The organism is Streptomyces araujoniae, from assembly GCF_050871195.1.
GTDB classification, from domain to species: Bacteria; Actinomycetota; Actinomycetes; order Streptomycetales; family Streptomycetaceae; genus Streptomyces; species Streptomyces bacillaris.
In genome coordinates this window covers 7805861-7862359 of sequence record NZ_CP194070.1, presented here as the reverse complement: position 1 = coordinate 7862359, position 56499 = coordinate 7805861, and the positions used below count along the sequence as shown (strand labels likewise).

Sequence of the window (56499 nt, the reverse complement as noted above, 5' to 3'; positions counted from 1 at the left end):
GCACTCGACGCGGCCTCGGCCTTCGTCCGGCAGGTCTGCGATGCGGGGCTGCTCGTCCCCGTGGAGCCCTTCGGCCCGCAGGACCCGGACCCGCTCCCCCGGCTGGCCCGCTGGCTGCGGAGCACCGGCACGCGACAGGACCACGACCTGGCCCTCCGCATCGAGGAACTCGACGCTCTCACCGCCGGGTTCGGCACGGCGGAACCCGGCCGCCGCGCCACTCTCCTCACCATCCTCCGGGACCGCTGGGCCACGCTCCTCGACGAAGCGGGCCATCCGGTGGGCTCCGCCCCCGGCCGCCTCACCGTGCTCAGCGAGGACGTCGTCATGCGGCAGCCCGTGCCGCTGGCCGGGTTCCTCGGGGACGCGGACCACCGGGCGGTGGCCGAACTGGCCTCCCTGGCGGAGGTGTTCGACCTCGGCCCGGAGGTGCGCCGGCAGGTGCGGGACAGCTTCGTCGAGCGGTACGGGCCCGGCGGGGTCTGCCCGCACGTGTGGGACTTCGGCGCGGCCGCGGACGAGGCGTGGCAGCGGGCCGCGGGGGCCGCCGACGGGGCCGACGGCGGCAGGGCAGGTACGGACGGAGGCGGCGGGGCCACCGCTGCCGACGGCGTGCGCCGGCTCGCCGCGCTCCGGGCCGAGCTGGTCGCGTCCGTGCACCGGGCCCATGCCGACAGCGGCGGCGGGCCCGACGACGATGTCGTCCTCCCGTCCGGCCTGGTGGCCGGGCTCCCCTCCCGGCTGCCGTCGTGGGCGACGCGGCGCCCGGTCTCGTACACCGGGTTCCTCCAGCGGGCGCCCGGCGGGACGGTGTGCGTGAACCATGTGTACGGGGGGTGGGGGCGCTTCGTCAGCCGGTTCCTGGACTCCGTGGAGCCCCGGGCCGTGCGCGAGACCGCCGCCGCCGTCTCCGACGCGCTCGGGCCGGGCGCCCGTGCGGCCCAGGTGCGGCCGGTCAGCGGGTTCAACGCCAATCTCCATCCCCTGTTCGTGCGGGACGAGATCGGGGCGGACCGCTCCCGCGCGTCACTCGGCATGGACGACGTCGAACTGGTCCACGACCCGATCGGTGATGAGGTCCGGGTCCGCGTCAAGGCGACCGGCGCGTGGGCGGATGTGCTCTACGCCGGGGTGTTCGCGCCGCTGCTGCTGCAGCCGAGGCTCGCGCCCCTGCTGATGGACCACCCGCACGGCATCACCGACTTCGGTCCCCTGGTACCCCGTCACCGCAGCCCCGTACCGGGCGGGGACCTGGTGCGCACGCCCCGCCTCCGCCTCCGCCATCTCGTGCTCCGCAGGCGCCGGTGGGAGCTGGCGGGCGGCACGGTGGCGGTGCTGCTCGGGGAGCTGGCGGCCGAGGGCGAGGTGCCCGTGGGGACGGTGGCGCGGTGGCGGGCCCTGCTCGGCGTGCCCGACCGGCTCTATCTGCACGCCCCGCCACCGGGCCGGGGTGAGCGGGTGGACGAGGACCTCCTGCGCGCCCTCGACCGGCCCAAGCCGCAGTACGTCGACCTCGGTGACGCGCTGCACCTGCGCTGCCTGGGCAAATGGCTGGCCCGCCACCCGGACGGCGTCGTCCTGGAGGAGGCGCTGCCCGCACCGGCCCGGGGCGAGCGGCACGCGGCGGTGGAGCTGGTGGTGGAGACCTATCGGGCCGGGCACGCACAGGGGAGGGAAGAACGGTGACCGTCGATCAGGCCGCGCCGGACACGCGGGGCGTCTCCGATGCGCTGGACTCACTGGGGCGGTGGCGGCTACGGCCCGGCGTCTCGGTGACCGTGCTCCACAACGGTGTACATCTGCGGGGCTGGATCACCAGCCTCACGCTGGAGGGCGGGGCCGGTCTGCCCGTGCTCTGGGGGCGGCTGGCCGAGGCACTGGCGGCGGGTGAGGAGCGGAGCCGGGCCGCCCGCGCGGAGCTGGTGCGGGCGGCCCCGGCGGGCTCACCGCTCCGGACCGCGCTGCTCACGGTCATCGACCAGCTGCTCGACCATGACCTGCTGGTCGGACGGACGGACAGAGAGACGACAGAGGGTGCCGGGCCGTGGCTCGGGGCGGTGGCCGAACGGCCCGGGGCCGCGGAGGCCGCGCTCGCCGGCAGCCGGGCGCGGGTCCTCGGCGCGCACCCCGACAGCCCGCTCGTCCGCGCCGCCGCACGGGCGTTGGACCGTGCCGGTCTCCGTGCGGAGGTCGCCGGGACGGCCGGACTGCCGGACGGGCACATCCTGTTGGCCGCCTCCGGGCCCGGCGGACCCCCGGGGTCCGGACAGGGGCGGGAGGCCGCGGAGGTGGCCGTGGCGGTCGGCGTACGGGCCGGCCTCGGGTTCGTCACCCCGGTGGGCAGCGTGGCGCAGGCCCGGGCCGACGCCGAGGCTCTGGCGGGCCGGTTGCGGGACCGGGCGACCGGTCATCCGGCATCCGGACACCCCGCGTCGGCCGTGCTCCTGGCCTCCTCCGCCGTGCAGCGCCTGGTGTGCGCGGTGGCCGGGCTCCGCGACCCGTCGGCCGAGGCCGGTGACGCCCGGCTGCTCCCGGGGATGCCGACCGTGCTGATCGCGGAGCAGGAGTCCCCGGGCGGGTTGCGGGGCGAGTACCGCAGTTGGCCGGGGGCCGCGCTCGTGGACGCCGACCGGGTCCGGCCGCGCGCCGACGTCCGTACGCTGTCCGAGGCCCTGGCCGGTATCCCGGTGCTCACCGACCGTTGGACCGGGGTGCTGGACGAACCCGACCCCGGGGCGCTCCCCCAGCTGCCCGCGGCGCTGGTCGGCTGTGCGGCGCGGGGCGGTGACCTGGTGGCCGGTGGAGCGCGGGCCGACCTGGCGCGGCTGGAGGCGGTCTGCCGGGCGGCCGAACTCCGGCTGGGAGATGGGGAGTCGGGCCCGGTGGTGGTCGGGGCGGGCGTGGAGCACGCGCGCGGACGGGCGCTGCGGCGGGCGGTGGACCGGGAGGCCGCGGAGCGGACGGCTGCGGTGAGCGGCGGCAGGCGCAGCCCCGTGCCCTGGAGCGCGGAGACCGCACACCATCCGCAGGCGCGGCACTGGTGGTCCGTCCTGGTCCGGCGCCTGGGCGTCGACGCGGAGGTGGGCGTGGAGCGCCTGGGCACGGGCGGAGCGGACGTGTTCGGCGCCCGTGTCGTCCGGAGGCGGCACCGTACGGCGGGGGGTGCGCCACCCGAACCGCTCGGCTCTGCCGTCGAGGCCACGGCCGACGACGCCGTCGCCTACGCCGCGCTCTCCGCCGTCGTCGGGATCCAAGCGGCCGCCGACGCACCGCACGCCCGGCAGTCGGTGACCGCCGGCGGTGCGTCGGCGGCGCTCGCCCGGTCGGCGGAGACGGCTCCGTGGGAGGACGCGGGGTGGACCACGGCGTGGCTGGCGGAGTCGGCCGGGCGGGAGCACGGCCTCCAGGAGGCCCTGGCCGGCCTGACCGGGTGGGTCCCGCGGCCGTGGGAGCCGCCGCCCTGTGCGGACGCCGACGTCCACGCGCTGTGGTCGGCGCTGCGGCAGTGCGGCTTCACCGTGCTGTCCGCCGGGGCCGCCGCCCCGGACGCCCGCCCCGGACCCGGCTCCACCCCCGGCTCCGGCCCTGGCACGTACCCCATCGCTCCCACGGAAGGACCCCGGTGACCCCGGTGACCGTCGCAGACCCGCTCCGGCAGGCGCTGGCGGAGGAGACGCCCGCGACCGCCGTCCTCGGCACCGCCGACGCCCTGCGCCTCACCGAGGGCAGCGCGGTCGTGGTCCTGGACGCCTGGACCCTGGGAGAGGCCGAGGAACTGTCCCGGCATGCCCTGAACCACCCGGTGACGCTCGTCCCCGTCCGGGGCGACGGTGCGCTGACCGTCGTGGGGCCCGTTCTGCGGCCCGGCGCACGAGGGTGTCTGGCGTGCGGTGAGTACCGGCGGCTCGCGACGATCGGCGGCCGGGTGCCGTGGCACAGCCCGACACTGCGGCTGGCGGGCCGCCCCTCCCCCGCGTTCGTCGACGCCGTCGCCGTCCTGGCGGCGGCGCTCCCCGACGGGGACGGGGCGCTCGTCCATGTCGTCCACCACGGCCGGGGCACCTGGTCCACCCACCGGCTGGAGCCGGTCGGCGGGTGCGTGGTCTGCCTGCCGCTGCCACCGGACGGGCCCGAAGCGGCCGAGGCGGACTTCGGTCCGGAGACACGCAGGTCACCGGGTGTGCCGTGCGACCCGGAGTCGCTGCGCGAGCCCAACTCCCGCACGGACGTGGCGGGTCTGCGGGAGGTGCTGTTCGACGAACGGTTCGGGCCGGTCCACCAGATCCTGCGGACCGAGGAGTCCGTGCACAGCCTGACCAGTGCGTACGTGACCTACGGCCGCCACCTCCGGGACGGCGGCTACGGCCGGTCCGTCGACTTCACGAGCAGCGAGCGCGTCGCGCTCTTCGAGGGTGCGGAGCGCCTGGCGTCGATGAGCCCCACCGGCCGGCGGACGGGGCTCCGCGCCTCGTTCGCGGAGCTGGGCCCCGGGCGGGCGGTCGATCCGGTGCGGCTCGGGCTGCCTGACCCCGTTCACCACGGCCACCCCGCCTCCGCCACCGTCCCGTACACACCGGATCTCGCACTCGACTGGGTGCACGGCTGGTCCCTCACCCGGGACCGTACGACGGCCGTGCCCGAGCACGTGGCGTACTGGGACGCGAGCCCGGGGCGGCCCCGGGTGGTGTACGAGTGCTCCAGCGGCTGCGGGCTGGGCAACAGCCCCGCCGAGGCGGCGCTGTACGGGCTGTTCGAGGTGGCCGAGCGGGACGCGTTCCTGATGGCCTGGTACGCGCGCACGCCGCTGCGGCGGGTCTCCGTTCCGGCGGACGACCCGGAGGTGGCGCATCTCGTGGACCGTGCGGCGCTCGCCGGTTACCGGGTGTCCCTCTTCGACGCGACGAACGACTTCCGGGTGCCCGCCGTCATCGCCGTCGCCCGGCACCGGGGGGAACCCGCTTCCGCGCCCCGGGCGTTCGTCGCCGCCGGGAGCCACCACCATCCGCGTACGGCGATCCGGTCGGCCGTCGCGGAGGCGGTGACCAATGTGGTCAACGCGGTCCACCGACACCGGGCCGAGCCGGACATGTTCGACCGGCGGCGGCTGCTCCCGATGCTGGAGCGGCCGGAGCTGGTGCGGACGCTCGCGGACCATGTGGCCGTCAACACCCTCCCCGAAGCCCTCACCCGGCTGGACTTCCTCGACGGGGACGGCCCGGGCGACCCCGATGCCCCGGACGGCCCGGGGGCGGACTGGCGGGACGTCTGGCCCGGGGCGTCGGCGCCGGAGCCCGTACCGGATGCGCGGACCCTCCTGGAGCGGACCGTGACCCGGCTGGCCGGTCTCGGCCTGGAGGTCATCGCCGTGCCACTGAGCGAGTCCGTCGTGCGGGACCGGCTGGGGCTGCACACGGTGAAGGTCGTAGTGCCGGGGTCGCTGCCGATGACCTTCGGCCATGTCAACCGGCGCACACTCGGGCTCGACCGGCTGCTGGAGGTGCCGTTCCGGCTGGGGCGTGCGCCCCGCGTGGCGCTTCACGACGAACTCGTCCTCCACCCGCACCCGTTCCCGTGACTCTCCCCGTCCACGCCGACGCCCGCGACCGAACACCGGCCATCCCGCAGGAGCAGGACCCGACACTGTGACCCACAGCCCCGACCACACCCCCTGGCTCAGCCTCCACTGCTTCCTCCGCTCCGCCCCCGAGGACGTCGACACCCTCCTCACCGAGGAGGTGGCCCCGCTCCTCGACGGGCTCGTCGCCGGGGGCGAGGCCGGCGGGTGGTTCTTCATCCGGTACGACGAGGGCGGGCACCATCTGCGGATCCGGGTGCGCGGGGCGTCGGAGGCGACGGCTGTGTCCCTGGCGGACGCCCTCGCGAAGGCGGCCGGGCGACTGCCGGACACCGGTCCCGGTGCCGGCACTGGGACCGGGCAGGCGGAACACGCCGAGGTCCGTGCGGTGCCGTACGTCCCCGAGACCGCGCGCTACGGAGGGCCCGAGGCCCTGCCGGTGGCCGAGGAGGTGTTCGTACGCTCCAGCCGGGTGGCCGTGCGGGCGGTCCGGGAGACCCCGCGCGGCAGTGCCCGGCTCGCCCTGGCCATCGATCTCGCCCACACCACCGCCCTCGCCTGCGGCCCGGACCGGCTGGCGGCGGCGCAGTGGCTGCGGCGCCACGCCGCGGGCTGGCGGTGGGCCGAGGACGTACCGCTGCTGGCCCCCCGGTACGTGCATGCGCGGGTCAACAGCGTCTACGCGCTCCAGCGGGACGATCTCGTGAGCCGTGCGCGGGCCGTACGGCAGGCGCTCGACGACGGGACGGCCCCGCCCGTGCTCACCGACTGGTACGACACCGTGCGCGAGGCCGATCGGACGCTGTGCTCCGGCCGCCCCCGGCCGGGCCGCCCGCACATCTGGGCGTCCCAGCTGCACATGCTCCTCAACCGGCTGGGCCTGGCCCCCGACGAGGAGCGGGCGGTGTGCCGGCTGGCCGCGCGGACACTGCTGGACCGGGATGGGGATCCCTCGTACTTCCCGGACGATCACACCTCGCCCGACCGGCAGTACCTGGAGCGGAGCAAGTTCCAACTCGGGCGGGAGGAGGACTCGGCTCCCCGTGACGTGCCGCCCCGGGAGCCGTCCAGCGGGACCGCCGTCCTGGGCGGTGCCGAACTCCCGCTTCCCGCAGGGCCGTTCCCGGCGGCGGAGCTGCGTACGGTGATGAACAGCCGTGTCTCCCGGCGGGGTTCGCTCACCGGGCCTCTCGACGCGGCGACGCTCGGCACCCTGCTCTGGGGCGCGCACGCGTCGGGGCACGAGTCGGTCCTCCGGTTCGCGGACGGGGGTGAACGCCTCATGCGCCACCGGCCGTATCCGAGCGCGGGCGCCCTCTACACGGCCGGTCTCCGGCTGATCGCGCTGGACGTGGAGGGGCTGGCGCCCGGCACCTACCAGTGCGTGCCGGACCGGCGCTCGCTGCGGTACGTCGGTCCGGCGCCCGCCCTGGACGACATCAGGTCGCTCTCCTCGTACCTCTCCCGCTCCGAGGACGACCCCGACGGCATCGTCCCGGACGCGCTGCCGGTGGTGCTGGGCCTCTACGCCGACCTGGGGCGGCTCCGGGAGCGCTACGGTCTGCGCGCCCTGCGGCTGGGACTGCTGGAGGCGGGCCATCTGGCGCAGTCGCTGCTGCTCACCGCGACCGCGCTGCGGCTGGGCACCACACCGCTCGGCGGGTTCCGGGACGACCTGGCGCACGAGGTCTTCGGGCTCGACGACCTGGACCAGCCGCTCCAGTACCTCCTGCCGGTGGGCCGCCACCCGGATCTGCCTGCCCGGTAGGCACGTGGACCCGTCAGGCGAACGCTTCCAGGGCGACCCTGGCCGCCCCGGCGATCAGGGCGTCGTCGGGTTCGGCGTCCTTGACGTCGCGGCGGGAGAGGACGGCGATCGCGATCGGGGCGGCGCCCGGGGGCCAGACGATGGCGATGTCGTTACGGGTCCCGTAGCCGCCGGTGCCGGTCTTGTCCCCGACCACCCAGCCGCGGGGCGTGCCTGCGCGGATGGTGTGGTCGCCGGTGGTGTTGCGCTTGAGCCAGTCGGTGATCAGGGCCCGCTTCTCCGCGGGGAGGGCGGGGCCGAGTGCGTACGCGCGCAGGTCCGTCGCCAGGGCGCGGGGCGTGCTGGTGTCACGGAGGTCGCCGGGCGTGGCGTCGCTGAGGGCGACCTCGTAGCGGTCGCAGCGGGTGACGTCGTCCCCGATCCCGCGCAGGGCGTCCTGGAGGCCCCGGGGGCCGCCCAGTTCGCGGAAGAGGAGGTTGGCGGCGGCGTTGTCGCTGTAGCGGATGGTGGCGTCGCAGAGTTCGCGCAGGGTCATGCCGGTGGCGACGTGCTTCGCGGTGATCGGCGAGTGGCTGATGATCTCCTCCTGGCCGTAGCGCACGAGGCGTTCCATCTGCGGGAGGGTCTTCCTGGCCAGGACGGCACCGGCGAGCAGGGCCTTGCAGGTGGAGGCGTAGGCGAACCGTTCGTCGGGGCGGTGGGTGACAGTCCGGCCGTCGCCGGTGTCGACCGCGTACACGCCGAGCCGGGCGTCGAACGCCCGCTCCAGCTCGGCGAAGGCGCGGTCCGTGCGGGGCAGGCTCTTGCGGGGCGTGGCCGAGGCCGACGGGGTGCGGCTGTCCGGACCGTTCGCCGCGCCGGGCGGGGTGTCCGGTCCGCCCGTGGCGCAGCCGGTGAGCGGGAGCAGCGCGGCACCGGCCAGTGCGGCGAGTACGGAACGGCGGGAGGCGGGGGCGGCCGGGGCCGCGGTGGCGTCGGTGGGAGGGGTGAGGGCGGGAGGGCTGGAAGGCACGGTGGAAGACCTCTCTCTCGACGGTGATCGTGCGGTCGGCGGATCGCCGTGCGACCGGCCGCAGGTGATCGTGGCGCAGCCGGGCCCGGTCGCGGACGGGTTCCGGCACGGGGTGCGGGCCGCCGCGCCGGCCTTACCGGAGTCAAACCCGCGGCCGGTCGGCATGTCGAATACGATCTCGGCATCGGAGTGATTCATCAGCCGTATCACCGCATGCCAGGGAGGCCGAGTGCTGACGGAACGCCACCTGGAGATCTTCGTCGCGCTGGCGGAGGAGGAGCATTTCGGTGCCGCCGCCCAGCGGGTGGGGATCACCCAGCCGCCGCTCTCCCAGGGGCTCCGGCGGCTGGAGGCGCTGCTCGGTGTGCGGCTGTTCGAGCGGGAGCGCGGGGTCTTCCTCACCGAGGAGGGCGCGCTCCTGCTTCCGCACGCCCGCAAGGCCCTCGCCGCGCTGGCCGGGCTGCGGGAGACCGGTGCGCGTGAGCACGCGGACGGCCGCAGGCTGCGGCTGGGGCTGGCGCCCGAGGTGCCGGCCCCGCTCGCGGCCGATGTGGCGGCCGCGCCGGTCCGTGCCGGTGACCGGGCCCGGATCAGCACGGTGACGGCTCCGACCGCGTCGCTGCTCTCCGATGTCGCCTCGGGCCGGCTGGATCTGGCGGTGGTCCGGCACCCGTCGGTCCTGCACGGGCTCGCCGCCGGGCAGGTGGTCCTCCTGCCGACGTGGATCCTCACCCCGGCCGGATCGGCGGGCCCGGGCGGGGTGGCGGGCCCGGACCGGGTGGCGGAGAGCGGCGGTGGGGCGGAGGCCGGTGGCGCGGCGGTCCGGCGGCTGCCCGTGGCCGTCCGGCCCCGGGGCGAGGCGCCCGCCGCCCACGACCTGTTCGTGGACACGCTGGCGAGCCGGGGCCGACGGGTGGAGACGGTGGTGGTCGCGGACGAACGGGCCGGACTGGCTCTGGTGGCGGCGGGCCAGGCCGTCCTGGTCACGGCCGACGGGACCCTGACGGCTTCCCGGGTCGAGCGGCGGCGGGCGACCGACCCGCCGCTCCCCCTGCGGCTGCGGGTGGTCTGGAACCCCCGGCGCTCCGGTGCGGCCCCGGAGGATCCGGCCGCGACCGCCCGGCTGCTGGAGAGCGCCCTGGCCGAGGGAGCGGCCCGATGAGCGGCATCCGGCGCGGCGGGGGCGGGCCCGTCGGGGGCGGGGTGGAGCGGACCGTCCGTTCCCTGTTCGACGACGCGGGCGTGCGGGGCTGGCTCCATGTCGCGGAGCTGGAGCGGCCGTCGGCCCGCGTGGTCCTCGATCCGGACGAGCCGGTGCCGATGGGCTCCGTCTACAAGATCGCGCTGATGGCCGCCTTCTGCCGGCTGGCCGACGCGGGGCGGCTCGACCCGTGCCACCGGCTCACGCTGGAGGCGGCCGACCGGGTGGCGGGCCCCACCGGCCTGTCCATCCTCCGAGACCCGGTCACCATGTCGCTGCGTGACCTCGTGGTGCAGATGATGAGCGTCTCGGACAACACCGCGGCCCATGCCGTGCTCCGGGAGGTCGGCACCGACGCCGTCGACCGGATGTGCGCCGATCTCGGTCTGCCGCACACCCGGATCCACGGCGGGGTGGTCGGTACGTACGACCGGCTGCTCGCCGATACGGGCGCCGGGTCGCTGGACGCCGCCATGGCCCGGGTCGCGGACAACGACACCGCCGCCCCTCCCGATGTCTACGACCCCGCGTACAAGGCGTCCTCCACCCCGGCCGAGACCGCACGGCTGCTCCGGGCGATCTGGACGGACCGGGCCGCGTCCCCGGCGAGCTGCGCCTTCATGCGCGCGGCGATGGGCACGCAGCCGTGGGCCCACCGGCTCGCCTCCGGGTTCCCGTACGACGATGTGGCCGTCCACGGCAAGACCGGCACGTTCGGTTCCATGCGCCATGAGGCGGGGGTGGTGGAGCTGGCGGACGGCAGCCGCTACACGGCAGTGGTCTTCACCCAGGCCGCCCGAGCCGACCGGAAGCTCCCGCGCGCGGACGCGGTGATCGGTGCGGTGGCCCGGGTCGCGGTGGAGGAGCTGCGCCGGGGGCAGGGCGTCTGACCCGCCGTCCGGTCCGTCCGCCGGGGACGGGGCGTTCCGGAACACAGAAAACCCCTGGTGGGCTCAATTGCGCACCAGGGATTTCGCCGCGTATATTGGATTCTTCTGCGCTCATGCAGAAAGGCCCCACGCGGAGGCCTTATAAGAAGAACCATATCCGGCAGGGAGCCGTTTTGTCAAACCGGGAAGCCGTCGAATTGCGGGAAGAGCAGGAATTCATCGACCGTGTCCATGCGCGCGTCGACGAGCTGCGCGGGGTCACGGCCCGGGACGTCGAGCACGCGCTGACGCCGGTGGGGACCGGGCTGCAGGCCCGGCTGGAGCGGGATGTGCTGGTGGCGGAGCGGTCGGGGCTGCTCGCCGCGCTGAACGCGGTGGACGGCTCGCTCTGTTTCGGGCGGATCGACCTTTCCGACGGTGCCGCGCACCATATCGGGCGCATCGGGATCCGTGCGGACGACGCCGAGCACACGCCTCTTCTCATCGATTGGCGGGCGCCGGTCGCACGGCCTTTCTATCTGGCGACCGGGCATGTGCCGATGGGGCTGCGGCGGCGCCGGCACATCACCACCGAGGGGCGTACGGTCACCGAGCTGCATGACGAGATCCTGGATCTGGGGGACGAGGACCGGACCGGTTTCGAGGACCCGAACGGTGACGCCGTCCTGCTGGCCGCCCTGAACTCCGCCCGTACCGGCCGCATGGGCGACATCGTGCGGACGATCCAGGCGGAGCAGGACCGCATCATCCGCGCCCCGCACCGGGGTGTGCTCGTCGTCGAGGGCGGGCCCGGCACCGGGAAGACGGCGGTGGCGCTGCACCGGGCGGCCTTCCTGCTGTACGAGCACCGCGAGGTGCTGGCCAAGCGGGCGGTGCTGATCGTGGGGCCCAACCCGGCCTTCCTGCGGTACATCGCGGAGGTGCTGCCCGCACTCGGGGAGACCGGCGTCCTGCTCGCCACGCAGGCCGAACTCTTCCCGGGCGTCCACGCGACCGGCACCGACACGCCCCGCGCGGCGGCCGTGAAGGGCGGGGCGCACCTGGCGGAGGCGCTCGCCCTAGCCGTACGCGACCGGCAGCAGCTGCCGGAGCCGGGTGCGCCGTTGGTCATCCCGCACGACGACGGGGACCTGGTCCTGGACTGGGAGATCGCGTACGAGGCCCGCCAGGCGGCCCGTGACACCCTGCTGCCGCACAACCTGGCCCGCCCGCACTTCGCCTTCCGGATCGTGGACGCGCTGACCGAGCAGCTCACCGAGCGGATCGGTGCCGACCCGTACGGCGGGCCCAACTTCCTCGGGCCGGACGACATCGCGCAGCTCGGCAAGGCCGTCGCCATGAGCTCCGGGGTGCACGAGGCGATCGAGTCGCTGTGGCCCGTCCTCACCCCGCAGGAGTTCCTCGCCGGATATCTGGCCGAGCCCGTGTACGTACCGGAGGCGGACGCCGAGGCGCTGCGGCGGGCGCCCGGTGACGGGGAGTGGACGCCCGCCGATGTTCCGCTGCTCGACGAGGCGGCGGAGCTGCTGGGGTTCGACGACAGCGCGGAGCGGGCGGCCGCCGAGGCGGAGCGGCAGGAGCGGATCGCCTACGCGCAGGGGCTGTTGGAGCTGTCGCGGGGTTCGGAGACGTACGAGTTCGAGGACGAGGAGTCCGAGGTGCTCGCCGCCCACGACATCATCGACGCCGAGCGGATGGCGGAGCGGCACGAGGAGATGGACCACCGCAGCGCCGCCGAGCGGGCGGCCGCGGACCGGACCTGGGCGTTCGGGCACATCATCGTGGACGAGGCGCAGGAGCTGTCGCCGATGGCGTGGCGGCTGCTGATGCGGCGCTCCCCGACCCGTTCGCTGACGCTGGTGGGCGATCCGGCGCAGACGTCCGAGGAGGCGGGTGTCGGTTCGTGGGAGAGGATCCTCGAACCGTACGTGGGTGACCGCTTCGAGCATGTGACGCTCGGGGTCAACTACCGTACGCCCGCCGAGATCATGGAGCTGGCCGCCCGGGTCGTCCGGGAGCGGGACCCCTCCTTCGTCGCGCCCGGTTCGGTGCGGTCCACCGGGGAGGAGCCGTGGGTGCGGGAGGCCGGTGGGGATCTGGCGGGCGCGGTGGCGCAGGCCGTCGCGGAGCTGACGCCCGGGGAGGGGCGGCTCGCGGTGATCGCGCCGCGTGAGCTGCACGAGGAGGTGGCCGGGCCGCTGGAGGGGGTGGTGGTGGGGGCCGAGCCCGATCTCACCCGGCCGGTGGTGCTGCTCGACCCGCGGCAGGCGAAGGGGCTGGAGTTCGACCAGGTGCTGGTCGTGGAGCCCGGCCGGTACGGGACGAGCGATCTGTACGTGGCGCTGACCCGGGCCACCCAGCGGCTGGGGATCGTCCACCGGGAGGAGCTGCCCTCGGCGCTGCGCTGACCCCGCCCGCCCTCTCGTCCTCTCCCCACCTGTCCCCTCCTGGCCCGCCCCCCGGTCGACCGACCGGGGGGCGTTTCCGTGTCCGGGTGGCGCGGAACGCGCAATCGCCTGCTTGATAGTGCTCGAAACTCGCGCTTAGTATGCAGATTCGAGCATCACGCGCGCAGGGATGGGGAGATTCTGATGACGCATGTGGCACGGGAGCTGGCCAGTCAGCCCGACTGCTGGCAGCGGGCGGCGGATCTGGCGGACGGGGCCGCGGGGCGGCTTCCGGCGGCCGGTGAGCGCATCGCCGTCGTCGGCTGCGGCACCTCGTACTTCATGGCCCAGGCCTACGCGGCCCTCCGCGAGGGCAGCGGTCAGGGCGAGACCGACGCCTTCGCCGCGTCGGAGTTCCCCGACGGCCGCCGCTACGACCGGATCGTGGCGCTGAGCCGCTCCGGCACCACGACCGAGGTGCTCGGCCTGCTCGCCCGGCTGCGCGGCACCACCCGGCGGACCGTCGTCATCGGGGACCCCGACAGCCCCATGGCGACGACGGCCGACGACACGGTCGTGCTCGGCTTCGCGGACGAGAAGTCCGTCGTGCAGACGCGGTTCGCGACCACGGCGCTGACCCTGCTCCGCGCCCAGCTGGGGCTGCACACGGACGCGGTGGTGGAGGACGCACAGGTCGCGCTGGCCGAACCGCTGCCGGCCGGGCTGGTGGAGTGCTCCCAGTTCACCTTCCTCGGGCGGGGCTGGAGCGTGGGGCTCGCCAACGAGGCGGCGCTCAAGATGCGGGAGGCGGCGCTCGCCTGGAGCGAGGCGTATCCGGCGATGGAGTACCGGCACGGACCGATCAGCATCTCCACCCACTCCACCGCCACCTGGATGCTCGGTGATGCACCGACCGGGCTCTCCGACGAGGTCCACGCGACGGGCGCCCGGTGGGTGGCCGGCGGGCTGGACCCGCTGGCGGAGCTGGTCCGGGTGCAGCGGCTGGCCCTGGCCATCGCGGCGAGCCGCGGCCTGGACCCGGACCGGCCGCGCCATCTGACGCGCTCGGTCATCCTCAGCACGTCCTGACGGTCCCTCACCGCCGTCCCAGGGCCTCTGCCTGACGGCCTCTCACCCAGGAGTCACCATGCCCATCGCCGACACCGGCGAGCTGATCACCGAAGCCGCAGCCCGGCGCGGTGCGGTCGCCGCGTTCAACGTCATCACCCTGGAGCACGCGGAAGCCGTCGTGGAGGGAGCCGAGGCGGCCCGGGCGCCGGTCATCCTCCAGATCAGCGAGAACGCGGTCAAGTACCACGGCGGCAGGCTGCGCCCGCTGGCCCGCGCCGCGCACGAGACGGCCCGGGCCGCCGCCGTACCGGTCGCCCTCCATCTCGACCATGTCCGCTCCCCCGGGCTGCTGCACCAGGCGGCGGAGTGCGGGTTCAGCTCCGCGATGTTCGACGCCGCCCGGCTGCCGTACGCGGAGAACCTGGCGGCCACCCGGGCCGCCGCCGCCTGGGCGCATCGAGAGGGCCTCCGGCTGGAGGCGGAACTGGGCCAGGTCGGCGGGAAGAACGGGGAGCCGCCGCTCGACGCCCACGCGCCCGGCGCCCGTACGGATCCGGACGAGGCGCTGGCCTTCGTCACCGCCACCGGGGTCGACGCGCTGGCCGTGGCCGTCGGCACCTCGCACGCCATGACCTCGCGCGACGCCCGGATCGACCACGGCCTGCTGGCCCGGCTCCGGGACGCGGTGCCGGTCCCGCTGGTGCTGCACGGTTCGTCCGGGGCCTCCGACGAGGAGCTGGCCCGGGCCGTGGCCGGAGGCATCGCCAAGGTCAACATCGGCACCGCCCTCAACATCGCCATGACCGGCGCGATACGGGAACGGCTCGCCCGGGACGAGCGGGGTGTCGACCCCCGCCCTTACCTCACGCAGGGGCGGGACGCGATGGCCCGGACGGTGACCCGGCTGATGACGGTGCTGTCCTCGGCTGCGGTGAAGCCCTAGGGCGCGGCCCTGCCGGCGCCGTCCCGCGCGGCCGGCCTCGGCCCCCGGGGCTCGCCCCATGCGGCCACGAGCGCCGGGAGGTCCAGCACCCGCCGGCCCGGTGCCGGGTGGACCGGTGCTCCCGAGGGGACGGCCACCACCCGGCAGCCCGCCGCCTCGGCCGCCGCGATGCCGGTGGGGCTGTCCTCGACCACCAGGCAGGCGGCGGGCGGGAGCCCGAGGCGGGCCGCCGCCTCGCGGTAGGGGTCCGGGTGGGGCTTGGAGCGCTCGGTCTCGCCGTCGGCCACCGTCGTACAGAACGCCTCACCGCCCAGCGTCTTGAGCACCGCGTCCACGACCCGGCGCGGGGAGGCGGACACCAGGGCGGCGGGGATGTTCCCGTCGGCCAGCCGGTCGAGCAGGGCGCGGGCGCCGGGGCGCAGCTCGACGCCCGCCTCCACGGCGGCGAGGAACGTCTCCTCCAGGGCCGCCTCCAGGATCCGGGCCCCGGTCCGCGGGCACACCCCTGCGAGGTGGGCCGCCGTGTCGGCGCAGCTCCGGCCGAGGGCCCGGGCGCCCTCCTCGTCGGTGAGGGTGTGGCCGTGGGCGGAGGCGACCTCGCGGACGGCCTCCAGCCACAGGGGTTCGGTGTCCACCAGCGTGCCGTCCATGTCGAGGAGTACGGCCTGCGGCAGGGTCGGTACGGCGGTGCCGTCGAGGGTCCAGTGCGAGTCGGGGGCCCGGTCGAGCGCCGCGTAGACCTGGGCGGCGACGTCCTCGTGCCGGACCGGGCGTACGGGGGTGGCGCCCGCCGTGATGTCGGGGCCCGCGCAGGCCAGCCAGGCGGTGCGCTCGGCCTCGCTGTTCCCGCCGTGGCCGCCTTCGTCCCGGTGCCCGTGGTCGGTGACGACGAGGACGGTCCAGGCCTCCTCCCCGTACGCCGGGCGTTCGCGCAGGGCGGTGAGGAGGCGGCCGAGGCGGTGGTCGGCCGAGGCGACGGACCGCTCGTAGGCGCTTCCGCAGCCGAGGTGGTGGGCGGTCTCGTCGGGGGCGCCGAGGTAGACGAAGGAGGCCTCGGGGTCCTCGTGGGTGAGGACGGCCACGGCGTCACGGACGGTCGCCTCGTCCGCTGCCTCCCAGGCCTCGGGGGTGTCGGCGGCCGGGGCGTGGTGGGTGAGGCGGGTGGGGCGGCGGAGCATCGGGCCGCCGTCGGCCACGGTGACCAGCGGTTCCCAGGCCGCCGCCGCATAGGTGCGGCGGCCGTCCTGGCGGGCCAGCCGGGTCGTGAAGTCCGGGAAGACGCCCAGGCGGTGGCCGCTGAAGTCGTTGGACCACACGGCGTGCTTGGTGACGCGGACGCCCGTGACGATCGTCGCCCAGCAGGGGCCGGACATGGTGGGGGTGGACTCGGCGACCGTCACGGGGGCGAGGAACCCGGCGTGGGCGACCGAGTCGAGGTGCGGGGTGGGGACGCGGGCGAGGGTGTCGAGCCGTACGCCGTCGATGCCGACGACGAGCACCCGGCGGGCGCGGGGCATGGCGAGCCTTCCGTGGGGAGGGACAGTCGAGGGGGTCAGGCCTGCTGGTGGAGGGTGGCGGGGTCCACCGCGTGGGCGAACGGCATCCCGTGGGCGTACCGTTCCAGCTCGTCGACCGCCGCGTCGGCCAGCCGGTGCAGCTCGCCGCCCTGGGAGCCGGCGATGTGCGGGGTGAGCAGCACGTTCGGCAGGTCGTACAACGGCGATCCGGCGGGCAGCACTTCGGGCTCGGTGTGGTCGAGCACGGCGTTCAGCCGGCCGGTGGCCACCTCCTTGACCAGGGCGTCGGTGTCGATCAGGGAGCCGCGTGCGGTGTTGACGAGCGTGGCGCCGTCCCGCATGAGGGCGAGCCGTCCGGCGTCGAACAGGTGGCGCGTCTGCGGGAGTTCGGGGGCGTGGATGGTGACGACGTCGCTCCGCCGGGCGAGGGTGTCCAGGTCGGTGCGCTGCACGCCGAGCGCCCTGGCGCCCTCCTCGTCGAGATACGGGTCGTGGGCGAGGAGGCGGAGGTCGAAGGGGCGCAGCAGCTCCGCGACCCTGCGGCCGATGCGGGAGGCGCCGACGATCCCCACCGTGCGGCGGTAGTTGCCGATGGACGGAAAGGCGGTGAGCAGGTCGACCCTGCTGCGGGATTCGCGGTAGACGCGGGCGCTCTCCAGGACGTTCTTGTTGGCGAAGAGGATCGCCGCGACCGTGTACTCCGCGACCGGGAGGGCGTTGGCGGTGGCGGCCGTGGAGACGGTGATGCCCCGGTCCCAGACGTCCTGGGTGATGTGGTGCTTGACCGAGCCGGCCGCGTGGACGACGGTCCGCAGGCGGGGCATGGCGCTCAGCGCGGAGGCGTCCAGGGGCGGGCAGCCCCAGCCGGTGAAGAGGGCCTCGGCGTCGCGCAGGGCGGCGCGCTGGGCCGGGTCGTCGGCGCCGAAGTCGGTGACGAGCAGGGCGGGTTCGAGGTCCGCCACCCGGGCGAGGCGTTCCAGGGCGGTCGGGCGGAGAATCGCGTCGCGGGTCTCCCCGCTCATCGCCAGGACGGTACGGGGGCGGGTGCGGGGCCGGGTGGACGGCGTGGCGGGGCGGCTCACTTGACGGCTCCTGCGGTGAGGCCCGAGCGCCAGAAGCGCTGCAGGCAGAGGAAGGCGACGATCAGCGGGACGACGGCGACCAGCGACCCGATGATGACCAGGGGGTACAGCTCGGGCTGCTGGTAGACGTTCTGGTTCCACATGAACAGGCCGAGGTTGACGGGGTAGAGGCGCTCGTCGTTGAGCATCATCAGCGCGCCGTAGAAGTTGTTCCAGTTGGCGGTGAACGAGAACAGGAAGATGGTCACGAAGCCCGGGGCGAGCATCGGCAGGGCGACCCCCGTGAAGGTCCTGATCTCCCCCGCCCCGTCGACCCGGGCGGCCTCCAGGACCTCGCCCGGTACGTACCCCTCGGAGAAGACGCGGGCCAGGTAGACGCCGAACGGGTTGACGAGGCTGGGGATCAGCACGGCCCAGTAGGTGTCGACGAGGCCGAGGCGGGAGGCCATCAGGTACAGCGGCAGCTGGACCACGGTGGAAGGGATCAGGACGCCGACGAGGACGACGCCGAACAGCTTCTCCTTGCCCCGGAAGGCGTACTTGTCGAAGGCGTAGCCGCAGGCGACGGAGACCAGGGTGGAGAGGACGGCCGCGACCAGGGTGTAGAGGAGGCTGTTGAGGAGCCAGCGGCCGTACAGCCCGTCGTTGTACGCGAACAGGGCCTCCAGGCTGGACAGGAGGTGGAAGTCCCCGAAGCTGAAGGGGTCGGTGGCGAACAGGTCGCGGTAGTTCTTGGTGGCGGCGATGAAGAGCCAGGTCAGCGGCATCAGGGTGTAGACGGCGACGACGGCCAGGACGGCGTTGACCGCGACCTTCGAGGTGAGCCCCTGGGTGCGGCGGGGGCGCCGGGGCGGGATCGGCCGGCGTGCGGCCCGGGTGCCCGGTGCGTGGGCCGCGGGTGCGTCGGGGGTGGCTGTCTGGGTGCTCATGAGGCCTTCCACCGGTTGCCGAGCTTGGTGACGACGAAGGACAGCAGGCCGGCGACGAGGGCGAGGATCAGGGAGCTCGCGGCGGCCAGGCCGTAGTCGTGGCCCTTGAAGGCCGCGGTGTAGATGAACATGGTCGGGGACCAGTCCTCGCCCATGGTGTTGGCGCGGAGCTGGACGAGTTTGGGGGCGTCGAAGAGCTGGATGGCGCCGACGCAGGTGAAGAGCAGGGTCAGGACGACGGTGGGCCGGATCATGGGCACCTTGACCTGGAGGGCGGTGCGCAGGGCGCCGGAGCCGTCCACGGTCGCGGCCTCCAGGACCTCGCGCGGGACCGCCTGGAGCCCCGCATAGAAGATGATCATGTTGTAGCCGGTCCACTGCCAGGCGGAGATGTTGACGACGGAGTAGATGGCCTCGTCCTGGCCGAAGAAGTTCCAGTGCGCGCCGAACGCGTCGAGCACGTCGATGATCGGGCTCAGCCCCGGTGTGTAGAGGTAGAGCCAGATGAGCGAGGCGATCAGGCCGGGGACCGCGTGCGGCAGGAAGTAGGCGATCTGGAAGAAGCGGCGGGCCCGTGCCATGGCCGAGTCGACGAGCAGCGCGAGGACGAGCGCGCCGCCGACCATGGCGGGGATGTAGAGGAGGCAGTAGAAGGCGATGTGACCGAAGGAGCGGAGGAAGGCCTCGTTGCCGAGGGCTTCGGTGAAGTTGCCGAATCCGGCGAAGACGCGTTCGGTGCCGCCGAACCCGAGGCCGGAGGATTCCTCGCGGAAGAGGCTCATCCAGGCCGCGTAGAGCATCGGCAGGACGGTGACGGCGGTGAAGAGGGCGAAGAACGGCACCGTGAACAGGGCCACGGCCCGGCGCTGTCCGCGCCGCGCGCCGGGGCCGCCGGTCGCACGGGCGGGCCGGGCGGGGCGCTTCGCCGACGGTGCGGGGTGCGGCGGTGGGGTCTCGGCCGGCCGGGTGAGTGGGGCTGCCACCTGGTGCTCCTTCGGCGGGGTGAGCGGGAAAGGGCGGGGGGGGGGATGAGGGCGCCGGGAGGGGCGGGGTCGTACGGAAGAGGGGTTCGCCTTCCGTACCGGGCCCCGCCTGCCGGACGCCGGGCTACTGGGCGCCGGACTACTAGGCGCCGGGCTACTGGGCGAGCTTGAGGCCGCGGTCCTTGACCGCGGCCTCTCCCTTGGCCTGTCCGGCGCTCAACATCTTGGTGTGGTCGCCGCCCGCGGCCATCTGCGCCGAGGTGACCTGCTGCTGGACCGGGCCCCACATCCAGCCGGGCACGATGGTGGCGGCGGCCTCACCGGCGAGCTTGTAGACGTCCTGGTCACCGAAGTAGGAGCCGTCGAACTCCTCGGCCGCCGCGGCGCGCATCCCCTCGTTGGCGGGCAGGGCGCTGCTGGGGGTCTTGAGGGAGCTGAGGCGGGCGGTCATGGCCTCGGGGTCGGTGGTGACCCATGTGATGAAGCGGGCGGCGGCCTCGGTGTGCTTGCTGCCCTTGGGGACGATGTAGGAGGTGCCGCCGTACATGCCGGTGCTCGGTGTGCCGTCCCAGGTGGGGAGCGGGGCTATGCCCCACTTGCCCTTGCTGTCGGGGTAGCTGACGGGGAAGTTCCCCGCGCTCCAGGCGGCGCCGATGATGGTGGCGACCTTGCCGGTGGCGCGCTCCTTGGTCTCGCCCTCGCCCCACAGGGGGGTCTTGGAGGCGAGGCCGTCCTTCAGGAGGCCGTCCCAGTAGGCGGCGACCTTGCGGGAGGCGGGGTCGTCGATGTCCACCTTCCAGGCGTCGTCCTTTGTTCCGTACCACTGGGCGCCGGCCTGCCAGGCGAGGCCGGAGAGGAGGGCGGGGTCGCCGCCGCCGAAGTTGGTGATGGTGAGGCCCGGGTCGGCCCGGTGGATCTTCTCCGCGGCCGTGCGGTACTCGGCCCAGGTGGTGGGGACCTCGACGCCGTGCTTCCGGAAGAGGTCCTTGCGGTAGTAGAGCTGGATGGGCGTCACGTCGAAGGGGACGGCCCAGGTGGAGCCGCCGAGGTTGACCAGGGACTGGACGGCCTCGGGGAACTCCTTCCTCACCAGCTCGCCGGAGGCGGCGGTGAGGTCCTCCAGGTTGCCTTCGCTGGCGTACTCGGGGAGGGCGGAGTAGTCCATGGTGGCGATGTCGGGGGCGTTGCCGCCCTTGACCGCGTTGGAGAGCTTGGTGACGCCTTCGGGGCCCGCCGGGACGAGCGAGAACTGCACCTTGATGTCGGACTGCGCCTTGTTGAACGCCTCGGCCGTCTCCTTGGCGCCCGCGGTGGCCGACCAGAACGTGAGCGTGACGGGCTTGCCGTCGCCGGGGGCCTGCGCGTCGGAGCCCTTACCGCCACCACAGGCGGTGGCGAGCAGGGCCAGTGAGGCGGCGGACGCCGCGAGGGCGAGGCGGGTGGTGCGGTGCGTACGGGACATGGGCCGGCTCCTACGGGACCTCGAACTGCGGGAGATGAGGCGAACGGCACACATCATTTTGCGCCGAACCGATCACCGTCAAGAGCAAACGACCAATTCAATCGAATCGATCAACAGGTAACGCCCCGGCAACGCGGGCGCGGACACCGCCGGTCTACGTGAAAAGCCGTACCCGCAGGGCCTGTTGGCCCGGGGTACGGCTGTCGGGGCGGTGCGTCACCTGGATACCGACCGGCTCGTGTCAGGAGTCGGCGGCCGCCGCTCCGCAGGAGCCACGGACCCTGAGGGTGGGCAGGATGTCGAGGTGCCGGCGGGCCGGGGAGGCATCGTCGGGCGTGCCCAGCCGGGAGAGGAGGAGCCCGGCCGCCGCCGCGCCGACCGCGTGTTTGTCGGGCGCCACGGCGGTGAGCGGCAGATCGGCCAGGGCCGCCACCTCGTCGTCGTACGTGATCACCGCGAGGTCCTCCGGCACCCGCACACCGCGGGCCTGGAGGCGCGGGATCAGGACGATCGCGTCGGCGTCGCTGTGCACGATCGCGGCCGTGACGTTGCCGCCGGCCACGCCCTCGCACAGGTACTCCAGGGTCCGCTCGAAGCGGTCGGCCTCCGATCGCGAGGGCGCGTCCTCCAGGGGCGAGGCGGGGACGGGGCTGAGCCCGAGCGCCGCCACCGCGGCCGCGTAACCGGCCCTGAGCCGGGGGGCGGTGGGGCTCTCCTGCACGGCGAGCGCGATGGAGCGGTGGCCGAGCCCGGCCAGGTGCGCCACCGCCTCCGCGGCGCCGTGGGCGTGGTCGGAGCGCACCCGGTCCAGCCGCGCCGCCGGGTGGCCGATGGGGGCCCAGCGCTCCACCAGGACGACGGGGGTCTCCTGCTCGGCGGCCCAGAGCCCCTCGCCCGGCTCCGGCCGGCCGCGCTCCCAGGTCGGGGTGAGGAGGAGGCCGTCGGCGCCGGTGGAGAGCAGGCGGCGGGCCTGGGCGGCGTCCTCGTCGGGGAGGTAGCGGGAGAGCCCGATGGTCAGGCGCGCGCCCGCCGCCTCGACCGTCTCGCGGGCGCCGCGCACGACGTCGGCGTAGTAGTACTCGGTGGTCGGCACGACCATGCCCACCACCAGCCCTTCGGCGGAGGGCACGGCGGGCGCGGGGGCCGGACCGGGGGCGCCCGGGGGCCAGACCACGGCGCCGTGCATCCGCTCCACCAGGCCCTGGGCCGCGAGCGCCTCCACGTCCCTGCGCAGGGTGACCGCGGACATGCCGAGTTCCTCGGCCAGTTCGGCGACACGGAGGCTGCCGCGTTCACGGACGAGCTGGAGCACCCGCTCGTGGCGCTGGTCGACGTGGAGTCGCATGGATCCCCTTGGTCTCTTCGGTCCGCCGGTCTCGGACGACGGCTGTGGCGGTGGCCCCGCCCCCTCAACCATATCGATCGCATCCGCTCGAAACGATCCCCCCGGCGGTTCCATCCCTGCTCGCAGCAGAGGGCACAGTCACACCCGTTGTGCGCGTGTCGGCGCCCTACACCGCCATCGAACCGATCAACACGATCAATTCGGCCAAAGTTATTGAGCGGGTTGCCGGGTGGCTGTTAGAAAGTGCCCTGCCCGCTCTGAACCGCTCAGAACAGTCGGATCCAGGGGCCCGGTCAGCGCCCGGCGCACCGGTTCCGCCGCGACGAGCCACCCCGACACGGAGCTGATCCCCCATGACGTCTGCCTGGTCCCGTCGTACCTTCCTCGCCACCTCCGCCGTCCTCACCGCCGCGGCCGGCGGCGCACTCGCGCTCGCCGCTCCCCGCGCCTCCGCAACTGCCTCCGACGACGCGTACGCCGCCCTGCGCGCCACCTGGACGGCCCTGATCCTCGGCGAGGGGTTCAGCCCGACCGCCGAGCCCTTCAGGAGCCGGCTCACCGCACTGGGCACCCAGGCCCGGGGGTGGCGGGACACCCTGGCCCCGGCGGACGGTTCGCTCTGGCCGGACGCCGTCTACGCCGACCCCGACCCGGACACCGACCCCGAGTCGTACGGCTTCTCCGCGAAGATGGCAGAGAGCTTCATCCGGCTCAACACGATGGCCCAGGCCTACCGGCAGCAGGGCACCGGCCTGACCGGTGACTCCGCGCTGCGCACCGCCATCGTGACGGGCCTCGAACACCTCAACAGCCAGGTCTACAAGGCCGGGCAGGTGCGGTACGGGAACTGGTACAGCTGGCAGATCGGCGCGCCCCAGGCCCTGCTGGACGTCTGCGTGCTGATGTACGACGCCCTCACCCCGGCGCAGCTCGGGCGGTACTGCGCCGCCGTCGACCACTTCGTACCGGATTCCGCCGTCGCCTCGTACACGGGCACCAGCACCGGGGCGAACCGGGTCGACCTGTGCCGGGTGCTCGCCCTGCGCGGGGTCGTCGGCGGGAGCGCCGCCAAGATCGCGCTCGCCCGGGACGCCCTCTCCCCCGTCTTCCCGCTGGTCACCAAGGGCGACGGGCTGTACGCCGACGGCTCGTTCATCCAGCACACCACCGTCCCCTACACCGGCAGCTACGGATCGGTGATGCTCGGCGGGCTCGGGCTGCTCTTCGCACTCCTCAAGGGGACGGCGTGGGAGGTGACCGACCCGAAGCGGCAGGTGGTGTTCGACGCGGTGGAGAACGCCTGGGCGCCGTTCCTCTACAACGGGCTCGTCATGGACTCCGTGGCGGGCCGGGCGATCAGCCGGGGCGAGGTCGACGACCACCGGCGCGGCCACCCGATCCTCGCCTCCATCGTGCTGCTCGGCCGGGGCGCGTCGGCCACCGAGAACACCCGGTGGCGCTCGCTGGTCAAGGGGTGGGCCCAGCGCGACTACTACAGCCCGCCGCTGAGCAACCCCTCGCTCAGCCTCACCGGCCTGGCACGTCTGAAGTCCGTCCTGGACGACACCTCGCTCACCCCGCTCCCCGAGCCGGAGGGCCACCGCCTCTTCCCCGACATGGCCCGCGCCACCCACCGCCGCCCCGGCTGGGCCGCCGCCCTCTCCATGGCCGACAAGCGGATCACGTACTACGAGACCGGCAACGGCGAGAACCTGCGCGGCTGGCACACCGGGTCGGGGATGCTCTCCTGGTGGGGCGACACCTTCGCCAACGGCCAGTACAGCGACGCTTTCTGGCCTACCGTCGACCCCTACCGGCTCCCCGGGATCACGGCCTCGCGCAAGGTGCTGGCGAACGGGGCGGGCGGCGACTGGGGCGCGGCGATGCCCGATGTGAACTGGGTGGGCGGGGTCACCGACCGGAAGCGGGCGGCGGTGGGGCAGTACCTGAAGGGACTGTCCAGCACGCTGCTGGCGAAGAAGTCGTGGTTCTTCCTGGACGACACCGTGGTCTGCCTGGGCGCGGGCATCCGCTGCCAGGACGGTACGGCGGTGGAGACCACGGTGGACAACCGGAACCTGGGTCCGGTGGGGAACGCCCCCTTCACCGTCGACGGTTCGGCCAAACCCGTCACCCGCCCGTGGTCGGCCACGCTGACGGGCGCCTCCTGGGCCCATCTCGGCGGCCACGGCGGCTATGTCTTCCCCGGCGGGGCGAACGTCAAGGCGCTGCGCGAGAACCGGTCGGGGCGGTGGCGGGACATCAACACCGGCGGCTCCACGGAGACCCTGACCCGCGCCTATCTCACCCTCTGGGTCGACCACGGCCAGAACCCGGCGGACGCCTCGTACGCCTACCAGCTGCTGCCCGGCGCCTCCGAGCAGCGGACGGCCGCCCGGGCCGCTGACACCGGCTGGCTGGGGGTGCTCGCCAACACCGATGACCAGCAGGGGGTGTCGGTGCCCTCGCTGGGACTGACCGCCGTCAACTTCTGGTTCGGCGGGACCGTGGGGCCTCTGGTGGCGGACGCCCCCTGCTCGGTGATGGTCACCGAGCACGCCGACGGTACGGCCACCGTCTGCGTCAGCGACCCCATGCGGGCCCGGACGAGCCTGGCCCTCACCTGGAATCGGGCCGTCTCCTCGGTCCTCTCGAAGCCCTCGACCGTGACGACGGCGACCACGGGGGCCTCGCTGCGGCTGGTGTTCGGTGATCTCTCCGGTACGCGGGGGGCGACGCAGACGGTGAAGGTACGGCTGGCCTGACGGCGCCTCGGGGGCCGGGAGGCCGGCTCGTAGACTCGCCGGCATGACCCAGCAGCAGATAGCTCCGGCCCTGGTCCCCGCGTTCGCGCCCGACGGCACGCTGCGCGCCTCCATCAACCTCGGCAATCCGATCCTGGCCAACCGGAACCCCGAGGGCGGCGACCCGGCCGGGGTCTCGGTGGACCTCGCGTACGAGTTCGGGCGGCGGCTCGGAGTCCCCGTCGAGCTGGTGGTGTTCGAGAAGGCGGCCGCCTCGGTGGACACGGTGAAGGCAGATGAGGCGGACCTCGGCTTCTTCGCCGTGGACCCGGCGCGGAGCGAGGGGCTGCTCTTCACCGCCCCCTATGTGCTGATCGAGGGCAGCTATCTGGTGGCCGAGGCGTCGGCGGTGACCGGGAACGAGCAGGTGGACCGGGAGGGGACCCGGATCTCGGTCGGTTCGGGCAGCGCCTACGACCTCTTCCTCACCCGGGCGATCGAGCACGCGGAGATCGTGCGGTTGCAGGGCGCCCCCGCCGCGCTCGCCGCCCTGCGGGAGGGGGAGGTCGAAGTGGCCGCGGGGATCCGCCAGTTGCTGGAGGGCGAGGTGCGGCGCGCTGCCGGGGTACGGGTGCTGCCGGGGCGGTTCATGGTGATCCAGCAGGCCATGGGCATCCCGGCCGCCCGGGGTACGGCGGCCCAGGAGGTGCTGGCGTCGTTCGTGGAGGAGATGAAGGCGAGCGGGTTCGTCGCGGACGCGCTGGAGCGGCACGGCATCAAGGGGGCGCTGGTGGCCCCGGCCGGTCAGCTTGCCGCCTGAGCCGGGGCCGACCGTCCGGGCCGGGCCCGGCTTCTCGGCCGCTCCGCCGCCCCTCGGTTACTCTCCCTCCCCTCAGCCGCCCTCCCGGCCCTCCAACTCCTCGCCGAGGAGGCGCCGGGCCTTCTCCCGCAGGCGCTGCCGATGCTCGGGGTCGGTCGCCCGGTCGGCGGCGCGGCCCAGCTCCTCGGCCCGCTCCCGGGTGCGGCGGGTACGTTCCAGCGGGATGTCGGGCAGGTCCATGGGGGTGTCCTCCGTCGTGGGTCCGCGCGGGGCGCGGGGGCGGGACCCGGTGGGGTCCGGATCCGCCGACGGCGGATACCGCGTGCGCGGGCGGATCCCCAGCGTCACCGCAGTCCGGCCCCGCCGCATCTCGTGCGGTGACGTACGGTGACAGTCCGCAGGTGGGGGCGGTGGGCGTGTCTCAGGCGGACGGGGCGGCGCGCAGCGCGGTCGAGCCGCTCCGCCAGGCGGCGAGGAGACGGGTGGCGAGGCGGTCCTCCAGCAGCCCGGTGGCCTCGATGCCGAAGGCGATGTCGGGCTCCAGCTCCGGTTCGTGGGCGAGCAGCCCGCCGATGACGTCGCGGCGCACCACCTGTTCGTGGACGGCGTCGGCCTCCACGTGCTCGTCGTAGAACCGCTGGGCGGCCGGTCCCGCGCCGACCCGTTTCAGAGCGGCGGCCAGCCGGCGCGAGCCGGGCGAGGAGGTGACCTCCACGGCGGCGAAGTGGCCGACGAGGGCGCCCCTGAGAGACCGGTGGAGCCCGAACAGGGACATCAGGTTGACGGTGGCGAGCACCTCGGCGGGGGCGACGTCGAGGTAATGCCCGTACGCCGTCTCCAGGGACAGGTCCTCCATCAGCTCGGCGTACAGGCGGGCGTGCACGTCCTCCTCGCGTCCGGCGCCGAACTCGTCGAACTCGACCGCCACCATCGCGGCCTTGGCCCGCCCGTACAGACGCGGGATCACCCAGGCGTGCGGGTCGGCCTCCTTGAGGTGGTAGAGCGAGCGCAGGGCGGCGTACTCGCGCAACTGCCACAGCTCGCCGTCGTCCCGCAGGAAGTGGCTGACGCCGTGACCGTCGTCCCCGACGGGTTCGACCAGGAGTCCCGCGAGTGCGGTGTCCACGGTTCCGTCCGTGGGGGCTGCGGCCCGGAGGGCGGCGAGGAAGGGCCGTTCCAGGGAGCGGCGCAGCGCGAGCAGGGCGGGGTTCCACTCGTGGTCCTCGTCCACGTCCGCGAAGCCCTGGTAATGCAGCTCGTAGAGGGTGTAGAGGGCGAGGTGGAGGTCGTCCCCGAAGGGGTCCGCGCCGGTGGTGGCGGGGGTCCGCGGGTCCCGGCCGGTGCGCAGGGCGGTGACGACCTCGTACGAGAGGGGACCGAGCGGGGTCGGGAGTGGAGGGCTCCGGCGCCTCGGTTCACGGTGGGGAGGCATCACGCGGTTCCATCCGTACGGTCGCCGCCTCCGGCGCCCTTCTCCGGTCGGCCGGGCCCGCGTTCCCGGGGCTCCCGGTCTCCGGGCTTCACCCGGCGGCGGTGGCTGGTGTCGCACCACGGGTACGTACGGGTCCTGCGGCAGGTGCAGATCGCGGCGGTGAAGCGGCGGGAGGTGTAGAGCGTGCCGTCGTCACCGACCACCTCGACCGGTCCTTCCACCAGGAGGGGGCCGTCCGCGCCCAGGGTGACGCGGGTGGGGCGGTCAGGGCTGTTCGGCACGGATGACCACCAGCCTCTCCTTGTCGGTGTGCTCGCCCAGGAGGCCCCGGCCGCGCAGCCAGGAGAGCCGGGAGAGCAGGACGGGCCCGAACGGCACGTCCGCCGCGTCGCTGACGGCGGCCTTGAGCCCGCCACGGGACAGACGGCGCAGGGTCTCCTCCGTACCGGTCAGTTCGGAGTGGACCATGAGCAGGACGCCCGACCTGCGCAGGAGGTGCGGGGCGGCATCGCAGATCCGGTCCACCACGGCGCGGCCGTCGTGCCCCGCGTCCCAGGCGCGGGCGTTCCCGCGCCGGGGCGGCGGGCCGAGGGGCGAGGGGACATAGGGCGGGTTGCTGAGCACCAGGTCGTACGTCCGGCCCGGTACCGGGCCGACCAGGTCGCCCCGGTGGACGGTGACCGGCTGACGGGCGAGCCGGGCGTTCAGGCGGGCGGTCAGCACGGCGCGGCGGCCGACGTCGACGGCGGTGACACGCCCGCCCCTGCGCGCGGCGGCCACCGCGAGGAGGCCGCTGCCGGTCCCGAGGTCGATGACGTCGGAGCCCGGCCGGACGGTCTCCCTGGCCAGGGCCCTCAGCAGCAGGAGTGTGTCGTGCTGGGGCGCGTAGACCCCGGGGAGGGTGCGGACCCCCGGCCTCCCCGGAGCGGTGAGCGTGGGCGGGGCAGCGGACACGGGCACCTCCAGCACGCGTGAATCGTGGGTCATGCCACCTGTCAAGGCTCCGCTCCTTCTGTTCGTGGCGCCATTCGTAAGGTCACTCGGCGTGACTGTCCTGTGGTCCGTCCCCCTCTTCAGCGCCTGCGGGAGGCGCCCGTGCGCAGACCGGAGCCGACCCCGGCCACATGCAGGGCGAGCAGCGCGAGTCCGATGAGCATGACGTTGGTCGAGGCGAACACGTCGTTGGTCGAGATGTCCGCCGCGTTGATCAGGAAGGCGATGAAGAACAGCACTGCCGCGGCTATACCGAGCATGGTGATTCCTTTCGTCGGGTCCGTCCCCGTGGGATGCATGGCGTCCGTCCCCGTGGGGTGACAGCCGTGTTCCCATGAATCACGGAGTTAGGCAGCCTGAAGAAGCGCGCGGGGGCGTGAGGGCGTCGCGGCAGTGCCCCGTTCGCCATCCCTCGCGCCCTGCCAGGGGCCACGGGCCGGGGGAAGGATGGGCCGGACCGCACAAGATCCCGGCGAATCCGCGCACCCGCTCCCGGGCGGGTGGCCCCGCGGTGGAAGGAATCCACGTTGCTGCTTCTCATCTCCCCCGACGGTGTCGAAGAGGCCCGCGAGTGCGCGAAGGCGGCGGAGCACCTCGACATCGTCGACGTCAAGAAGCCCGACGAGGGGTCGCTCGGCGCGAACTTCCCGTGGGTGATCAGGGAGATCCGCGGGGCGGTCCCGGCCGACAAGCCGGTCTCGGCCACCGTGGGGGACGTGCCGTACAAGCCCGGGACGGTGGCCCAGGCCGCGCTCGGCGCGGCGGTCTCCGGGGCCACGTACATCAAGGTCGGCCTCTACGGGTGCTCGACGCCCGAGCAGGCCGTCGAGGTCATGAGCGGAGTCGTCCGGGCGGTCAAGGACTTCCGGCCGGACGCGTTCGTCGTCGCGTCGGGCTATGCCGACGCCCATCGGATCGGCTGTGTCAACCCGCTCGCGCTGCCCGACATCGCCCGCCGCTCGGGCTCCGACGCGGCCATGCTGGACACCGCGGTCAAGGACGGGACGCGGCTCTTCGACCACGTTCCGCCCGACGCGTGCGAGGAGTTCGTCCGCCAGGCACACGGGGCCGGGCTGCTGGCCGCGCTGGCGGGGAGCGTGAAGGCGGAGGACCTGGGGACGCTGACCCGGATCGGGACGGACATCGTGGGCGTGCGCGGGGCGGTCTGCGAGGGCGGTGACCGCAACGCCGGGCGGATCCGGCCCCGGCTGGTGGCCGCCTTCCGGGCCGAGATGGACCGGCACGCCCGGGAGCACGCGACGACCGCGGCCGCCCGCTGAACGCCGGGACGGGGCCGCAGCGGCCCCTCTCCGGCATACCGGCGTCCCCGCCCCGTCCGCCCCTCCTGCCGCACCCCCGCCAGGAGCGCTTCGCCGTCGTCGATCCGGCCACCGGGGAGGCCTTCGACGAGGCCCCCGACCAGCGGTCCGACGAGTTGGACGCCGTCGTGGGCCGGGCCCGGGAGGCCTGGGCGGGCTGGCGGGCCGATCCCGGCGCCCGTACCGCCGCTCTGCTCGCCTCGGCCGATGCCGTGGAGGCGGCCGGCGGGGAGCTGGCTCCGCTGCTCACCCGGGAGCAGGGCAAGCCGCTGGCCGAGTCGTACGCGGAGATCGCCCGTACGGCGGCCCGGCTGCGCCACTTCGCCGCGATGGCCCCCGAGACCCGGACGATCGCCGACGGCAGACCGGTGGGCAGCGAGATCCGCTGGCGGTCGCTGGGGCCGGTCGCCGCCATCGTCCCGTGGAACTTTCCCCTCCAGCTGGCGTCGGCCAAGTTCGCGCCCGCGCTCGCCGCGGGCAACACGGTGGTGCTCAAGCCCTCGCCCTTCACCCCGCTCGCCACCCGGCTGCTGGGGTCGGTCCTGTCCGCCGTGCTCCCCGAGGGTGTGCTGACGGTCGTCACCGGTCGTGAGCCGCTCGGCGCGCTGCTGGCCTCGCACCCGGGGATCCGGCATGTGACGTTCACCGGTTCGGTGCCCACCGGGCGGGCCGTGGCGGCGGGGGCGGCGCCCGGTCTCGCCCGGGTCACCCTGGAGCTCGGCGGGAACGACGCCGCCGTGCTGCTGGACGACGTGGAGGTGGAGGCGGTGGCGGACCGGCTGTTCCGGGCCGCGTTCCGCAACTGCGGGCAGGTGTGCATGGCGGTCAAGCGCGTCTATGCCCCGGCCCGGCTCCACGCCCGGGTGGTGGAGGCGCTGGCGGAGCGGGCGAAGACCGTCGTCGTCGGACCGGGTCTCGACCCGGGCACGGAGCTGGGGCCGGTCAACAACGCCGCCCAGCTGGCCCGGGTGGAGCGGTACACGGCCCGTGCCCTGGAGGAGGGGGCGCGTGCCGTGGCCGGTGGGCACCGGCTGGACCGGCCGGGGTACTTCTACGCCCCGACGATCCTCACCGATGTCCCGCCGGACAGCCCGGTGGTGACGGAGGAGCAGTTCGGCCCGGTGCTGCCGGTGCTGCCGTACGGGCATATCGACGAGGCGGTCGAGGCGGCCAACGCCACGCGGTACGGCCTGGGCGGTTCGGTGTGGGGCACCGACCTGGACCGGGCGGAGGAGGTGGCCGGGCGGCTGGAGTGCGGGACGGCGTGGATCAACCACCACGCCGAACTCTCGCTCGACCAGCCTTTCGCGGGCATCAAGGAGAGCGGCGTCGGGGTCGCGGGCGGGCCGTGGGGGTTCTACGGAAACCTCCGGCCGTTCGTCGTGCACCGACCGGCGGAGGGGGGCCGATGAGGTTCGGTGCGGCGGTACTGCGCTCCTACGGGGCCCCGTTCACCGTCGAGGAGGTGAGGCTGGACGCGGGCCCGGCCGAGGGCGAGGTCCTGGTGAGGATCGCGGGCTGCGGGATGTGCCGGACCGATCTGGCCGTCCGCCGCTCGGCGGGCCGCTCGCCGCTGCCCGCGGTGCTCGGCCACGAGGGGGCCGGGGTGGTGGTCGAGACGGGTGGCCCGGACACGGGGCTGAGCCCCGGCGACCATGTGGTCATCGGCTTCGACTCCTGCGGGCACTGCCGCGGCTGTCTGGCCGGGTCCCCCGCCTACTGCGACCGGTTCGCCGAGCTGAACCTCTTCGGCGGACGCCCGGAGCACGCGGGGCGGTTCACCGACGCGTCCGGCGGCGCCCTGGCTCCCCGGTGGTTCGGCCAGTCCGCGTTCGCGGCGTACGCGATGGTCCCGGCCCGCAATGCCGTGCGGGTCGACCCCTCGCTGCCCCTGGAGCTGCTGGGGCCGCTCGGCTGCGGCTTCCTCACCGGTGCCGGGGCGGTGCTGAACTCCTTCGGTGCCGGGCCCGGCGACACCGTCGCGGTCTTCGGCGCGGGGGCGGTCGGCCTGGCCGCGGTCATGGCGGCCACCGCCGCCGGGGCGGTGGCCGTGGCGGTGGACCGGCACCCCGAACGGCTCGCCTTCGCCGAGAAGCTGAACGCGATCCCGGTGCACGCGGCCTCGGCCGGTCTGCCGGACCGCATCCGCCGTCTGACGGACGGCGGCGCGCGGTACGCGCTGGACACCACGGGGTCCGGCCGGCTGATCAACGACGCGCTCCGGGCGCTGCGCCCGCTGGGCCATCTCGGCCTGGTAGCCCGGCTGCACACCCCGCTCGCGCTGGAGCCGGGGACCCTGGACCGGGGGCGGCGGGTCTCCCACATCTGCGAGGGCGACGCGGTGCCGGGGCTGCTGGTCCCCCGGCTGACCGGGCTGTGGCGGGCCGGGCTGTTCCCTTTCGACCGGCTGATCCGTACGTATCCGCTCGCCGACATCAACGCGGCCGAACGCGACTGCGAGGCGGGGCTCGTGGTGAAGCCGGTCCTCATTCCCTGAGCCCGGCGCGTTCCGCGCGGTCGCCGTATCCCGTGCGGCCCCGGCGTCGCGCGCCGCCCGCGCATCCGTGGCGCCTGCGCGTTCCGCGCACCCCTGGCGCCTTTCCGCTTTCCACCTATCGAGGGAGCACCTGCATATGGTCGAGACAGCGCACCGCAACACCGGTGTGGAGGGTGTGGCCGGAGGGGTCGGGGTTACGGCTCTGCTGGTCGCCGCGGCACGGGCGATCGAGACCCACCGCCCCGACAGCCTGGCGCAGGACGTCTTCGCCGAGCACTTCGTGCTCGCCGCACCGGCGTCGAAGGGGTGGCCGGTCCGTCCGGCGGAGGTCACGGGCGGGGACGCGAACCCGCTGTGGGGGCGGTTCGCGCGGTACTTCGGGCTGCGGACACGGGTCCTCGACGACTTCCTGCTCGGGTCGGCGCACACGGGGGGCGTCCGCCAGGTGGTGCTGGTCGGCGCGGGGCTGGACTCGCGCGCCTACCGGCTGGAGTGGCCGTCCGGGTGTGTGGTCTTCGAGATCGACCGGGAGGAGGTGCTGGCCTTCAAGCACCAGGTGCTCGACGGTGTTTCGGCCGTCCCGAAGGCGGCACGGGTACCGGTCCCGATGGATCTGCGGGACGACTGGGCCGGTGCCCTGCCCGGCGCCGGGTTCGATCCGGCGGCGCCGAGCGTGTGGCTGATCGAGGGGCTGCTGTTCTATCTGCCCCCGGCGGCCGAGACGTACCTCGTCGACACGGTGGACCGGCTCACCGCCGGGGGCAGCGCGCTGGCCTTCGAGGCCAAGCTGGAGAGGGACCTGCTGGCCTATCGCGACAGCGCGCTCTACACGGCGACGAGGGAGCAGATCGGCATCGACCTGCTGGGCCTCTTCGATCTCTCGCCGCGCCCCGACTCCGCGGGCCGGCTGGCGGACCGGGGGTGGTCCACCGCGGTGCACACCCCGTTCGACTTCACCCGGCTGCACGGGCGCGGGCCGCTGCCCGAGTCGAACGACGCGCTGGCGGGCAACCGGTGGGTGTTCGCGGACAAGCCCCGGGGGTCGTAACCGCGTTCCGGCGGACGGTCCGTCACGGTTCGTCGCGCAGACCGAGGAGGTACGTGGCGGTCAGCGCGACGGCCCGGTCGGCGTCGTGCGCCAGCTCGGTGAGGGCGTGTGAGGCCACCGTCCCCGGGATGCCCGCCAGCGCCTGGGTCAGCCGTCCGCGTGCGGGTGGTCCGGTGGTGTCCCGGGCGAGGCGGTCGACAATCCGGGCGGCGATCCGGCCGGCCGTCGCGGTGTCGTCGGCCAGCACGCCGAGCGCGTCGGCCGCGTCGGTGTCGTTCCTGCCCGCCACGATCATGTCGAGGAGGGCGGGGACGGCGTCGGCGTCACCCCGGGTCCCGAGCGCCAGGGCGGCCTGACCGCGGACCACGGGGTCGGGGTGGGCGAGGGCTTCGCGCAGTGGTGCGGTGGCCCGGTCGCCGGGCAGCTCGGTGAGGGAGCGGACGGCGCGTTCCCGTACGGCGGCCACGGGTGAGCCGATGCCCGCCGCGAGCAGGGCGGGCGCGCCGTCGCCGGAGCGTGCCAGGGCCCAGCGCAGGGCCCCGGCGACATGCGGATCGCTCTCGGCGAGTACGGCCTCGACCAGGGCCTCGACCGGCACCGGGACGTCGTCGGCCGAGGAGAGGGCCGCGCGCTGGCGGGCGTCGGCGCTCGTGGACCCGAGTGCCTGGAGGAGCGTGACGACCTGGAGGGCGTCCTCCCAGTCGGCGGGTCCGGCGGCGTGGATCCCGCGCAGCCGGGTGAGCAGTTCGGTCTCCGCCTCGATGCGCGTCCGCGTCCGGTGGATCAGGTCCTCGACGAGTGCGGACGGGGTGAAGTCGTCGTCTTCGAGGGCCCGTTTGACCTCCCGCAGCGAAAGCCCCAGCGCCCGCAGGCTCTCGATGTGGAAGATCCGCCGGATGTCCTGCGGGGCGTACTCGCGGTAGCCGGAGCCGGTGCGGCCCGAAGGGCTCACCAGCCCCAGCGACTCGTAGTGCCGGAGCATGCGGGCACTGACCCCGGACCGTCGCGCCACCTCACCGATCAACACGCCCTAGTGTCCCTCAGGTCCAGCGCCGCCGAGGGCCACGACCCGCTTCGCCTCCTCGATGGCGAAGGTGAACCCGGTGTCCGGGTCGTGCAGCAGCTTCTCGGTGGCGAGCGCGTGGGCGCGTACGGCCGGGTCGGCGGCCGTACGGGCGGGGAGCAGGGCCGACAGCACGGGCTCGCCCAGGTCGACCAGGGCCCGGCTCAGGCTCAGCTGCGTCTCGTGGCCGCCGCGCCCGAGCTGGGTGGCCAGGACCGTGGCCAGCGCGGATTCCCCGCCTTCCGGTACGAGCACGACGGCGGCCCGCCAGGCGCTCCGCGCCACCTCGTCGTCGGCGTCGGTCAGCAGCGCCCGGGTGATCGCGGGCCAGGCCCCCGGTTCCCCGATCTTGGACAGGGTGTGGAGCGCCTGGCTCCGAGCCTGCGGAAGTTCAGAGCGGAGTTCGTGGAGCAGCGCGGGGAGCGTCAGGGACGCCGGGTGGCGGTTCAGCGCCCAGGTCAGCATGTCGCGGACGAAGAACTCGGGCTCGGTCGCGCACCGTTCGACGAGCGGGCCGACGTAGCGCGGGTCGGGTGCCGAGCCGATCGCCAGGGCGGCGCGCAGCCGTACGGACGCGCGGTGGTCGGCCAGCCTCCCGATCGCCCGGGCCGTGTCCGTATCCGTAGCTGTCTCCGTCTCCGTTCCCCTGCTCGCGTTCCCGTCCTGTCCCGTGACCGTCATCGAGACCACCTCCTGGTCCGCAGTGAAGACCTTGTCAGCGTGTCAAGGTCAAGCGGGAGAGGGGGCGACCACCCTGCGGTGACATTTAGGTAAGCCTCACCTAATATGACGATTGTCGTCTTCGGGTCCCCACGCGAGAAGCCGGTATCCCCCCTTTTTCCTTCTGTATTCGTCCAGGGCACAGCTCCGCCCACCGGCAGCCCGTGCCCCTCCCCGAAGGAGACATGCAGCGCATGTCCATGCCCCGCCGTGGCCGTCTGGCCGCTCTCGCCGCCCTGACTGTGGTGTCCCTGGGCACCGGTACTCTCGCCGTTCCCGCCTCCGCCGCCCCGGGCCCCGCCGTCGCCGCACAGGCCCAGCAGGCTGGGACCACGTCGGCGGCCTCGCCGATCCTGGTGGCCGGCGGGTCCTCCTGGGGCTTCAAGGAGTCCTGGGTCCGCTATGTGACGTCCATGGGCGGTTCGGTGACCGTGGCCGGCGGCGCCACCAAGGACGGGGCGGGGCTGATCGGTTACCCCGTCGAGCACGGCGCGGTGGACGCGGCCAGGCGCTCCGCCGATGTGCGCTTCGGCGGTTCGGTCACCTACGCGGTCCCCGACCACGGCATCACCGCCATCACCCTCGCCAACCCCCGGGTCGTCCTCAGGAACGGCCAGGGCACGCTCCACATGGACGTGACGACCGATCTGGTCGCCGGTCAGGCCCCGGTCACCACCGCCGGTGTGCCGCTCGCCACGCTGGAGGCGCCCGCCGGGGCCCTCGCCGGGAACACCCTCGACTGGAAGGGCATCACCACCGCCCTGACCGCCAGGGGCGCGGAGATCTTCGCCTTCCAGGGCCGGCCCATGTACCCGGCCGGCACGGCCCTGGACGCCCTCGCCATCGGCGGCCGTACCAGCGTCCCGACCCTGAAGGTCAGCCAGGTCACCGAGCTGGGGGCCGAGACCGAGGTGACCGTCGAGGGCTCCGGCTACCGGCCCGGACGCGGGGTGTACCTGGCGCAGACCGTCGCCCTGCCCGGCACCACGTACCCGAGCATCTACGGCAACGAGGCCTGGATCCGCCAGGTCGGCGCCGACGGCACCTTCACCCTCACGGTGAAGCTCACCGAGAGGTTCACCTCCGGCACCACCACGGTCAACTGCCTCACGACCGCCTGCTTCCTCACCAGCTTCAACTCGCACGACGGCGCCGACCCGACCTGGATGCCCTCGCGGGCCCAGGACGTCGCCCAGCCCCTCAGGTTCGCCGCCGCCGTCCCGGTCGCCGTCGTGACCCGGCAGCCGGTCTCCCGCACCGTGCGCTCGGGCGCCACCGCCGAGTTCACCGCGGCCGCGACCGGCCACGACGCGGTCCGCTGGGAGCGCAGCACCGACCGCGGCTCGACCTGGAACACCGTGCCCGGGGCCACCTCACCCGCCCTCTCGGTGAAGGCGAGCGCCGCGCTCGACGGCCACCGCTACCGGGCCGTGTTCGCCAACGTCTCCGGTACGACGGCCACCTCGGCCGCCACCCTCACCGTGACGGCCGTGCCCGCCCGGATCATCTCCTTCAACGCCGGCCCGGAGCCGGTCGGCAAGGGCAGCAAGCTCAAGATGACCGGCACCCTCCAGACCGCCGGGGCCACCGGCAACGCCTGGACCCCGCTGGCCAGGACGTCCGTCGTGATCGAGTTCCAGGCGAAGGGCTCCAAGAGCTGGAGCCGGGTCACCACGGTCACCACCGACGCCAAGGGCGCCGTCACCGCCTCCGCCACCGCCCAGAAGGACGGCACCTGGAGGGCCCGTTACGCGGGCACCGCCGACCGCGCCGCCGCCACCAGCTACGCCGACTACGTGGACGTCAAGCTGCGCACCTCCGTCTCCGGCTTCGACGCGTCCCCGGAGCCGGTCCGCAAGGGCCGCACCATCACGGTCAAGGGCACCCTGCGCACCCTGGACGGCAGCTGGAAGAACACCTCCGGTCACTCCGTGGACATCCTGTTCCAGGCCAAGGGCTCCACGAAGTGGAGCAGGCTCGCCACCGTCCGCACGAACGCCAGGGGCGTCTTCACCAAGGGCTTCACCGCCAAGCAGGACGGCACCTGGAAGGCCCGGTTCCAGGCAACCGCCGCCCGTCTGGGCACCACCAGCGGCGGCGACTACGTCGACGTGCGCTGACCCGCACGCACCTCCCGCGCAGCCCCCGCACCGACCCCCGACGGCCGGTCACCGCAGGCATCCCGCCCGCAGGTGACCGGCCGTCCGGCCGTACGGGGCGGCTCCCGGCCCCTGGCCCGTACGGGGGTCACACGCCCCGCCCGGTGCGCTTCCGCCCGATCGGCCCCGTCGCATCGCATCCGTACGGGGTACGAGTGCGGAAGGAACAGGAGTGACGAACGGTTCGCCACCGCGCTGACCGGAGGAAGGACGTGGGATGGCCCGTACCCCGGCCGTGGAGCACTCCTTCGCCGCCGCCTGCCCGCTCCCGGTGGGCCCGGGCCCTTCGCCCTGCGGAGCCGGGGCCGGGCCGGAGGCGGGAGCCGTCGACGCGGACGTGGGGGGTGCCGTGCTGCGTACCGCGCGGGCCGTCCTCGCGGAGCGGGTCGCCCAGGCGTCGGAGATCGACGCCTCGTTCGCGGACGAGCTGGCGGGACGGGTCCGCGACTTCACCCTGGAGGGCGGCAAGCGGCTGCGCCCCCGCCTGCTGTGGTGGGGGATGCGGGCCTGCGGTGCGGGGGACGCCACCACCACGGAGGCCGCGCTGCGGCTGGGGGTGGCCCTGGAGCTGATCCAGACCTGCGCGCTGATCCACGACGACGTGATGGACCGCTCGCGGCTGCGGCGGGGGAAACCCGCCGTCCACATCGGCCTCGCCGCCTCGGCGGGGCTCTCCCCCGAGTCGGAGCGGGGCTCCGCCTTCGGCACCTCGGCGGCGGTGCTGGCCGGGGATCTCGCACTGGTCTGGGCCGACGACACCGTGGCGGAGACGGCGCTGCCCGCCCCCGTACGCCGGCGGGTCGGGGCCATCTGGCGGTCCATGCGGACGGAGATGGTCGCCGGTCAGTTCCTGGACCTGCACGGCCAGGCGGCCGGGGACTCCTCGGCGGCGCGGGCGCTGCGGACCGCCTGTCTCAAGAGCGCCCTGTACTCGGTGGAACGGCCCCTGCTCCTGGGGGCCGCCCTGGCCGACGCCGACGAGCGCACCACGGCCGCGCTGCGCCTGGCGGGCCGGGGCGCGGGCATCGCCTTCCAGCTCCGCGACGATCTGCTCGGCGTCTTCGGGGACCCCGGGCTGACCGGTAAGCCGTCCGGCGACGACATCCGCGAGGGGAAGCCCACCTATCTCCTGGCCGTCGCCCGGGAGCGGGCGGAGGCGGCGGGCGACGGAGGGGCGCTGGACGTGCTCGGCCGCGCGGTGGGGAACCCGGACGTCACCGAGGACGACCTCGGGAACGTACGCGCCGTCCTGGAGGCGACCGGGGCACGCGCCCATGTGGAGCGGGAGGCGGAGCACCTCGGCGAGGAGGCCGTACGCCGTCTGGGTGAGGCCGTCGACGTCGGTTCGTACGCCGGCCGACAGCTGCTCGCCCTGGTGCGGGCGGTCTCCGGCGGCCGGTCCGGCCCCTCCCCCACGGGCCCCGCGGCCGGCGAAGGCCCGCACGGGCACGACGGCCGGGCGGACCAGACCCTGACCACGGCCGAAGGAGGACACAGCAGGTGATCACGGTGAAGGGGCCCACCGACCATGTGGTGGTGGTCGGTGCCGGGCTGGCGGGGCTCTCCGCCACACTGCATCTGCTCGGCGCAGGCCGCCGGGTCACGGTGGTCGAGCGGGAGGCGGTGCCCGGGGGCCGGGCGGGGCTGCTGGAGTCCGGCGGCTTCCGGATCGACACCGGCCCCACCGTGCTGACCATGCCGGAGCTGGTGGAGGAGGCGTTCGCGGCGGTCGGGGACCGACTGGCCGACCGGTTGGAGCTGATCCGGCTGGACCCCGCCTACCGGGCCCGGTTCGCGGACGGCTCCCAGCTCGACGTGCACACCGACGGGGCCGCGATGGAGGCGGCGGTCGAACAGTTCGCGGGGGCCCGGCAGGCGGTCGGCTACCGGCGGCTGCGCCGCTGGCTGGAGCGCCTGTACCGGGTGCAGATGCGCCGCTTCATCGACGCCAACTTCGACTCCCCGCTGCAACTCGCCCACCCCGACCTCGTGCGGCTCGCCGCGCTCGGCGGTTTCGGCCGGCTCGACGCGCGCATCGGACGCTTCGTCTCGGACGAACGGCTGCGCAGGGTCTTCTCCTTCCAGGCGCTGTACGCGGGAGTCCCCCCGGCCCGCGCGCTCGCCGCGTACGCCGTCATCGCCTACATGGACACGATCGCCGGGGTCTACTTCCCCAAGGGCGGGATGCACGCGCTCCCCCGCGCACTGGCGGAGTCGGCCGCCGCGGCCGGTGCCGACATCCGGTACGGGCGGACCGTGACCCGGCTGGAGCGTTCGGGTGAACGCGTCACCGCCGTCGTCACCGACCAGGAGCGCATCCCCTGCGACGCCGTGGTCCTCACCCCCGACCTACCCGTCGTCTACCGGCTGCTCGGCCGCGCCCCGCACCGGCCGCTCCGCCTGCGCCACTCCCCCTCCGCCGTGATCCTGCACGCGGGCACGGACCGCACCTGGCCGGAGCTGGCCCACCACACCATCTCGTTCGGCGCGGCCTGGAAGAGCACGTTCCGGGAGCTGACCCGCACCGGGCGGCTGATGTCGGACCCCTCGCTCCTCATCACCCGGCCCACCGCGACCGACCCCGCACTGGCACCGCCCGGCAAGCACCTCCACTACGTGCTGGCGCCCTGCCCCAACACCCAGGTCGGGCCGGGGGTACGGGAGTGGCGGGAGCTGGGCCCCCGCTACCGGGACGCGCTGCTGGCCGAGCTGGAGCGGCGCGAGATGCCCGGCCTCGGTGCGGCGATCGAGGAGGAGGGGCTGGTCACACCGGTCGACTGGACCGCCCAGGGGCACGCGGCGGGCACCCCGTTCGCGGTGGCCCACACGTTCCCGCAGACCGGCCCGTTCCGCCCGCGCAACCTCGTACGCTCCGCGGCCAACGCCGTCCTCGCCGGGTGCGGCACCACGCCGGGCGTCGGCGTGCCGACCGTCCTGATCTCCGGGAAGCTGGCGGCGGAGAGGATCACCGGCCCCCGTACCGTTCCCCGCCCCGCCCGGAAAGGCACCGCCGCATGACCGTCCGTGAACTCGACGCCGCAGCCGTCCACGACCCCGTCCTCCGCGCCGCGTACGCCCGCTGCCGCGCGCTCAACGCGCGCCACGGCAGGACGTACTTCCTCGCCACCCGGCTGCTCCCCGTCGACCGGCGCCCGGCCGTGCACGCCCTGTACGGCTTCGCCCGCCACGCCGACGACATCGTGGACGACCTGGACAGCACGGCGAGCCCCGGGGAGCGCGCCGGTGCGCTGCTCGCCCTGGAGGCCCAGCTGGATTCGGGGCTGCGGCGGACCGGGGCCGTCACCGAGCCGGTGATTCTCGCGCTCTCGGACACCGTGCGGCGGTACGGCATCGACCACCGGCACTTCACGGACTTCCTGGCCTCCATGAGCAGCGATCTGACGGTCGGCGGCTACGCCTCGTACGAGGAGCTGGGCCGGTACATGCACGGGTCGGCGGCGGTGATCGGCCTTCAGATGCTGCCGGTGCTCGGGACGGTGGGGCCGCGCGGGGAGGCCGCTCCGCACGCGGCGGCGCTCGGCGTCGCCTTCCAGCTCACCAACTTCCTGCGGGACGTGGGCGAGGACCTGGACCGGGGCCGGCTCTACCTCCCGGCCGAGCTGCTGGGCGCCCACGGGGTGGACCGGGAGCGGTTCGAGTGGAGTCGGCGGACGGGGGCGCGGGACAACCGGATCACCGAGGTGCTGCGGGCCGCCGCCGCCCACAACCGGGCCGTCTACCGGGACGCCCTGCCCGGCATCGCGATGCTCGACCCGGTGTCACGGCCCTGCATCCGCACGGCGTTCGTGCTCTACAGCGGCATTCTCGACGCGATCGAGGCCGACGGCTACGCGGTCCTGCACCGCCGGTCGGTCGTGCCGCGCCGACGGCGGGCGGTCGTGGCGCTGGACGGGCTGGTCCGGGCGGTCGCCGCGCGCCGGGGGCACCGGCGCGCCCCGGGCCCGGTCGCGGAGCGCCGCCCCGCCCGGCCCCGGGTGACCGCCCCCGTGCAGAAGGAGCCGGTATGAGCCCCGCCCCCGGGCGCCGCGGACGCGTCCCGCTGCGGCTGCGGCGGGCGCCCGTCCCCTGGGACCGGCAGACGCCGACGTGGCGGGAGGCGAAACCGGGCCTGATCGCCGATGCGCTCAAGCGGGCGCAGAGCCGGCCCTCCGGCAACTGGTACGTCGTCGGCGCCTCGCGCGACCTGCCGCCCGGGCAGACCCTCGGGATCACCGTCGCCGCCACGGAGGTGGTCGCCTGGCGGGACGGCGAGGGGCGGCTCCGGGCGGGTCCGGGGGCGTGCCCGCACCTGGGGGCGCCGCTGCGCGACAGCCCGGTGCGCTGCGGCACGCTGGTCTGCCACTGGCACGGACTGGCCCTGGACGGGGGGCCGTTCGCCGGGTGGGAGCCCTTCCCGGCCTTCGACGACGGGGTCCTGCTCTGGGTGCGGCTCGACGCGGTGGGCGGGGAGCCGCCGTCGGAGCGGCCGTACGTGCCGGTCCGGCCGAGGGTCCGGGAGGCTCTGGAGGCGGTGTACGCCGGGGTGGGGCGCTGCGAGCCGGAGGACGTGGTGGCCAACCGCCTCGATCCCTGGCACGGGGCGTGGTTCCATCCGTACTCCTTCGTGGACCTGACGGTGACGGGAACGCCCGGCGACTCCCCGGCCGACTCCCCGGACGACGACGGGTTCCTGGTCGACGTGTCGTTCAAGGTGGCCGGGCGGCTGGTGGTGCCGGTGCGCGCCCGGTTCACGGCGCCCGAGCCCCGTACGGTCGTCATGCGCATCGTCGAGGGCGAGGGGGCGGGGTCCGTGGTGGAGACGCACGCCACCCCGCTCGCCCCGGACGAGCACGGGCGGCCGCGCACCGCCGTGACGGAGGCGGTGGTGGCGGCGTCGGACCGGCGGGGGTTCGCGGTGGCCCGGGCGGCGGCTCCGCTGCTGCGCCCGCTGATGCGTGCCTCGGCCGGGCGGTTGTGGCGGGACGACCTGGCGTACGCGGAGAGGCGCTGGGAGCTGCGGGACAGCGGACGCTTCCCGGGCTGACCCGTGCGCACCTCTCCGCCGGCGCGCGCTTCCCCGGCCGGCGCGGGCCGCTCCGCCGACGGACGCGGGCCGTCAGCGGGCGGACCCTCCTCCTCAGGGGGCGGACCTCCCCTCAGGGGGCTCCGAGCGCTGCGAGGCCCCGCAGCAGCGCCGAGCGTCCCGCGCGCGGCACGGTCCAGAGTGTCTGTCCGCGGACGCCCCACCGCTCCAGCAGGGCGTTGGCGGCGAGGAAGCCGCTGGTGGCCGCGCGTTCCATCAACGCCACCGGCAGCCCGGTGCGGACCATGTCCCCGGCCACCGTGACAGCCGGGTCGGGAGTGCGGATGCCCGGCCGGTCCGCGTAGCCGCCCACGGGGAACAGCGGGCAGTCCGCCCGCCACTCGTGGCGCTCGTCGACGATGCGGGCGCTCCGCGTCTCCGGGTAGATCCGGTGCAGTTGGTGCAGCGCCTCGCTCTGGACGGCGCCCCGGTCGGCGTCGGGTGCGACGGCGTACGCGTGCAGTTCGACGACCGAGCCCCGGGTGCGCCGGGCCCACCGGGCGGCCTCGCCCTCCCAGCGTTCCAGGACGCTCACGTTGTCCAGGGGGCCGTAGCCACTGGTGCCCAGGAAGCCGGGCCGGTCGTAGCCCACCGGCCGGTCGAGCCAGAGCCGGGAGACCAGGAACGGCGGGGCGTTCCGCAGCCGTTCGATCCGGTCCCGCCATCCGGCGTCGCCCAGTTCCGGGGAGGCGGCGACGACCCGGCGCAGCCCGCCGCTGTCCAGGGCGAGGACCGCGGCGTCGTAGCGCGTGGTGCCCTGATCAGTGGTCAGGTCGAGCCCGCCGTCCGGCAGGGGCCGCAGCTGCCGGACGGGCGTTCGGGTCCGTACGTCGGCGCCGTGGCCTTCGAGGTAGCGGTGGAGCGGGTCCCAGAGGGCGGTGGGGAACGGCTCGTCCGGGACGTCGAAGAGCAGGCCCTCGCTGGAGCCGAGGAAGTAGATGTGGAACATCAGGACCAGTTCCGCCGCCGAGAGTTCGCGCGGGTCGGCGAAGAAGCTGCGCGAGAACACCTCGAACGCCAGGTGGTGGGCGGCCTCGGGGAAGCGGATGCGGGTGAGGAAGTCGTGGGCGCTGGTGGAGTCGAGGCGTTCGTACACCTCGGGCACCCGGACGTCGAGCAGGGGCAGGGCGGCGCGGGGGTTCATCCGGGCCAGGTCGCGCACGCCGAAGGTGGGGCTGAGCGCGACGAAGCCCAGGGCGCTGAGGGGCGGGGTGCGCGGCACCCGGGCGAAGCTGTCGTGGAGTCCGGAGCTGTGGCGCAGCGGGTAGTCGGGCAGCCGGGTGAGCGAGTCCAGGCCCGGGTCGACCCGGCGGAGCAGGCCGCGCAGGTTGTAGTACTGCCGGAAGAAGGCGTGGAAGCCGCGGCTCATGGTGACGGTGGTGCCGTCGGCCAGTTGGGTGGACCGGCCCGACAGCCGTCCGCCCAGGCTCGGTTCGCTCTCGTGGAGGGTGACCCGGACGCCGCGTTCGGCCAGCAGGGTGGCCGCCGCGATTCCGGCGATGCCGCCGCCGACGACGGCCACGGCGGGGGCGTCCGGTCCGGTGAAGCGAGGGCTGCCGTCCGGGGCGGGGAGTACGGCCGCTCTGCGGTCCCGGCCGCGCCGGTGCCCGCCGCCGCTGTCCCGTAGGAACATCACGCCTCCTCCCCCGTGCGGCCGGTGAACGTGTGGGTGATCCCGGTCTGCCAGCCGGGCAGCGGCAGCACGCGTACGTCGGTGAACCCGGCCCTCCGCAGCCGTCCGGCGAAGGCGGGGGCCGTGTCGAACTCGACGACGCTGCGCCGGAGATGGCGGTAGAGCCCGGCATCCCCGGCGAGCCGTCCGGCGGGCTGGATGATCGCGGCGCAGACGGCGTTCCACACCGCGCGGTGGACGGGTGATCCGCCGAGCGTGTACTCGTGCACGGCGAGCCGCCCGCCCGGGGCGAGCAGCCCGCGGACGAGATCGAGGGCCTTGTCGGGGTCGGTGAGGTTGCGGAAGAGGTAGCCGGCGAACACCGCGTCGTAGGAGCGGGGGTTCAGCCGCCCGGCCAGCTCCTCGACCGGGGCGTGCACGAAAGCGACGCCCTCCGGCCAGCTCTTCTCGGCGGCCCTCTCCAGCATGCCGGCCGACGCGTCGACTGCGGTGACACGCGCGTACGGGGCCGCGGCGAGGAGCGCGGCCGTGGAGGCGCCCGTGCCGCAGCCCAGGTCGAGGACGCGCAGCCCGCGCCCGCCGTCCGGCAGCCCCAGCCGGCGGGCGGAGCGGCGGAGGTGGGCGTGGTAGCCGGGGCTGGCCGCGACGAGCCGGTCGTAGGCGGCGGAGCCGTGGTCGAAGGCCGCGGACAGGGCGTCGCCGCGCAGCAGGGTCATGGGGTGCTCTCCTCGGGGGCGGTCGGTTGAGGGGGTTCGGTTCTCGGTCGGAAAGGGAGTTCGAGGACGGTCCGCAGCATGGGCACGACCGGGGTGCGCAGGCCGATCGCCAGGTCTTCGTGGAGCCGCGAGCGGCCGTCCAGGAAGCGGAGCAGCCGTTCGCCGGGGACGGCCCGGAAGAGGCGGGTGAAGAAGTCGGCGCCGGTCACCCGCCCGCTGTCCAGGGCCCGCAGCAGGACGGCGTCCATCGCCCGGGGCCACGCCCCGTACGGCGCGGTTGTGCGCGGCCCGCGTCCGGCACGCAGGTCGTCGGCGACGGTCCGGGTCTGGCGCTGGACGGCCGCGAAGGTGTAGCCGGTGGAGGGGCGGGTCGCGCCTCCGGCGGTGCCGATGCGGTACACCGACCGCCCCGCACGGGACGGAAGGCGGCCGTCCGTCATGGGGATGATCCCGCGCTCCTGTGCGGTGATGTGGAACTCCCCCAGTCCGAGGACCTGTCGGGTGTAGTGGTGCAGGGCGCGCCTGTAGCCGTCGGGTGTGAGGGGGGCGGGCGAGAACTCGGTGTACTCGACCAGGGCGGTGTGCGGGTCGAGCGGCAGCACGTAGCCGAAGGAGAGCCCGCGCGGCGGCTGCGGGGTGCGGAAGTCCATCAGGTCCGCGGTCGCCGGGTCGAAGGCGGGGCGCTCGGTGCGCACGAACCAGCCCGTGAAGTGCTGGAGCAGGGTGGTGCGGGCGGGCGGCAGACGGCGGGGCGGGCGGGAGTCGAAGACCCGGCGGGCCCGGACGAGCACCTGTCCGCCCTCGGTGAGGACTTCGGCGCCGCCGTCCGGTGTGTCCCGGACGGCGGTCACCTCGGCCTCGATGCGGCGGAAGCCCGGTGCGTCGGAGAGCCGTCGGCCGACCAGGGTCTCGAAGGCGTCCGAGCGCAGCATCTTGTAGCGGAAGGGGGACGGGTCGCTCACCGTGGGAGCCCCGTCGGCCGCCCGGACCCGTAGCCGTGGCCAGGAGGCGGCGAGGGCGGAGTCGTACGGGCCGCCCGGCGGCTCCCAGTAGCACCAGGTGCGCGGCGGCGGCCGCAGGGAACCCGGCGGGGCGTCGACGAGGAGAACCGACAGCGGTACGGCGCCGCCCGGCGCGCAGAGGTGGTACGCCAGGCTCAGCCCGGCCGCTCCGGCGCCCACGATGACGACGTCGGGGTCGGGCACGGCTTCCCTCTCGGTCGATCGGGCAGGGTTCCTTCCCGGCTGGGCCGGTACCGCATCCTTCCGCACGAGGGGGCCGGACGGATGCGTGCGACACCCCTCAGGTCGCGGTGTGGTCCGGATGCCCCCGCGTGCGGCGGGCCTCCTTCATCTCGGCCTCGTACACGTGGTCGCGGCCCTCGGCCAGTTGCCCCCGGATCTCCTGCTCGACCGTCCGGAAGACGTCGTAGTACGTGGCGTTGTACTCCTCGACGATCTGGAAGGTCCAGTGGCCGGGGATGACGTTGCGGCCGAGGATCTCCCGCTCGACCCGGTCGGCCTGGTCGCCGTGCCCCGCCTCGCGGAGGAGGCGTACGGCGTCGTCGAGGCTGAGGTCGGCGCTGCCGGTGAGCTGGTGGAAGGTGTAGAGCGCGCCGCGGGCCCGTTCGGTGGTCTCCAGCGCCTTGGAGAGGGCGCCGAGCGCCTCGACGGCGGTGTCGCCGACCCCCTCGGGGCGCTGGTGGCGCGGGTCGGGAGTCCGGGATTCGGCGGTCATGTGTCTCCTGGTCGGAATCGGCGTCAGGGTGGTGGACGCACTTCCCTGCGTCAGGGCTGTGGTCCACTCCCCCACCTTCCACGTCAGGGGCCCACCACACCTGCCCGGAGTGCCAGCCGGACCAAGAGCTGTCCTGCTCTGTCCCGTCCCGCGCACGCCGTCCCGCGCACGCCGGTCCTCGTACGCCGTCCCGTGCGCGGGAACGCGACGGCCCCGCGCCGATACCCCTCAAGGCTTCGGCGCGGGGCCGTCGCGGGGGTGTCACCCCGCCGGATCACTCCGCCGAGGTCATCCCGCCGGGGTCACTCCCCCTCGTCGCCCTCCCCGCCGTCGTCGTCGCCCTCGAAGGCGTCCCCGATCTCGTCGATCACCTCGGCGGCGACCATGCCGCCGACGATCCCGACGGCGGCCCCTGCCACGACTCCGGCCACCACCGCCCCCGTACCGGGGCCGGAGCGGTGGTGCCCCTCGTGGTGGTGGTCGTGGTGCCCGCCGCCCTGGGCGTACGGGTACGGGGCCGCGTGGGCCGCGTGGGCGCCGATCACCTGCCGCAGCCAGCCGTCGACCTCGGCGTTGCGGTCGGCCTGGGGGGCGGGGTGGTGCGAGGTGGTGAAGCGGTGCACGGTGTCGTGGCTCCCGGAGAAGAGCCCGGCCCGCTTGTCGGCCTCGATGACGACCTCCAGGCCGCCCGGGGATGCGAGGAACGTCACCTCGATCTCGTTCACCGCGTGCGCGTGCTCGGCGGGCGGCACGATCTCGATCTCCTGGTAGCACGGCAGCTGCTGGCCGGTGCCCCGGATGTGACCGACCTCCAGGTCCGCCGACCTGAAGCCGTAGCCGAGCTGCCCGAACGCCTCCAGGACCGCTTCCTGGGCGGGCAGCGGAGCCACCGCCAGCGCGTCCAGGTCGCCCTTGTCCCGGGCTCCGGCCACCTCCAGCTCCGTACGGATGCCGAGGACGGGGCCCAGGTGCTGGCCGTGGAGGTGGGTGACCGGGGTCTCCCAGGGCAGGGTGACGGTGAACGGCACGGAGTGCTCCGCGCCCTCGCCGAGCCGGAAGCCGCCGCCGACGGTGAACCGTTCGAGGACGACCGTGCCCTCGTGCTCCTCGTCCTGCCCCTCCATCTCGGCGCGGGCGACCAGCAGAAGGGTGATCCCCTCGACCGTCACATCGCTCCCGCCGCCCTTCAGCCGCACCTCACCCGAAAGAGCGCCGCCCGGAAGGGCGGGATCGGGCTGCAGAACGGTGTCGACGGAGGGGCCACCCACCCCGAGGGCTCCCAGTAACTTCTTGAACACCATGTCGGCCGTCCACTCCTTAGACTCTGGCGCGGGAGGGCTCGGACACCTGCTCAGGGCCCGCCGATCGGCCGACCCGCGCTGTGATGCCCGCCACTCCCCTTTGCTTTGCGGTCCCTTTACTATCATCAAGGCGGGTTTTCCCCGCCCCCGACGTCGAGTACGACGACCCGAACAGAGAAGGAGCTGCGGTACCGCAATGGGTGAGCCTCCCAGTACGAGCCGTGTCATCCCTGCCCCTGCACACCAAGGGACGGAGGTGACACGGTGAGCGAAGTACTTCTGCTCCTCCTCGCCCTCGCGCTGATGCTGGCGTGCGCGGTCTTCGTCGCGGCCGAGTTCTCGCTGACCACCATCGAGCGCGGCGAACTCGAACGAGCCGCCGCCGCCGGTGAGCGCGGCGCCGAGAGTGCGCTCAAGGCCGCGAAGCGGCTCACGTTCCAGCTGTCCGGCGCACAGCTCGGCATCACCGTGACCTCCCTGGTCATCGGCATGCTGGCCGAACCGTCCCTGGCCGTGCTCCTGCGCCCCGCCCTGGAGTCCGTGGGGCTCCCGTCGGGCGCCGTGTCCACGGTCGCGACGCTGCTGGGTGTGGCGCTGTCCACCGTCGTCCTCATGGTCATCGGTGAACTCGTCCCGAAGAACTGGGCGATCTCCAGCCCGCTGGCCGTCGCCAAGGTCGTCTCCGGGCCGCAGCGCGCGTTCACGGCCTGCTTCGCCCCGCTGATCCGGCACCTCAACAACACCGCGAACCGCGCCGTGCGCCGGTTCGGCCTGGAGCCGGCCGAGGAGCTGGCCTCGGCCCGTACCCCGCAGGAGCTGATCGCCCTCGCCCAGCACTCGGCCCGTGAGGGCGCCATCGAGGAGGACTCGGCGGAGCTGTTCGTACGGACCCTGCACCTGGCCGAGCTGTCCGCCGAGAACGTGATGACGCCCCGGGTGGACGTCCGGGCCCTGGAGGCCCACGCCACCGCGGCCGACGCCGCCAACCTCACGCTCGCCACCGGCCTCTCCCGCTTCCCGGTCTACCGCGACAGCCTGGACCAGGTCATCGGGACGATCCACATCCGGGACGTCCTGGCCCTGGACGAGTCCGAGCGGACCCGGACCCCGGTCACCGCCCTGGCCACCGAGCCCCTGCTCGTACCGGACTCGCTGCCCGTGGACCGGCTGCTGGCGCAGATGCGCAAGCACCGGACCATGGCCGTCGTCATCGACGAGTACGGCGGTACGGCGGGCGTGGCCACGGTGGAGGACATCGTGGAGGAGGTCGTGGGCGAGGTCCGCGACGAGCACGACCCGCACGAGCGCCCCGACCTGGCACCGGCCGAGCCGCTCGGTGACGGCCGCCAGGTCTGGGAGGCCGAGGGCAGCATCCGGCTGGACCAGCTCGACCGGATCGGCTTCACCGCCCCGGAGGGCCCGTACGAGACGCTCGCCGGGCTCCTCGCCAACCAGCTCGCCCGCATCCCGGTCCGCGCGGACCGGCTGGAGGTCGACGGCTGGCAGTTCGACGTGCTCGACATCGAGCACCACCGGGCCGACCGGGTGCGGATCACCGCGCCCCTCCCGGCCCTGACCCTGGTGGAGGAAGACGCCCGATGACCACCGTTCAGCTTCTCATCGGCGCGTTCACCCTGGTGACGAACGCGTTCTTCGTCGGCGCCGAGTTCGCCCTGATCTCCGTGCGCCGCAGCCAGATCGAGCCGCAGGCCCTGCGGGGCAGCCGGCGGGCCAAGAGCACCCTGTGGGGCATCGAGCACCTGTCGGCCGCGATGGCCACCGCCCAGCTCGGCATCACCATCTCCTCGCTGGTGCTGGGCGCCGTCGCGGAGCCGGCCATCGCCCATCTGCTGGAGCCGCCGTTCGACGCGATCGGCGTGCCGGGGCCGCTGGTCCACCCCATCGCCTTCGTGATCGCGCTGACCCTGGCGACCTATCTCCACATGCTCATCGGAGAGATGATCCCGAAGAACATCGCGCTGGCCGCGCCCGTCGCCACCTCCCTGGCGCTGGGCCCGTCCCTGGTGTGGCTGACCCGGGCGCTGCGCCCGGTCATCTTCGGTATCAACGGCCTCGCCAACGCCCTCCTGCGGCTGCTGAAGGTCGAGCCCAAGGACGAGGTGGCGTCGGTCTTCACCGACGACGAGCTGGTCCGGCTCGTCAAGGACTCCAGCGAGGCGGGGCTGCTCGCCCCGGCCGACGGCGAGCGGCTGCGGGACGCCCTGGAGCTGGGCACCCGGCCGGTGGGCGAGGTCATGGTCCCGCTCAACCGGACCGTCACCGTGGACCTGGGCATCACCCCGCAGCAGCTGGAGCGGGCGGCCGTGGCCTCGGGCTTCTCCCGGCTGCCGGTCACCGGGCCGGACGACGGGGTGCTCGGCTATCTCCACATCAAGGACGCCCTGGGGGTGGCGGAGCGCACCAAGCCGCTGCCCGCGAGCGCGATCCACCCGGTCATCCGGGTCGAGATCGACACCCCGCTCGACGACACCCTCACGGCGATGCGTGCCGCCGGGACGCATCTGGCCGCCGTCGCGGGCGACAAGGGGACGGTCATCGGCTTCGTGACGATGGAGGACGTCCTGGAGGAGCTGGTCGGCGCCGCCACGGTCTGACCGCGGGGACGTGTGAAGGGGAGGCGGTCCGATTTCCGGGCCGCCTCCCCGGCTTTCGGGTCCGCCCCCTTGCGGGCGGTGCCCGGACCGGCCGCTTCCGGATATCCCCGGGGTCGCCGGACGGGCGGCCCGGGAGCACGTAAGCTCGCTGGATGGCCAAGTACTTCGACGTGCACCCCGAGAATCCCCAGCCGCGCACCATCAGCACGGTGGTCGACAGCATCCGTTCCGGTGCGCTCGTCGCGTATCCGACCGACTCCTGTTACGCGCTGGGCTGTCAGCTGGGCAACCGCGAGGGCATCGCCCGGATCCGGACCATCCGCAACCTCGACGACCGCCACCACTTCACCCTGGTCTGCCACGACTTCGCGCAGCTGGCGCAGTTCGTCCGGGTCGACAACGACGTGTTCCGCGCGGTGAAGGCGGCCACGCCCGGCAGCTACACGTTCATCCTCCCGGCGACGAAGGAGGTGCCCCGCCAGTTGCTGCACCCGAAGAAGAAGACGGTCGGTGTCCGCATCCCCGATCATGTGGTGACCCAGGCGCTGGTGGCCGAGCTGGGCGAGCCGCTGCTCTCCAGCACCCTCCTCCTGCCGGACGAGGAGGAGCCGCTGACGCAGGGCTGGGAGATCAAGGAGCGCCTCGACCACGAGGTGGAGGCGGTGATCGACTCGGGTGAGTGCGGCACCGAGCCGACCACGGTCATCGACTTCTCCGGTGACGAGCCGGAGATCGTCCGGCGGGGCGCGGGCGACCCGTCCCGCTTCGAGTAGGCGCCGTGGCGGGCGAGCGGCTCCGGTTCGACGGCTGGATCGCCGGGGTGGGCACCGCGTCGGGGACCCGGCTGGTGGTCGGGCACTGGCCGCGTTCGCCGTTCGGGTCGTTCAGCGACGTGATGGTCGAACATCCCGACGGCGTACGGGTGCTGCTCGCGCCCTCCGGCCGGATCGCGGAGTTCGTCGCCGCCACCTACCGCTTCGACCGGATCGAGGTGGTCCCGGTGGCCGTCACGGGGACCAGGACGCTCTGGCGGGTGGAGGCGGGGCCGCTGTCGCTGCGGCTGCGGGCCGGGAGCCCGTCCGCCCTCGGGCGGCTGCTCTCCGCCGTACCGGCCCCGCTCGTCCGCAGCCCGCACTGGGCGGCCCTGTGCGATGTGCCGGCCCGGCTGCTGCTCCCCGGGGTGCGCACCCTGGGGCGGGCGGGTCCGGGACGGCGGGAGTGGTACGGGGCGCGGGGGCTGCGGCCGGTCGTGGCGGCCGACGCGGTGCTGGACGGGGTGGACCTCGGTCCGCTCGCCCCGCTCGATCCGCCCGTCGCCTTCGGGTTCGGCTCCGCCCCGCGCACCCCGTCCCTGGTGCGCGTCACCACAACGGTGGAACTCGGCGCCACCGCGCGGTGAGCGCCCCTCCGGGCCCCGGGGACGGGGGCGGGCGCCTTTCGCGGGCCTCCGTCGGCCCGCTCGCGGAGGGGACCGGCCGGGGATGCGCGGCGGCGGGGGGCGTCGCAGGGTGGACCCATGGCTAATCCCCCGATCGTCATCCACCGGCCGACCCCCTCGGGCGGCCGCCGGGTGACCGTGCACTACGAAGGCCGGGACGAGATACTCGGGCTGGCCCACAGCGACCACGACGTGATCGTGTTCCTGAGCGAGGCCGGCCTCGAGGAGGCGGACCGGCTCCTCGACAACCCGGTCTGGGTGGAGTGGCGGGGCGGACGGGCCCACCACTACGAAGCGGCCTGAGCCGCCCGCGGTCCGACGGGAGCGCCCGGAGGCGGACCGGTACGAAATCGATCAGGCACCCACCCCCCGCGCCCGGGGCCCCCGGCGCGCGTCACAGGGTGCCCGCCGCGGGCGGGTCCGCGTCGCCGAACAGGGCCCGGACCTCCTCCGCGTCGCTCTCCCGCAGCTCGTCGTCGAGCACGATCCAGCGGGTGATGGCCACGGACTCCAGGAACGGCAGGTCGTGGCTGGCGATGAGGAGGGCGCCCTCATAGGACTCCAGGGCGCTCGCCAGCTGCCGCACGCTCGCCACGTCGAGGTTGTTCGTCGGCTCGTCCAGCAGGAGCAGCTGCGGTGCGGGGGCGGCGAGCATCGTCGCGGCGAGCGCGGCCCGGAAGCGTTCGCCGCCGGAGAGGGTGCCGGCCGGCTGCTCGGCGCGCGCTCCCTTGAAGAGGAACCGGGCGAGCTGGGAGCGGATCTCGTTGTCGGTGGTGCCGGGGGCGGTGCGGGCCACGTTGGCGGCGACGCTCAGGGTGTCGTCGAGGACGTCCAGCCGCTGCGGGAGGAACTTCAGGGGCACGGAGACGGTGGCCTCGCCCGCGCCCGGCTCCAGTTCCCCGGTGACGGTGCGCAGCAGGGTCGTCTTGCCCGCCCCGTTGCGGCCGACGAGGGCGATGCGTTCGGGGCCCCTGACCTGGAGGCTGCCGTCGCGCAGCCGTCCGTAGGGCAGGCTCAGCTCCCGTACCGTCAGGACGGTGCGCCCGGCGGGTACGGCGGTGCGGGGCAGGCTCACCTTGATCTCGGCGTCCCGGCGGACGGCGTCGGCGGCCTCCTCCCTGCGCTCGCGGGCCTCCGCCAGCCGGTCCTCGTGCAGTCCGCGCAGCCGGTCGCCGGACTCCTGGGCCGAGCGCTTGCGCTCCCCGGCGACGATGCGCGGAGCCTTGCGCCGGTCGTCCAGCTTCTTGTCGTGGCGCCGGCGGCGGTCGACCTTGATCCGGGTCTCCTCCAGCTCGCGCTGCCTGCGCCGTACGTCGGCCTCGGCGGAGCGCAGCGTCCGCCCGGCGGCCTCCTGCTGGGTGGCCAGGGCCTCCTGGTAGGCCGACCAGCCGCCGCCGTACCAGCCGACAGCTCCGGATCGCAGCTCGGCGATGCGGTCGACCCGCTCCAGCAGGTCCCGGTCGTGGCTGACGACGATCAGGATGCCGGTGCGCCAGGAGTCGACGGCGTCGTACAGCCTGCGGCGGGCGAAGAGGTCCAGGTTGTTGGTGGGCTCGTCCAGGAGGAGGACGTCGGGGCGCTCCAGGAGCAGGGCGGCCAGGCGGAGCAGGACGGTCTCGCCGCCGGAGAGCTGCCCGACGGTGCGGTCCAGCCCGACGGCGCCGAGTCCCAGGGAGCCGAGGGTGGCGAGGGCGCGTTCCTCGACGTCCCAGTCGTCACCGACCGTGGCGAAGTGCGCCTCCCGTACGTCCCCGGCCTCGATGGCGCGCAGGGCGGCCCGCCGTTCCGCGATGCCGAGGGCGGCGTCGACCCGCAGCTCCGTGTCCAGGGTGATGTTCTGGGGCAGATGGGCGAGGTTTCCGCCGACGGTGACGGAGCCCTCCGTGGGGCGCAGCTCTCCGGCGAGGAGCCGCAGCAGGGTCGACTTGCCGGTGCCGTTGGTGCCGACGAGGCCGGTGCGGCCCCGGGGGACGGTGAGGGAGAGCCCGTCGAAGAGGCCCGTGCCGTCGGGCCACCGGTGGGTGAGGTGGGATACGGCGACGGAGGCCGCGGGCGCGGTGGGATGGCTCATGGTGGTTCTCGCAGTCGGAAGCTCGGAGGAGAGGGGGCTTCGTATGCGAACAAGCACGCGGCGACCCGGCCCGGGGGGCCGGAGGGTGGTGGGGAGAGCGGTCCTGCGAAGGGAGGGACGGGCTCAGCACCGAGGTCGCATCCACGCGGGCGTCACGGGCGGCGGGTGTGCCGGCGGTGTCGTGACGGTGTACGGGCCAGGGCCGTACCGCGTGATGATCGCGGACCTCAGATGCGCAACGTCCACCTCTATCGGAGACGACAGGACGTGATCACGGTACCGGAGGCCCGCGCGGGGCGTCGAGCGATTATCTACGCGGTTCCCCGCGGGGCCCCGGCGCTCCGCGGGGCATGCGGGGTGTCGGGGTGGGCTCCGCGCGGTCCGGGCACCGGCGCGGGCTCCGGCACGGACGGGGTGCGGCGGATGACGAGGGTGGCGACGAGCGCCGCGATTCCGGCGAGGACGAAGCCGAAGGCCGGGGTGCCGCCCGCGGGGTGGGTCTCGTAGACCAGCGCGGCCGACAGGACGGTGAGGACGGCGACGAGCCGGCCGTGCTGCTGGGTGGCGGCGACGACCACCAGACCCCACAGCAGGTACCAGGGCTGGACCATGGGCGAGAGCGCGACGAGCGCCAGCAGGCCGAGGCCCAGGGCGTGGACCGGGGGCAGATGGCCGCTCATCGACCTGCGGGCCAGGACGAGAATCAGGACGACCGCCGCCGCCAGTCCGAGGGTCTGCACGGCGGATGTGACGGGTTCGGGGTCGGTGCCCAGGAGCAGACGGCCCAGTTCGCCCAGGCCCAGGCCGAGGTCGCTGACGAGGGAGAGCGCGGTGTGGATGTTCCCGGCGACGCCCTGGGTGCGGAGCCAGCCGAAGCCGGTGCCGCTGACCAGCGTGGCCGATCCGGCGACCGCGCACGCGACGAGTCCGGGCGCGAGGAGCCCCTTGGCCCACCGTCGTACCTGCGGCCCGGTCGCGGAGGCGTGCACCATGACGCCGATGAACAGCAGCGACACGGCGGCCGGGGACTTGACCATCATCGCCAGTCCGATCAGGGCGCTGCCGGCCACCCAGCGGCCGCGCAGCGCGAGGGCGCACCCGGCGAGCATGAGGCCGATCATCAGGCCGTCGTTGTGCATGCCCCCGACGACGTGCATCAGCAGGAGCGGATTGAGCGCGCCCAGCCAGAGGGCACGGCTCTCGCCGGTGCCGTGCTCCCGGGCCAGGCGGCGCAGGGCCCAGACGATGAGGAGCAGGGAGGCGAGCGCGATGAGCCGCATCGCCAGGACGGCGGGGACGATCGTGCCGCCGGTCGTCTTCGCCACGGCGGCGGAGAGCAGGAGGAAGAGCGGTCCGTACGGGGCCGGGGTGTCGCGCCAGTGGTTGCCGACGCTCGCCGCCGCGTCACCGCCGATCCCCGCGGGGTCGAGACTGGAGGGGCCGACGGTGTAGACGTCGAGGCCCTCGACGACCATGGCGCCCTGGGCGATGTAGCTGTAGACGTCGGCGCTGTAGAGCGGCGGGGTGAGCAGGAACGGTGCCGTCCACCAGGCGAGGGTGGTGAGCGTCTCGCGGACGGTGGCGGCGGTTCTGCCGTACTGCCACCAGGCGACGACGAGCATGGTCAGTCCGGCGTAGGCGAGGACGGCCGCGGGGATCCGCACGGAGGCTCCGTGGTCGACCCAGAGCCCCCAGGGGTCGTGGGCGGGCAGCTTTCCGGAGATCCAGCCGCCCACGGCGGTCGCCAGGGCGGCTGCCGTGCCCAGCCGACGGTATCCGACAGCGCTCAAAGCCCACATGACGGCAGAATCTATCGGATGACCTGCGCCTCCTCTCCCCCAGGGCGGGGGTGGAGGACGGTCACCCGGAGGCGGCCCGGCCTGCGGTTACCAGCGGACGTCGCCGCGCCAGTCCCACTGGTGGCCGTCGGGTGAACGGGGTCCGTACTCCGCCCGGCCACCCGGACCGTAGGCGCCTATCTCGGTCATGAGTCCGGCGCCTTCGCGCAGGGCCTCGTCGCTCCAGCCGGTGACGTCCAGGAGCAGTCCGTCGAGCGGACCGCCGACCAGCTCCCGGTAGTCGTGGCCCGGCCTCGGGCCGGGGTGCGGGTCGTCGTGGTCGGTGCCGTACACCCGCCGCTGCCTCATCAGCTCGTCCATGCTGGCAGCATCGCACCGGCCACTGACAACGGCCCGGCGTGCGCGGCCATCCGGCAGGGTCGGCGGCGGCCTCCCGGCGGAGTCGCCGCCGCGTGACGCGCGCCATATGATGCAGGGACTCACGCACCGCGGAGCAGCCAATGAACCGGCGTCGGACCCCCCGCTCGGTGAGCGCCGAGGACCTGCTGACCACGCTGCAGAGCCTCACCGCCCGCGCCCGGCGGGAGGTGGAGTTCCACCAGGCCAGAGTGGAACTCGCGCAGGCCCTCCAGCGCGACATGCTTCCGGCGACCCTGCCCGCCCTTCCCGGCCTGCGGTCGGCCGCCCGGTACGCTCCCGCGCGCGACGGCCTGGACATCGGCGGTGACTGGTACGACGGCTTCCCCATGGCGGACGGGGCCGTGGGGTTCGCGATCGGCGACGTCCAGGGGCACGACGTGGAGGCGGCGGCCTTCATGGGGCAGGTGCGCATCGCGATGCGGGCGATCGCGGGTACGGTCTCCGACCCGGGTGAGGTGCTGGGCCGCACGAACGACCTGCTGCTCTCGGTGGACTCCGGTCTCTTCGCGACCTGTACGTTCCTGCGGCTGGATCCGCGGAGCTGGGAGCTGTGCAGCGCCCGGGCGGGGCATGTGGCCAGCGTGTGGGCGACCGTGGACGGGCGGTCGGGGGTGACGGAGGACCCCGGGGGCCTGCCGCTGGGCATCCAGACGGGTGAGAGGTATCCGGTCACCCGGCGCACGCTGCACACCGAGGGCGCGATCGTGCTGCTCACCGACGGGGTCG

At 74.3% G+C, this 56499-nt stretch carries 48 protein-coding genes (2 of these 48 only partly in view); 26 read left to right on the top strand and 22 right to left on the bottom strand.

All coding sequences use genetic code 11. The annotated features are described in order from the left end of the window. From ACQ9ZG_RS33070 to ACQ9ZG_RS33055, 4 genes are all read left to right on the top strand, one after another. Positions 1–1686, top strand: the 3' portion of a protein-coding gene (locus ACQ9ZG_RS33070; protein ID WP_499281554.1) for a lantibiotic dehydratase. 1155 nt of this gene lie to the left of the window's left edge; the window shows 1686 of its 2841 coding nt (coding positions 1156–2841); the start codon falls outside the window, past its left edge; it ends in the stop codon at positions 1684–1686. Next, positions 1683–3626 (top strand): hypothetical protein, encoded by a 1944-nt coding sequence (locus ACQ9ZG_RS33065; protein WP_499281553.1) that lies wholly within the window; start codon positions 1683–1685, stop codon positions 3624–3626. The genes ACQ9ZG_RS33070 and ACQ9ZG_RS33065 overlap by 4 nt, the downstream gene beginning before the upstream one ends. Before the next feature lie 5 nt (positions 3627–3631). After that, a complete protein-coding gene (locus tag ACQ9ZG_RS33060; RefSeq protein WP_258312462.1) occupies positions 3632–5575 on the top strand; it encodes a TOMM precursor leader peptide-binding protein in 1944 nt (647 codons plus the stop codon). 67 nt (positions 5576–5642) lie between these two features. Further along, complete coding sequence (locus tag ACQ9ZG_RS33055) at positions 5643–7343, top strand: thiopeptide-type bacteriocin biosynthesis protein (protein ID WP_499281552.1); 1701 nt, start codon at positions 5643–5645, stop codon at positions 7341–7343. A gap of 13 nt (positions 7344–7356) precedes the next feature. Here ACQ9ZG_RS33055 and bla read toward each other — a convergent pair whose 3' ends face one another. Beyond that, positions 7357–8265, bottom strand: coding sequence for a class A beta-lactamase (gene bla / locus ACQ9ZG_RS33050; protein ID WP_499281660.1), 909 nt, complete (start codon positions 8263–8265; stop codon positions 7357–7359). Between the two features lie 319 nt (positions 8266–8584). Between bla and ACQ9ZG_RS33045 the strand changes: the two genes are divergently transcribed. The 5 genes from ACQ9ZG_RS33045 to ACQ9ZG_RS33025 all read left to right on the top strand — a co-directional run bounded on the left by ACQ9ZG_RS33045 (position 8585) and on the right by ACQ9ZG_RS33025 (position 14847). Next, a complete protein-coding gene (locus tag ACQ9ZG_RS33045) occupies positions 8585–9517 on the top strand; it encodes a LysR family transcriptional regulator (RefSeq protein WP_084990323.1) in 933 nt (310 codons plus the stop codon). Continuing rightward, a complete protein-coding gene (locus tag ACQ9ZG_RS33040) occupies positions 9514–10446 on the top strand; it encodes a serine hydrolase (RefSeq protein WP_028417717.1) in 933 nt (310 codons plus the stop codon). The genes ACQ9ZG_RS33045 and ACQ9ZG_RS33040 overlap by 4 nt, the downstream gene beginning before the upstream one ends. Before the next feature lie 197 nt (positions 10447–10643). After that, positions 10644–12854 (top strand): HelD family protein, encoded by a 2211-nt coding sequence (locus ACQ9ZG_RS33035; RefSeq protein ID WP_109916259.1) that lies wholly within the window; start codon positions 10644–10646, stop codon positions 12852–12854. A 183-nt stretch (positions 12855–13037) separates the two neighbouring features. Beyond that, on the top strand, positions 13038–13922 hold the full coding sequence (locus ACQ9ZG_RS33030; RefSeq protein WP_109916258.1) for an SIS domain-containing protein: 885 nt from the start codon (positions 13038–13040) through the stop codon (positions 13920–13922). Positions 13923–13980: 58 nt separating this feature from the next. Then, entirely contained in the window at positions 13981–14847 is an 867-nt protein-coding gene (locus ACQ9ZG_RS33025; RefSeq protein WP_109916257.1) for a class II fructose-bisphosphate aldolase, read from the top strand. Here ACQ9ZG_RS33025 and ACQ9ZG_RS33020 read toward each other — a convergent pair. The 6 genes from ACQ9ZG_RS33020 to ACQ9ZG_RS32995 all read right to left on the bottom strand — a co-directional run bounded on the left by ACQ9ZG_RS33020 (position 14844) and on the right by ACQ9ZG_RS32995 (position 22165). Then, a complete protein-coding gene (locus ACQ9ZG_RS33020) occupies positions 14844–16364 on the bottom strand; it encodes an HAD-IA family hydrolase (RefSeq protein WP_499281551.1) in 1521 nt (506 codons plus the stop codon). The two genes, ACQ9ZG_RS33025 and ACQ9ZG_RS33020, sit on opposite strands and share 4 nt — an antisense overlap. A gap of 35 nt (positions 16365–16399) precedes the next feature. Continuing rightward, on the bottom strand, positions 16400–17446 hold the full coding sequence (locus tag ACQ9ZG_RS33015; RefSeq protein WP_375138348.1) for a hydroxyacid dehydrogenase: 1047 nt from the start codon (positions 17444–17446) through the stop codon (positions 16400–16402). After that, entirely contained in the window at positions 17443–18375 is a 933-nt protein-coding gene (locus tag ACQ9ZG_RS33010; RefSeq protein ID WP_109916700.1) for a carbohydrate ABC transporter permease, read from the bottom strand. The genes ACQ9ZG_RS33015 and ACQ9ZG_RS33010 overlap by 4 nt, the downstream gene beginning before the upstream one ends. Continuing rightward, on the bottom strand, positions 18372–19358 hold the full coding sequence (locus ACQ9ZG_RS33005) for a carbohydrate ABC transporter permease (protein WP_499281550.1): 987 nt from the start codon (positions 19356–19358) through the stop codon (positions 18372–18374). The genes ACQ9ZG_RS33010 and ACQ9ZG_RS33005 overlap by 4 nt, the downstream gene beginning before the upstream one ends. Positions 19359–19512: 154 nt before the next feature. Next, complete coding sequence (locus tag ACQ9ZG_RS33000; RefSeq protein WP_109914049.1) at positions 19513–20820, bottom strand: ABC transporter substrate-binding protein; 1308 nt, start codon at positions 20818–20820, stop codon at positions 19513–19515. A 241-nt stretch (positions 20821–21061) separates the two neighbouring features. Further along, a complete protein-coding gene (locus tag ACQ9ZG_RS32995; RefSeq protein WP_415737723.1) occupies positions 21062–22165 on the bottom strand; it encodes a substrate-binding domain-containing protein in 1104 nt (367 codons plus the stop codon). Positions 22166–22518: 353 nt separating this feature from the next. Between ACQ9ZG_RS32995 and ACQ9ZG_RS32990 the strand changes: the two genes are divergently transcribed. Together ACQ9ZG_RS32990 and ACQ9ZG_RS32985 are read left to right on the top strand one after the other, a co-directional pair. Further along, a complete protein-coding gene (locus ACQ9ZG_RS32990; RefSeq protein WP_109915748.1) occupies positions 22519–24930 on the top strand; it encodes a polysaccharide lyase 8 family protein in 2412 nt (803 codons plus the stop codon). A 43-nt stretch (positions 24931–24973) separates the two neighbouring features. After that, positions 24974–25729, top strand: a complete 756-nt coding sequence (locus ACQ9ZG_RS32985) for a transporter substrate-binding domain-containing protein (protein ID WP_109915747.1) — start codon at positions 24974–24976, stop codon at positions 25727–25729. A gap of 72 nt (positions 25730–25801) precedes the next feature. On the opposite strand, the gene ACQ9ZG_RS32980 is transcribed toward ACQ9ZG_RS32985, so the two are convergent. The 5 genes from ACQ9ZG_RS32980 to ACQ9ZG_RS32960 all read right to left on the bottom strand — a co-directional run bounded on the left by ACQ9ZG_RS32980 (position 25802) and on the right by ACQ9ZG_RS32960 (position 28414). Further along, positions 25802–25969, bottom strand: coding sequence for a DUF6381 family protein (locus ACQ9ZG_RS32980; RefSeq protein WP_181398270.1), 168 nt, complete (start codon positions 25967–25969; stop codon positions 25802–25804). Between the two features lie 181 nt (positions 25970–26150). Next, on the bottom strand, positions 26151–27161 hold the full coding sequence (locus ACQ9ZG_RS32975) for an iron-containing redox enzyme family protein (protein WP_109915746.1): 1011 nt from the start codon (positions 27159–27161) through the stop codon (positions 26151–26153). Continuing rightward, on the bottom strand, positions 27161–27442 hold the full coding sequence (locus tag ACQ9ZG_RS32970; RefSeq protein ID WP_028417730.1) for a CDGSH iron-sulfur domain-containing protein: 282 nt from the start codon (positions 27440–27442) through the stop codon (positions 27161–27163). The genes ACQ9ZG_RS32975 and ACQ9ZG_RS32970 overlap by 1 nt, the downstream gene beginning before the upstream one ends. Continuing rightward, entirely contained in the window at positions 27426–28148 is a 723-nt protein-coding gene (locus ACQ9ZG_RS32965; RefSeq protein WP_499281549.1) for a HemK2/MTQ2 family protein methyltransferase, read from the bottom strand. Before ACQ9ZG_RS32965 ends, ACQ9ZG_RS32970 begins: the two co-directional genes overlap by 17 nt. Positions 28149–28234: 86 nt before the next feature. After that, a complete protein-coding gene (locus ACQ9ZG_RS32960; RefSeq protein ID WP_026237474.1) occupies positions 28235–28414 on the bottom strand; it encodes a hypothetical protein in 180 nt (59 codons plus the stop codon). Between the two features lie 267 nt (positions 28415–28681). Here ACQ9ZG_RS32960 and ACQ9ZG_RS32955 point away from each other — a divergent pair, with 267 nt between their 5' ends. The 4 genes from ACQ9ZG_RS32955 (at position 28682) to ACQ9ZG_RS32940 (ending at position 33018) form a co-directional block, all read left to right on the top strand. Further along, the gene (locus ACQ9ZG_RS32955; protein WP_018487786.1) at positions 28682–29434 is read left to right on the top strand and encodes a (5-formylfuran-3-yl)methyl phosphate synthase; all 753 of its coding nucleotides are present in this window, start codon (positions 28682–28684) and stop codon (positions 29432–29434) included. Between the two features lie 65 nt (positions 29435–29499). Further along, positions 29500–30885 carry an aldehyde dehydrogenase family protein gene (locus tag ACQ9ZG_RS32950; RefSeq protein WP_499281659.1) on the top strand — a complete coding sequence of 462 codons (1386 nt, stop codon included), beginning with the start codon at positions 29500–29502 and terminating at the stop codon, positions 30883–30885. After that, a complete protein-coding gene (locus tag ACQ9ZG_RS32945) occupies positions 30882–31970 on the top strand; it encodes an NAD(P)-dependent alcohol dehydrogenase (RefSeq protein WP_136016055.1) in 1089 nt (362 codons plus the stop codon). The genes ACQ9ZG_RS32950 and ACQ9ZG_RS32945 overlap by 4 nt, the downstream gene beginning before the upstream one ends. 136 nt (positions 31971–32106) lie before the next feature. Further along, positions 32107–33018, top strand: a complete 912-nt coding sequence (locus tag ACQ9ZG_RS32940; RefSeq protein WP_109914189.1) for a class I SAM-dependent methyltransferase — start codon at positions 32107–32109, stop codon at positions 33016–33018. A gap of 22 nt (positions 33019–33040) precedes the next feature. Here ACQ9ZG_RS32940 and ACQ9ZG_RS32935 read toward each other — a convergent pair whose 3' ends face one another. Continuing rightward, the gene (locus tag ACQ9ZG_RS32935) at positions 33041–34045 is read right to left on the bottom strand and encodes a MerR family transcriptional regulator (protein ID WP_499281548.1); all 1005 of its coding nucleotides are present in this window, start codon (positions 34043–34045) and stop codon (positions 33041–33043) included. Between the two features lie 3 nt (positions 34046–34048). Beyond that, positions 34049–34762: a HEAT repeat domain-containing protein gene (locus ACQ9ZG_RS32930; protein WP_109917207.1), complete on the bottom strand. Its 714-nt coding sequence runs from the start codon at positions 34760–34762 to the stop codon at positions 34049–34051. Between the two features lie 233 nt (positions 34763–34995). On the opposite strand from ACQ9ZG_RS32930, the gene ACQ9ZG_RS32925 reads away from it, so the two are divergent. The 5 genes from ACQ9ZG_RS32925 (at position 34996) to ACQ9ZG_RS32905 (ending at position 42004) form a co-directional block, all read left to right on the top strand. Next, complete coding sequence (locus ACQ9ZG_RS32925; protein ID WP_499281547.1) at positions 34996–36921, top strand: HtaA domain-containing protein; 1926 nt, start codon at positions 34996–34998, stop codon at positions 36919–36921. Positions 36922–37177: 256 nt separating this feature from the next. Next, complete coding sequence (locus tag ACQ9ZG_RS32920; protein WP_109914642.1) at positions 37178–38464, top strand: polyprenyl synthetase family protein; 1287 nt, start codon at positions 37178–37180, stop codon at positions 38462–38464. Continuing rightward, positions 38461–39978 carry a phytoene desaturase gene (locus ACQ9ZG_RS32915; protein ID WP_109914641.1) on the top strand — a complete coding sequence of 506 codons (1518 nt, stop codon included), beginning with the start codon at positions 38461–38463 and terminating at the stop codon, positions 39976–39978. The genes ACQ9ZG_RS32920 and ACQ9ZG_RS32915 overlap by 4 nt, the downstream gene beginning before the upstream one ends. Further along, a complete protein-coding gene (locus ACQ9ZG_RS32910) occupies positions 39975–40988 on the top strand; it encodes a phytoene/squalene synthase family protein (protein WP_499281546.1) in 1014 nt (337 codons plus the stop codon). The genes ACQ9ZG_RS32915 and ACQ9ZG_RS32910 overlap by 4 nt, the downstream gene beginning before the upstream one ends. Further along, complete coding sequence (locus ACQ9ZG_RS32905; protein ID WP_499281545.1) at positions 40985–42004, top strand: Rieske (2Fe-2S) protein; 1020 nt, start codon at positions 40985–40987, stop codon at positions 42002–42004. Before ACQ9ZG_RS32910 ends, ACQ9ZG_RS32905 begins: the two co-directional genes overlap by 4 nt. Before the next feature lie 112 nt (positions 42005–42116). On the opposite strand, the gene ACQ9ZG_RS32900 is transcribed toward ACQ9ZG_RS32905, so the two are convergent. From ACQ9ZG_RS32900 to ACQ9ZG_RS32880, 5 genes are all read right to left on the bottom strand, one after another. Next, positions 42117–43676 carry an FAD-dependent oxidoreductase gene (locus ACQ9ZG_RS32900; RefSeq protein WP_181398032.1) on the bottom strand — a complete coding sequence of 520 codons (1560 nt, stop codon included), beginning with the start codon at positions 43674–43676 and terminating at the stop codon, positions 42117–42119. After that, a complete protein-coding gene (locus tag ACQ9ZG_RS32895) occupies positions 43676–44392 on the bottom strand; it encodes a class I SAM-dependent methyltransferase (RefSeq protein ID WP_499281544.1) in 717 nt (238 codons plus the stop codon). The genes ACQ9ZG_RS32900 and ACQ9ZG_RS32895 overlap by 1 nt, the downstream gene beginning before the upstream one ends. Further along, positions 44389–45597 carry a lycopene cyclase family protein gene (locus tag ACQ9ZG_RS32890; protein ID WP_499281543.1) on the bottom strand — a complete coding sequence of 403 codons (1209 nt, stop codon included), beginning with the start codon at positions 45595–45597 and terminating at the stop codon, positions 44389–44391. Before ACQ9ZG_RS32890 ends, ACQ9ZG_RS32895 begins: the two co-directional genes overlap by 4 nt. Before the next feature lie 97 nt (positions 45598–45694). Continuing rightward, entirely contained in the window at positions 45695–46129 is a 435-nt protein-coding gene (locus ACQ9ZG_RS32885) for a hypothetical protein (protein WP_109915213.1), read from the bottom strand. A 302-nt stretch (positions 46130–46431) separates the two neighbouring features. After that, positions 46432–47430, bottom strand: coding sequence for a sporulation protein (locus ACQ9ZG_RS32880; RefSeq protein ID WP_109915212.1), 999 nt, complete (start codon positions 47428–47430; stop codon positions 46432–46434). A 264-nt stretch (positions 47431–47694) separates the two neighbouring features. Between ACQ9ZG_RS32880 and ACQ9ZG_RS32875 the strand changes: the two genes are divergently transcribed. From ACQ9ZG_RS32875 to ACQ9ZG_RS32855, 5 genes are all read left to right on the top strand, one after another. Next, a complete protein-coding gene (locus ACQ9ZG_RS32875) occupies positions 47695–49032 on the top strand; it encodes a hemolysin family protein (RefSeq protein ID WP_109915211.1) in 1338 nt (445 codons plus the stop codon). Beyond that, on the top strand, positions 49029–50045 hold the full coding sequence (locus ACQ9ZG_RS32870) for a hemolysin family protein (RefSeq protein ID WP_109915210.1): 1017 nt from the start codon (positions 49029–49031) through the stop codon (positions 50043–50045). Before ACQ9ZG_RS32875 ends, ACQ9ZG_RS32870 begins: the two co-directional genes overlap by 4 nt. Positions 50046–50197: 152 nt before the next feature. After that, on the top strand, positions 50198–50818 hold the full coding sequence (locus ACQ9ZG_RS32865) for an L-threonylcarbamoyladenylate synthase (RefSeq protein ID WP_028417749.1): 621 nt from the start codon (positions 50198–50200) through the stop codon (positions 50816–50818). Between the two features lie 5 nt (positions 50819–50823). Beyond that, on the top strand, positions 50824–51444 hold the full coding sequence (locus tag ACQ9ZG_RS32860) for a hypothetical protein (protein WP_386697675.1): 621 nt from the start codon (positions 50824–50826) through the stop codon (positions 51442–51444). 117 nt (positions 51445–51561) lie between these two features. Then, positions 51562–51786, top strand: coding sequence for a hypothetical protein (locus tag ACQ9ZG_RS32855; RefSeq protein ID WP_018487766.1), 225 nt, complete (start codon positions 51562–51564; stop codon positions 51784–51786). Between the two features lie 91 nt (positions 51787–51877). Here ACQ9ZG_RS32855 and ACQ9ZG_RS32850 read toward each other — a convergent pair whose 3' ends face one another. The 3 genes from ACQ9ZG_RS32850 to ACQ9ZG_RS32840 all read right to left on the bottom strand — a co-directional run bounded on the left by ACQ9ZG_RS32850 (position 51878) and on the right by ACQ9ZG_RS32840 (position 55713). Further along, positions 51878–53554, bottom strand: coding sequence for an ABC-F family ATP-binding cassette domain-containing protein (locus ACQ9ZG_RS32850; protein ID WP_109916289.1), 1677 nt, complete (start codon positions 53552–53554; stop codon positions 51878–51880). 311 nt (positions 53555–53865) lie between these two features. Beyond that, on the bottom strand, positions 53866–55353 hold the full coding sequence (gene mptB / locus ACQ9ZG_RS32845) for a polyprenol phosphomannose-dependent alpha 1,6 mannosyltransferase MptB (RefSeq protein ID WP_109916288.1): 1488 nt from the start codon (positions 55351–55353) through the stop codon (positions 53866–53868). 87 nt (positions 55354–55440) lie between these two features. Beyond that, on the bottom strand, positions 55441–55713 hold the full coding sequence (locus ACQ9ZG_RS32840; RefSeq protein ID WP_018487763.1) for a hypothetical protein: 273 nt from the start codon (positions 55711–55713) through the stop codon (positions 55441–55443). 140 nt (positions 55714–55853) lie between these two features. On the opposite strand from ACQ9ZG_RS32840, the gene ACQ9ZG_RS32835 reads away from it, so the two are divergent. Beyond that, positions 55854–56499, top strand: the 5' portion of a protein-coding gene (locus ACQ9ZG_RS32835; protein ID WP_109916287.1) for a PP2C family protein-serine/threonine phosphatase. Its footprint extends 182 nt past the window's final position; only the first 646 of its 828 coding nucleotides appear in the window; it begins with the start codon at positions 55854–55856; the stop codon falls past the right edge of the window.

What these genes read in the sequence shown, in the direction of transcription:
- ACQ9ZG_RS33040 (WP_028417717.1), top strand. Translation starts at nt 9,514, where the DNA reads ATGAGCGGCATCCGGCGCGGCGGGGGCGGGCCCGTCGGGGGCGGGGTG.
- ACQ9ZG_RS33030 (WP_109916258.1), top strand. Translation starts at nt 13,038, where the DNA reads ATGACGCATGTGGCACGGGAGCTGGCCAGTCAGCCCGACTGCTGGCAG.
- ACQ9ZG_RS33025 (WP_109916257.1), top strand. Translation starts at nt 13,981, where the DNA reads ATGCCCATCGCCGACACCGGCGAGCTGATCACCGAAGCCGCAGCCCGG.
- ACQ9ZG_RS33020 (WP_499281551.1), bottom strand. Translation starts at nt 16,364, where the DNA reads ATGCCCCGCGCCCGCCGGGTGCTCGTCGTCGGCATCGACGGCGTACGG.
- ACQ9ZG_RS33010 (WP_109916700.1), bottom strand. Translation starts at nt 18,375, where the DNA reads ATGAGCACCCAGACAGCCACCCCCGACGCACCCGCGGCCCACGCACCG.
- ACQ9ZG_RS33000 (WP_109914049.1), bottom strand. Translation starts at nt 20,820, where the DNA reads ATGTCCCGTACGCACCGCACCACCCGCCTCGCCCTCGCGGCGTCCGCC.
- ACQ9ZG_RS32995 (WP_415737723.1), bottom strand. Translation starts at nt 22,165, where the DNA reads ATGCGACTCCACGTCGACCAGCGCCACGAGCGGGTGCTCCAGCTCGTC.
- ACQ9ZG_RS32990 (WP_109915748.1), top strand. Translation starts at nt 22,519, where the DNA reads ATGACGTCTGCCTGGTCCCGTCGTACCTTCCTCGCCACCTCCGCCGTC.
- ACQ9ZG_RS32985 (WP_109915747.1), top strand. Translation starts at nt 24,974, where the DNA reads ATGACCCAGCAGCAGATAGCTCCGGCCCTGGTCCCCGCGTTCGCGCCC.
- ACQ9ZG_RS32980 (WP_181398270.1), bottom strand. Translation starts at nt 25,969, where the DNA reads ATGGACCTGCCCGACATCCCGCTGGAACGTACCCGCCGCACCCGGGAG.
- ACQ9ZG_RS32975 (WP_109915746.1), bottom strand. Translation starts at nt 27,161, where the DNA reads ATGCCTCCCCACCGTGAACCGAGGCGCCGGAGCCCTCCACTCCCGACC.
- ACQ9ZG_RS32965 (WP_499281549.1), bottom strand. Translation starts at nt 28,148, where the DNA reads ATGACCCACGATTCACGCGTGCTGGAGGTGCCCGTGTCCGCTGCCCCG.
- ACQ9ZG_RS32960 (WP_026237474.1), bottom strand. Translation starts at nt 28,414, where the DNA reads ATGCTCGGTATAGCCGCGGCAGTGCTGTTCTTCATCGCCTTCCTGATC.
- ACQ9ZG_RS32945 (WP_136016055.1), top strand. Translation starts at nt 30,882, where the DNA reads ATGAGGTTCGGTGCGGCGGTACTGCGCTCCTACGGGGCCCCGTTCACC.
- ACQ9ZG_RS32940 (WP_109914189.1), top strand. Translation starts at nt 32,107, where the DNA reads ATGGTCGAGACAGCGCACCGCAACACCGGTGTGGAGGGTGTGGCCGGA.
- ACQ9ZG_RS32930 (WP_109917207.1), bottom strand. Translation starts at nt 34,762, where the DNA reads ATGACGGTCACGGGACAGGACGGGAACGCGAGCAGGGGAACGGAGACG.
- ACQ9ZG_RS32925 (WP_499281547.1), top strand. Translation starts at nt 34,996, where the DNA reads ATGTCCATGCCCCGCCGTGGCCGTCTGGCCGCTCTCGCCGCCCTGACT.
- ACQ9ZG_RS32920 (WP_109914642.1), top strand. Translation starts at nt 37,178, where the DNA reads ATGGCCCGTACCCCGGCCGTGGAGCACTCCTTCGCCGCCGCCTGCCCG.
- ACQ9ZG_RS32910 (WP_499281546.1), top strand. Translation starts at nt 39,975, where the DNA reads ATGACCGTCCGTGAACTCGACGCCGCAGCCGTCCACGACCCCGTCCTC.
- ACQ9ZG_RS32905 (WP_499281545.1), top strand. Translation starts at nt 40,985, where the DNA reads ATGAGCCCCGCCCCCGGGCGCCGCGGACGCGTCCCGCTGCGGCTGCGG.
- ACQ9ZG_RS32900 (WP_181398032.1), bottom strand. Translation starts at nt 43,676, where the DNA reads ATGTTCCTACGGGACAGCGGCGGCGGGCACCGGCGCGGCCGGGACCGC.
- ACQ9ZG_RS32895 (WP_499281544.1), bottom strand. Translation starts at nt 44,392, where the DNA reads ATGACCCTGCTGCGCGGCGACGCCCTGTCCGCGGCCTTCGACCACGGC.
- ACQ9ZG_RS32885 (WP_109915213.1), bottom strand. Translation starts at nt 46,129, where the DNA reads ATGACCGCCGAATCCCGGACTCCCGACCCGCGCCACCAGCGCCCCGAG.
- ACQ9ZG_RS32880 (WP_109915212.1), bottom strand. Translation starts at nt 47,430, where the DNA reads ATGGTGTTCAAGAAGTTACTGGGAGCCCTCGGGGTGGGTGGCCCCTCC.
- ACQ9ZG_RS32870 (WP_109915210.1), top strand. Translation starts at nt 49,029, where the DNA reads ATGACCACCGTTCAGCTTCTCATCGGCGCGTTCACCCTGGTGACGAAC.
- ACQ9ZG_RS32865 (WP_028417749.1), top strand. Translation starts at nt 50,198, where the DNA reads ATGGCCAAGTACTTCGACGTGCACCCCGAGAATCCCCAGCCGCGCACC.
- ACQ9ZG_RS32855 (WP_018487766.1), top strand. Translation starts at nt 51,562, where the DNA reads ATGGCTAATCCCCCGATCGTCATCCACCGGCCGACCCCCTCGGGCGGC.
- ACQ9ZG_RS32850 (WP_109916289.1), bottom strand. Translation starts at nt 53,554, where the DNA reads ATGAGCCATCCCACCGCGCCCGCGGCCTCCGTCGCCGTATCCCACCTC.
- mptB (WP_109916288.1), bottom strand. Translation starts at nt 55,353, where the DNA reads ATGTGGGCTTTGAGCGCTGTCGGATACCGTCGGCTGGGCACGGCAGCC.
- ACQ9ZG_RS32840 (WP_018487763.1), bottom strand. Translation starts at nt 55,713, where the DNA reads ATGGACGAGCTGATGAGGCAGCGGCGGGTGTACGGCACCGACCACGAC.